Source organism: Geodermatophilus sp. SYSU D01045, from assembly GCF_054050295.1.
This window is the reverse complement of record NZ_JBJGZB010000008.1, coordinates 114,564-167,411: the sequence shown is the minus strand read 5'-3', so window position 1 is coordinate 167,411 and position 52,848 is coordinate 114,564. Positions and strand designations below refer to the sequence as shown.

The following is a 52,848-nucleotide window of genomic DNA, read 5'->3' as shown; positions in this document are numbered from 1 at the left end:
CCCCCCCCCCCCCCCCCCCCCCCCCCCCCCCCCCCCCCCCCCCCCCCCCCCCCCCCCCCCCCCCCCCCCCCCCCGGCGGCGGCCAGGGCGTCGTCGAGCCAGCGGCGCAGCGCCGGTGCCGGGAGCGCCCCGGTGACGCGGGCCTGCTCCCGGCCGCCCACGAACAGCAGCAGCGTGGGGATGCCGCGCACCCCGAGCCGGCCGCTCACCCGCGGCGCGGCGTCGGCGTCCACCTGCACCACCTTCAGCCGGCCGGCCCGCTCCCGGGCGATCTCCTCCACGACGGGGGCGACCGCGCGGCACGGGGCGCACCAGGCCGCCCACACGTCGACGAGCACCGGCAGCGGACCGTCCTCGACGACGGCGGAGAAGTCGGTGTCGTCGGCGGCCACCAGCCAGGGCAGGTCGGCGCCGCACGCGGCGCAGCGGGGCCGTCCGCGGGCGGTCGCGGGCACCCGGTTGCGCCGTCCGCAGCGCGGGCACGCGACGACGTCCGCTCCTCCGCCGTCCGCTCCCATGCCGTCCTCCTCCCGCCCCGTGGGTGGACCGTCGAGCCCGGCGCCGCGGTGCCCCGCCCACCGGCGGGGCACCGCGCGCGGTCAGGGCTGCGGGTTGGGGGACGGCGACGGCTCCGGCTCGGCGCCGCGCGGGTGGGGCAGGACCGGGGGTCCCGCGGCCGGGACCGGGCCGGACGGCGGCAGCGGCCGGGCCCGGTGCGCCCCGAGCGCGACGAGCAGCACGCCGCCGGCCAGCAGCAGCGCCCCGACGCCCAGCAGCGACACGGACACCCACGTCAGCCCGGGCAGCGTCGCGCCGACCCGGACGTCGGCCTCGATGCCGGCGCCGCCGTCGGTCCGCATGAGCACGACGGTCCAGTCGCCCTCGTCCGGCCGCCAGTCCAGCGTCACCGACCCCGTTCCGGTGGCCGAGGCGGTCCAGATGCCGGCCTCCTCCGGCGCGACCGGCGGCGGCCCGCCCGCCTCCTCGTCCACGGCCCACGCCCACTCGTCCCCGGACCACCAGCCCGGCTCGGCCGGCTCGACCTCCGCGCGGCCGACACCGTCGAGGTACCGGTCGACGTCGGCGGTGCGGGCCAGCCCCACGAACAGCTCGTCGTCGGGCCCGGTCGCGGTGGCCTCGACCCGCGCGGTGCCCAGCAGCTCGTCGACGACCCAGTCGGTCCCCTCGCCCTGCAGCAGGAGTCCCTGGCTGACGGCGGCGTGGCCGGCGGTGTCGACCGCGGCCGGCTCCGAGGTCACGAAGCCGCCGTCGCGCTGCGTGGTGTCCGCCCACAGCAGGCTGCCGCCCGCGGCGAGCAGGCCGGTCGCGCCGGCGACGAGCACCGCGCCGGCGACCACGGCCGTGACCGGCCCGGCGGTCCACCGGCTGGCCGCCGCGGCGGGAACGGGAGCCGCGGTCGCGCCCGCGGGAGCCGGCTGCCCGGCGGGGACGGGCGGCGCCACCGGGGCGGGCGCCGGCAGCGCGGCCGGGTCCGGACCGCCCATGTCGAACCGGAAGGGCGGATAGGCGTCGGTCAGCAGCAGCACGTAGCCCGCGACCCGCTGGGCCCACCGGTCCATGCCGAGGACGAAGTCGTACAGCGGTTGGGGATAACGGCCGGTGAACAGGAGGACGACGCCGGCCACGAGGACCAGCAGCGCGACCAGGCCGCCGGCCGCCCAGCCCTCGCTCCAGACGCCGTCGCCGTCCCAGTCGCCCGTGCCGAACCAGAGGCCGCCGCCGACGAAGACCGCCAGCACCAGGTAGTGCGGCAGCGCCAGCAGCCACTTGACCAGCACCAGGCCGCGGGAGAGCCGCTCCGGGTACGCGACGTCCAGGCGGGCCGGGTACCCCGGCTCGTCGGCCAGGCTGAACGGCGGGTACCGGTCGGTGCCCAGCGCGGAGTAGCCGTAGTGCTGGACCCGCCAGGTCCAGCGCAGCACGCCCACGGTGAAGTCGAACAGCGGCCGCGGGTAGTGCGCGGTCACCAGGATCGCGAAGAACGCGACGACGGTGACGACGGCCACCGCGGTCCAGAGGAACACCAGCACCACGAGGTGGGGCACCAGCAGCAGCCACTTGACCAGCCAGAGCCAGCGGGACAGCCGCGCGTCCAGGGCCCCGTCCACCCGCACCGGGTAGGCCGGCGGCCGCGCCGCCCCCGGGGACACGTACTCGCTCACGACGCACCTCCTCCGGCCACCGCGGCGACCCGGGGTCGTCTCCCCGGCGCAGGCGGCCGTCCGGAGCCTCTCCGCCCGCACCGCCGCGGCGACACGGGCGAAGGCGGGTCCTCCCGGGGACGTTGGTCGCTGGGTCCCCGGGACCGCGGGCCCGGGACGGTGGCGCCCGCGCGGACCACGCTCGGGGGAAGTCCGTCCCGAGGAGTCACACCATGGCCCGCCGCGCCACCCGGATCCCGCCGCTCGCACCACTGGAGGCGGCCGCGGACGCCGCGGTGCGGGCCCCGTCCGTGCACAACACCCAGCCCTGGCGGATCGCGCTGCACCCCGACCGGCTGGAGCTGTCCGCCGACCGCAGCCGGCAGCTGGCGGTGCTGGACCCCGTCGGCCGGGCCCTGGCGCAGAGCGTGGGTGCGGCGCTGTTCAACGCCCGCGTCGCGCTGGCCGCCGCGGGTCGCGCCGTCCGGGTCGACCGGCTGCCCGACCCCGCCCACCCGGAGCTGATGGCCGTCCTCCGCCCGGTCGACGGGATCCCCGACCCGGCCCTGGCCGCCCTCGCACCCGCCGTGCACCGGCGCCGCACCAACCGGCGGCGGTACGGCGCCGACCGCGTCCCCGGGGACGTGCTGCGGGTCCTGGTGGCCGCGGCCGCCGCGGAGGAGACGGTCCTCGTCCCGGTCACCCGGGAGGAGCACCTGCGCCTGCTCGCCCGGCTCACGCAGCAGGCCGACCGGGTCCAGAACGCCGACCCCGCCTACCGGGCCGAGCTGCGCCGCTGGACCACCCGCGACGCCGGGGCCGGCGACGGCGTGCCGGTGAGCGTCGTCCCGCACGTGGACGGGCTGCAGCAGGACGAGCTGCCCGTCCGCGACTTCGACACCAGCGGCGGCGGGCTGCTCCCCGCCGGCACCGGCTCGGGCACCGACCAGACCCTCGTGGTGCTCGCGACGCACCGCGACGACCTGCTGGCGTGGCTGCGCTGCGGCGAGGCCCTCGAGCGGGTGCTGCTGGAGCTCACCGCCCGCGGCTGGGTGGCCGGGCCGCTCACCCAGGCCGTGGAGGTCCCGGTCACCCGCACGCAGCTGCGCTCGGCGCTCACCTGGGACGCGCACCCGCAGTCGGTGCTGCGCATCGGCCGGGCGCCGGCCACCTCGCCGACGCCCCGCCGGCCGCGCGGCACCGTCGTCGAGAACAGCGCCGTCCCCGCCCAGCGCCAGCTCCCCGGCGCCTCCTCGGGGACCCGGGCCGGACCGGGCCCCCGCCCGGTCTCCGACGGCCGCGGGGGGACGACGTGGGTGTGACCTCCCGGCTGGCCCCGGTCGTGGCCGGGATCGGCCCCGACCGCTCCGCGCCGGCGGTGGCGGCGGCCGCCGCCGACCGGGCGCACCGCGAGCTGCGCCCTCTGCTGCTGGTGGCCGCGGTGGAGGGCGCGCACGACCCCGGCCGCGCCCACGACGGGCCGTGGCACCGGGCACTCGCGCGGCTGGACGTGCTGCGCCGTGACCTCACCGCCCGTACCCCCGCCACCGCGGTGCGGACCGTCGTGCACACCGGGCCCGCGGCCGAGGTGCTGCGCGAGGAGTCCGCCGGGGCGGCGGTGCTCGTCCTCGGCACGGGTCCCGCGGCCGGGGGGCTCGGCCCGGTCGCCCGGGACCTGCTCGCGTCCGCGGCGTGCCCGGTGCTCGCCGTCCCCCCCGGAGCCACGGGAGGGACCGACGTGGTGGCCGGCGTGGACGGGACCCCGGGCACGACGGCGGTGCTCGCCGCGGCGGCGCTGGAGGCCGGCACGCGGGGCTGCCCGTTGCGCGTGGTGCACACCTGGCACCGCCGCCCCGGGGCCGCCGCGGACCCGCGCTCGTCGGCGGCGGTCACCGCCGCCGTGGCCGAGGCCGAGCGCCGGCTCGTCGAGACGCAGGCCGCCCGGGTGCACGAGGGCTGGCCGGCGGTGCCGGTGACGGTCGACGTCCGCGAGGGCGACCCCGTCCCGGCACTGGTCGGCCTGTCGCGGGACGCCGGGCTGCTGGTCCTCGGGCAGGCGCGCACCGCGGCCGGACCGGCCCTCGTCGAGGCGGTCGCGGGGCACGCGCGCTGCCCCGTGCTCGTCGTGCCGCCCCCTCCCCCGCCGCACCCCGACGACGCCCCCCGGCGCCCGGCCGCCGTCGCGCCGACGAGGTGACCCGTGGACCCCGCCCCCGCCCCCGCCCCCGCGCCGCCGGGCTACCTGCGCGCGCTGGTGCGCCGCGGCCTCGGCCCGGGTGCGCGCACGACGGACCGGGTGGAGCTGGTCTCCTGGCTGGCGAGCGTCCTGCTCGCCGTCGCGGTCGTGCCGGTGGCGCTGGCGGTGGCGAGCGTGGTGGCCTCCGACACCGGCGCGCTGGCCGAGCGCCAGGCCGCCCAGCTGCGGCAGGTCCCGGCGGTGCTCCTCGCGGACGCGGAGGTGCTGCCCGGGTCCCCGACGTCGCTGCGGGCGACCGCGCCGGCGCGGTGGCGGGCCCCGGACGGCGCCACCCGCGAGGACACGGTGCCGGTCGTGCCGGGGACCCCGGCCGGGGCGACGGTGCCGGTGTGGACCGGCCCCGACGGCGGGCGCTCCGCCCCGCCGATCGAGGGCACCGACGTCGCCGTGGTCAGCGTGACCAGCGGCGTGCTGACCCTGCTGCTGGGGCTGGCGACGGCGGCGGTCACGCACGCCGGCGTCTGCGCCTGGGCCGGCCGGGCGCGCGACCGCGCCTGGGCCCGCGAGTGGGCCGAGGTCGAGCCGCTGTGGGCGCACCGGTTCCGGCTGCGCTGAGTGCCCCGCCGGCCCTCACGGGCGGCCGAGCAGGCGCCGCCACCACGGCCGCCGGGGCTCCGGCCGGGCCGGACGGGGCGCCGGCGCGTCCGCGGCCGGGGGCGCCGCCGGGCGGACCGGCTGCCCGTGCCCGCGCTCGTCGGCGTGCGCCCGGCTCAGGTAGTGCTGGACGGCCATGGGGTCGGCGTGCGAACCGCGGGCGGCCACGTCGTGGCGCGCCTCCCACTGCGCGATGAGCTTCTCGTCCTCGGACATCTCCCGGCGCGGGCGGTCCTCGGGGGTGGGGGTGCCGGTCACGGTCATCTCGGGGCCTCCTGCGCGGTGCGGTCCGTCCGTCCCCACGCTCGCCGCCGCGGGACCGGCCGGGGAGGGGGCCACGGTCCCGGGGGCCGGGACCTACGGCACCTCACACGTGCAGCACCGCGGCCCCGGCGAAGCGGCCGTGCGCGAGGTCGGCCAGCGCGCGCGGGGCGTCGTCGAGGGCGTAGGCGGTCGTGGTCGCGCGCACGCCGAGCCGGGCGGCGAGGACGAGGAACTCCTCGGCGTCGCGGCGGGTGTTGGCCGTGACGCTGCGCAGCCGGCGCTCCTGGAACAGCTCGCCCGCGTAGGACAGCGCCGGCACGTCGGACAGCCAGATGCCGGCGACGGCGAGCGTGCCGCCGCGGTCCAGGGCGCGCAGCGCCACCGGCACCAGCTCCCCGGCCGGCGCGAACAGCACCGCGCCGTCCAGCGGCTCCGGGGGCGGGTCGGCGGGGCCGCCGACGGAGTCCACGCCCAGCTCCCGCGCCAGCGCCCGGTTGGCGGCGCCGCGGGTGAGCACGTGCACCCGCAGCCCCTGCGCCAGCGCGACCTGCGCGGTGAGGTGGGCGCTGCCGCCGAAGCCGTAGACCCCCAGCCGGCCGCCGGGCGGGACCGCGGCGCAGCGCAGCGCGCGCCAGCCGATGATCCCGGCGCACAGCAGCGGCGCGGCCGCCTCGTCGTCGAGGCCCGCGGGCAGCCGGTGGGCGAAGCGCTCGTCGACCAGGCAGGCCTCGGCGTAGCCGCCGTCGAGGTCCCAGCCGGTGAACCGCGGGTCGGTGCACAGGTTCTCGTCGCCGCGGCGGCAGAACCGGCAGCTGCCGTCGGTGCGGCCGAGCCACGGGACGCCGACCCGGTCGCCGGGCGCGAAGCGGGCCGCCCCGGGCCCGAGCGCGTCGACGCGGCCGACCACCTCGTGCCCGGGGACGACGCCCGGCCGCCGCGGCGGCAGGTCGCCCTCGGCCAGGTGCAGGTCGGTGCGGCACACGCCGCAGCAGCTGACCGCGACCCGCACCTGCCCCGGGCCGGGCACGGGCGGCTCGCGCTCCACGAGACGCAGCGGCCCCGCGTCGGCCGGCGCCGGCGTCCCGACCACCCAGGCCCGCACGCCCGCCTCAGACCGTCGTGACGGCGGCCGGCACCCGCTGCGGGTGCAGCACGAGGACGGGACAGGGCGCGGCCACCACGCAGTGCAGCGCGGTGGAGCCGAGCAGCATCCCGCCCAGGCGGCTGCGGCTGCGACTGCCCACGACGAGCAGCGCGGCGCCCTGCGCAGAGCGCACCAGGACCTCGGCGGCCGGGCCGGGCACCACGGCCACCCGCACGGCGTCCGGCCGGGCGCCCAGTTGCTCGTGCACGAGGGCCTCGGCATGCGCCCCGGCGTCCCCGCCCGTCGGCGGCCCCTCCGGGACGAGGGCGGCCGCCCAGGGCTCGGGCGGGCGGCGGGCGACCACGACGTCGAGGTCGGCACCCATCCGGTGGGCCTCGGCCGCCGCGCGCCACAGCACCTCGCGGGCCCCGTCGGTGTCGTCGAGCCCGACGACCACCCGCGGCCGGCCGGGGCCGGGCGCGGCCGGGTGCACCACGACCACGGGGCACCGGGCGCGGGGCACGCAGCCCAGGGCGACCGAGCCGAGCAGCGTGCTGCGGGCGGCCCCGCGGCCCCGGCTGCCGACCACGAGCAGCCCGGCGTCGGCCGAGCGCGCGACCAGCTCCTCGACCGGGCGGCCGGGGAGCACGGTCGTAGTCACCGGCACCTCCGCGTGCTGCTCGTCGAGCAGGTCGCGCACGTGCGCCGCGACGTCGGAGCGCACGAGGTCCACGCGCGCGGGGTCGAGCAGCTCGGCGTCGTCCCACGCGTCCCCGACCGGGAGCACGGTGACCACCTCGAGGCCGGTGCCGGCGCGCTCCGCAGCGGCCAGGGCCCAGACCGCCGCCGCCCGGGCGGCCGGCGACCCGTCGAGGCCCACGACCACCCGGCCGCCGGGCTCCTCCGCCGTCGTCCGCTCCGTCACGCGTGCTCCTCCCGACCCGCCCCGCCGGTCGCCGGGCGCCCCGGTCACCCTCCGCCGGAGCCGGGGGCCCGGGCCGCCGCCGGACGTCCCCCCCACGGCGGACCTTGGTCCCGGTGGCGCCGACAGCTGAAGTCTGTTTCACTTGTTCTCGCGGAGGGGAGTATCCCCACACGTCCCGTCGTCAGGACGGCGCTCCGGCGCCCGGCGGGACGGGCACCGGTCAGCGGCGCCGGGAGAGACCTCCGGTTGATGGACGTCGACCGGAGGGAGGGGACGCGTGGACGTCCCGTCGTGGGTGTGGCTGGCCGTTCTCGGCGTGATCGCGGGGATGCTGGCGGTGGACCTGTTCGCCCACCGCCGGGCGCACGTGATCGGGGTCCGCGAGGCCGCCGTGTGGTCGGGGATCTGGGTGACGCTCGGGATCGCCTTCGGCGCCTGGGTGTGGTGGGCGTACGGCGCCGACCACGGCCAGCAGTACTTCGCCGGCTACCTGATCGAGAAGTCCCTGGCCGTGGACAACGTGTTCGTCTGGGCCATCGTCTTCACCTTCTTCGCGGCGCCCCGGGAGTACCAGCACCGCGTGCTCTTCCTCGGCGTCCTGGGCGCCCTGGTCTTCCGCGGGCTGTTCATCGCCGGCGGCTCGGTGCTCATCGCGAGCTTCGGCTGGGTGCTCTACCTGTTCGCCGCGTTCCTGCTGTGGACCGGCTGGCGGATGATCCGGCAGCGCGACGAGCACGTCGACCCGGAGCGGTCCCGGACGCTGCGCCTGTTCCGTCGCTACGTGCCGATGACCGACGCCTACCACGGCCAGCGGCTTCTGATCCGCCGCGGCGGCGTCCTGCTGGCCACCCCGCTGCTGGCGGTGCTCGTCCTCGTCGAGGTCACCGACGTCGTCTTCGCCGTCGACTCGATCCCGGCGATCTTCGCCGTGACCGACGAGCCGTTCCTCGTCTTCACCGCCAACGCCTTCGCGATCCTGGGCCTGCGGGCGATGTACTTCCTGCTCGCCGACCTGATCCACCGCTTCGTCTACCTGAAGACCGGACTGGCCCTCGTGCTGATCTGGGTGGGCGTCAAGATGCTGCTGAAGGTCGACCTGTTCTACGTGCCGACCGCGGTCAGCCTCGCGGTCATCGCCACGATCATCGGCGTCTCGGTCGCCGCCAGCCTGCGGGCCACCCGCGGCGAGGGCCGGCGCGCGGTGCAGACCCCCTCGGCCCCGCCGTTCCGGACCGCCACCGCCGACGAGCTCGCGGCCCTGGAGCCGCTGTGGGGCCGCCGCCGCGCCGACGAGCCGTCCGCGGCGGCGGCCGGCCCGTCCCCCGGGGAGCGGCCGTGAGCCCCGCCCCCGGGGGCACCCGGTCAGGCCCGGGCCGGCTCGGCCGTGTCCACCGCGACCTCGGTGCGCCGGCCGGCGGGGTGGACGACCAGGACCGGGCAGGCCGCGTGCATCGCGCAGTGCAGCGCCACCGACCCGACCAGCAGCCCGCGCACCGCCCCGCGCCCGCGGCCGCCCACGACCAGCAGCGCGGCGTCGCGCGCCCGGTCGACCAGCACGTCGGAGGCGGCGCCCTCGACCACGTCGACGTCGACCCGCGGGACCGGCGCGTCCGCGGGCCGGCCGCCGAGCACGCCGTCGACGGCCTCGTCGACCCGCCGGCGCAGGTCGCCGCGGACCTCGTCCCGCGAGGGCACGACGACCGAGGACAGGTCCACCCAGTAGTCGGTGAAGACGTAGGTGGCCAGCACGTGCAGCTCCGCGCCCGTCCGTGCGGCCTCCTCGACCGCCGCGGCGAGGGCCGCGCGCGCCGTCGCCGAGCCGTCGAAGCCCACCACCACCCGCGGCGGGGCGGCCGGCTCGTCCGGCCTCGGGTGCACCACGAGCACCGGGCACCGGGCGTGGGTGACGGTGTGCAGGGCGACCGACCCGAGCAGCGCGCTGCGCACCGCCCCCCGCCCGCGGTTGCCGACGACGACGAGCTGCGCGTCGGCCGAGCGGCCCACCAGCGCCCCCGCGGGCGCCTCCCCGGTGACCTCCACGGTCACCGGTACCCCGGCCGCCTCCGGGACATCGGCGCGGACCTCCGCGACCAGGTCGTCGGTCAGCTCCCGGGTCGCGCGCCGGACGTCGTCGACCGCGGGCACCAGGACCCCGTCGTGGCCGAACCAGTACAGGTCGGACGCAAAGCTGCTGACCACGACGAGTCCGGCGGAGCGCTCCGCGGCGCCGCGGAGGGCCGCGCGCAGGGCGGCACGGGCCGGGACCGAGCCGTCCACTCCGACGACGACCGGCGCGACGACGACGGGCGCGCCGGCGCGGGGCTGCTGCTGCGGGATGGCGTCCATCGGGTGTCCTCACGTCGTCCGGGCCCGGCTCGGTCCCGGGCGGCGGCCCCGACACTGCGCGACCGGGGTGCCGGTCGGCGCGGGGCGAGGGACCCCGGGTCCCGGGACCTCCGTCCCTGCGCACGGCGGCTGCCGACCCTGGGGGGCGGTGCCCGGCCTCCCTAGCGTCCGGGGCACCGACCGCGAGGAGGGGCCGTGCAGACCAGGGACGTCATGACGCGCGAGGTGGTGACGGTGGGCCCGCACACCGCGGTGCACTACGCCGCGGAGGTGATGGCCGAGCGGGGCTTCGCCGCCCTGCCGGTGCTCGACGACGAGGACCGGCTGGTGGGCATCGTCGCCGAGGCCGACCTGCTCCGGCACCGCCTCCCCGAGGACCCCCGCCTGCACCTGCGCCGCGACGAGCCGGACGCCGGTCCCCCGCCGGCCCTCGTGCACGACGTCATGACCCGGGACGTGCGGGCGGTCGACGTCACCGCGGACGTCGCCGACGTCGCCCGGCTGTTCGTCGACGCGGGCCTGCGCAGCGTTCCGGTGACCGACGGCGGCCGGCTGGTCGGCATCGTCAGCCGCCGCGACCTGCTGCACCTGCTGGCGCGCCCCGACGACGACGTCCGGCAGCAGCTGCTGCGCCTCGTCGAGGGCTACACCGGCGAGCTCGACGCCTGGGACGTGGACGTGCGCGACGGCGCCGCGACCATCCGGCGGCTGCGCGGCGGGCCGCAGGGCTCCGAGGAGGTCGAGCAGCGGGCGCTGACCGCGCTGGCCCGCACCGTCGGCGGGATCACCGACGTCCGCGTGCTGCCCGCCGGGGAGGCGGCGGACGCCGAGCCGGTCCGCCCCCTGTCGGCCCCGGCGCCGGGGAGCCGGCCGTGAGCCGGCCGCGGGTCCTGGTCGCCTACGCCAGCCGCCACGGGTCCACCCGCGAGATCGCCGAGGCCCTGGCCCGCGACCTGGGAGAGTCGCCGGCCGGGCGCTCGGTCGGCCTCTACGCGGCGGCGCTGCCGGCCGAGTCACGGCCCGACCCCGCCGCCTGGGACGGGGTGGTGCTGGGCAGCGCCGTCTACGCCGGCCGGTGGCTGCCGCCGGCCCAGGAGCTGGCCGTCCGCTGCGCGGGGGTGCTGCGCCGGCGGCCGGTGTGGCTGTTCTCCAGCGGGCCGATCGGCGACCCGCCGTACCCGCCGGACGAGCCGCAGGACGCGGCCGCGCTGGCCGCGCTGCTGGCCCCGCGCGGCCATCGGGTCCTGCCGGGCCGGCTGGACCGGGCCCGGCTCGGCTTCGGCGAGCGGGCGATGGTCACCGCGATGCGCGCCCCGGTCGGCGACTTCCGGGACTGGGAGGCCGTCCGGTCGTGGGCGGGCGAGATCGCCGGCGCCGTGGCCGTGGGCCGGCCGGCCGTGGCGCCGCAGGGACTGCCCGGTGCCTGACCGCCGCAGCCGCGCCACCGTGCCGCCGGGGCGGCCGTCCGGTCCGCGGACCCGGGACTCCCGGCCCCTCCGCCCGGGACCGTCGCCCCGCTGCGGTCCGGCCTGCGGCAGGGCAGCCTGGGGAGTCGGCGCCCGTCCGGGCGCACGTGGGGGCCGCGCCGCCCCCGGGGCACGCTGAACGGGGAACGCACGTGACCGGTAGGGGGACCATCCGCACCTCCCTGGACGACGGGGAGTGCCGCTCCCTGCTCGGCAGGGCCACGCACGGGCACCTCGCCTTCACCCGGGACGCCCTGCCGGCGATCGCACCGGTCCGCTACGCGCTGGACGGGGACCGCGTGGTCATCCCCGCGTCCCCGGACAGCGACCACCTGCCCCCGGCCCGCGGCGCCGTCGTCGTGCTCGGCGTGGACGGCTGCGACGGCGACACCGAGTGGTCCGTGACCGTCGTCGGCCCGGCGCGGACCGTCACCGACGCCGCCACCGCCGCCGCCCTCGCCGCACGGGACTGGCCCCGGCCGCTGCTGGTCGGGGGCGGCCACCGGTTCGTGCTCCTGACCATCGGGGTCCTCCGCGGCTGGCGGGCAGCGCCTCCGGACGGGGCCGCGTGACCCCGTCGGCACGGAACGGGGAGGGAGCGCCGGGCGCCTACCACCGGCCGGGGTCCCGTGCCAGGCTGACCCGGCGAGATCAGGCCTCGGTGAGGGGTGCCGACATGACCGGTCCGGCGTCGCCGCGCGGGCCCGGGCCCGCGGGCGGGTCGGCCCTGGCCGGGATGCGGCTCACCGAGCTGGTCGACGAGGTGCAGGACCGCCTGACCGCCGTCGCCCGCAGCCAGGAACGCATCCAGCACCTGCTCGACGCGTTCCTGTCGGTCTCCTCCGGTCTGGACCTGGAGACCACCCTGCGGCGCATCGTGGAGAGCGCCTGCGACCTGGTCGAGGCCCGGTACGGGGCGCTCGGCGTGCTGGCGCCGGAGGGCGGGCTGGCGGCGTTCATCCACGTCGGCGTCGACGAGCGGACCGCCGCCGCGCTCGGCTCGCTGCCCGAGGGCAAGGGCGTGCTCGGACAGCTGATCACCGAGCCGTACCCGCTGCGGATCGCCGACCTGAGCAAGCACCCGGCGTCGGTCGGCTTCCCCCCGGGGCACCCGGAGATGCACAGCTTCCTCGGGGTGCCGGTGCTCGTGCGCGGCACGGTGTTCGGGAACCTCTACATGACCGAGAAGCGGTACGGGGAGTTCACCCCCGAGGACGAGGCGGTGCTGACCGCCCTCGCCGGTGCCGCGGGCGTCGCCGTCGACAACGCCCGGCTCTACGAGGAAGCCGAGGAGCGCCGCCGGTGGGCGACCGCGCTCTCCGACGTCCGGGCCAGCCTGCTCGACACCGGCTCCGGCGAGCGGGCGCTCGCCCTCGTCGCCGAGCGGGTCCGCGACCTCACCGGCGCCGCGGCGGCGTGGATCATGGCGGGTCCCGACGCCGCCGGCCGCTACGAGGTCCGGGTCCAGGTCGGCGACGGGCTGCGGGACCTCACCGGGACCTGGGTGGACGTCGCCGACAGCCCGGTCCTGCAGGCCATGGGCGACGACGCCGGCGAGGTCGTCACCCTCGACATGACCGGCCTGGCCTACGACGGGCCCAACGCGCACGTCGACTGGGGTCCCTGCCTGGGCGTCCCGCTGCGCGGCACCGAGGCGGAGTCCGCGGTCGTGGTCGCGGCCCGCCGGGCGGGGTCGCCGGCGTTCGACGACGCGCTGCCCCCGCTGGTCGGCTCGTTCGCCGACCAGGCCGCGGTCGCCCTGGACCTCGCCGCCCGGCAGCGCCTCGCCCGCCAGCTCGACGTCTACGAGGACCGCGACCGCATCGCCCGCGACCTGCACGACCACGTCATCCAGCGGGTCTTCGCCGCGGGGCTGAGCCTGCAGTCGGTCCTCCCGCGGGTCGCCGACCCGCAGGTGCAGCGCCGCATCCGCGACGTCGTCCGCCAGCTCGACGACACCGTCCGCGACATCCGCACGAGCATCTTCGACCTGCACACCGTCGACCAGCCCGACGGCGGGCTGCGCCGTCAGGTGCTGGACACGGTGGCCGGCACCGCGGGCGACCTGGAGTCCACCGTGCGCACCTCCGGGGCGGTCGACACCCTCGTCACCGGCGACCTGGCCACCGACGTGGTCGCCGTCGTCCGGGAGGCGGTGAGCAACGCGGCCCGCCACTCCGGCGCCCGGCACGTGACCGTCACCCTCGACGTCGGCGACGAGCTCGTGCTCGAGGTGGTCGACGACGGTCGGGGCATCGACACCCGGGCCGCGCGCAGCGGGCTGCGCAACCTGGAGCAGCGGGCCACCGGCCGCGGCGGCGGCCTCGAGGTCGCGGCGGTCCCGGACGGCGGGACCCGGCTGCGGTGGTGGGCGCCGCTGTCCTGACCGGTCAGCCCGGGCGGGGGGGCGCGCCGCGCAGCTCGGTCGCCAGGACCGCGGCCTGGGTGCGCCGCTCCAGCCCCAGCTTGGCCAGCAGGTGGGACACGTAGTTCTTGACCGTCTTCTCGGCCAGGAACATCCGCTCGCCGATCTGCCGGTTGGTGAGCCCCTCGCCGATGAGCTCGAGCACCGTGCGCTCCTGCTCGCTGAGCCGGGCCAGCGGCCCAGCCGGCTCCGCGGCCCGCCGCATCCGCTCGAGCACCGCGGTGGTGGCCGCGGGGTCGAGCAGCGAGCCGCCGGCGGCGACCGTGCGCACCGCGCTGACCAGGTCCGCGCCGAGGATCTGCTTGAGCAGGTAGCCCGACGCGCCGGCCATGATCGCCTCGAACAGCGCCTCGTCATCGCTGTAGCTGGTCAGCATGATCACCCGCAGCTCCGGCATCCGGCTGCGGAGCTCGCGGCAGACGGAGACGCCGTCGCCGTCGGGCAGCCGGACGTCGAGCACGGCGACGTCGGGCCGGAGCGCGGGCACGCGGGCCAGGGCCTCGGAGGCGTTCTTCGCCTCCCCGACGACGCGGATGCCGGGGTCGCTCTCCAGGACGTCGGCGACGCCGCGGCGCACCACCTCGTGGTCGTCGAGGAGGAAGACCCCGATCGGCTGCCGCTGCGCGTCCGTGTCCACCGTGGCCTCCCGTCCCGCCGTCGGCCTCCGAGGCTAGGGCCTCGACACCACCCGGTGCTCAGGGTCGGAGGTCCCGCCCTCGGGGCCCTCCGACCGGCGGCGACCTCCGGCCCACCGAGCGGGGACGTCCGGCCCTCACCGCCGCCCGGCCGAGGGCGCGAGCGTCGGGACGTGGACGACACCTCCCTCCGGGTCCTCGTCGGATACGCCACCGCCGACGGCTCCACGCGCGGCGTGGCCGAGCGGGTGGCCGGGCGCCTGACCGAGGCCGGCCACGCCGTGGACCTGCGGCCGGCCGGTCCCGAGGCCGACCCGGCCGGCTACGACGCCGTGGTCCTCGGCAGCGCCGTGCACTCGATGCGCTGGCTGGCCGGTGCCCGCGACCTGCTCGCCCGGCTCGCCGCCGCCGACGACGCACCGCCGGTCTGGCTGTTCAGCGTGGCGGGCATCAGCCCTCGCGGCCGCGTGACCCGGTGGCTCGCGCGGCAGGAGGCGGCGCGGCTCGAGCAGGACCTCCCCCGCGGACTGCGGCCGCGGTCGCACCGCCTGTTCGCCGGTGTCGTGCGGACCCGCGGCGTCCCGCTGTGGGGCCGGCTGTTCTACCGCGCCGTCGGCCAGCACCCCGGTGACCACCGCGACTGGCCGGCGATCGACGGCTGGGCCCGGCAGATGGCCGCCGAGCTGACCGCGACACCGCGGCGCCCACCGGCACCCCACCCCCCGTCCGTCCCCGCCGCCGCCACCCCGGAGGAGCCGTGACCCCGCCGACCGTGCTCGACCGCGCCACCGCCCGCGCGGCCGTCGCGCTGGCCGACCGCGCGCCGTCGCTGCACGACACCCGGCCCTGGCGCTGGCGGATCGGGCGCACGTCGGTCCACCTGTTCGCCGACCCGTCCCGCTGGCTGCCGGCGACCGACCCCGAGAGCCGCGACCTGCTGATCGGCTGCGGCGCCGCGCTCCACCACCTCCGCGTCGCCCTGCGCGCCGCCGGCCTGACCCCGTGCGTCCACCGGCTCCCCGACCCCGCGCACGTCGCACACCTCGCCACCGTCGACGTGTCCCCCGCCGAGCCGGCCCCGGAAGACCTCGCCCTGGCGCAGGCGATCGAGCACCGCCGCAGCGACCCGCGCGTGTACTCGCGCTGGCCCGTCCCGGCGGAGCTGCTCGCCGACGTGGCGCGCGCCGCGGCCGGGGAGGCGGCGCGGCTCACCGTCCTCGGCCCCCGCGCCCGGCGGGAGGTGGTGCGGCTGGTCGAGGAGGCGGCCGTCGAGCAGGCGCTCACGCCCGGGCCGGCGCGGGAGGCCGCCGCCTGGAGCGGGCGGTCCCGTGGTGCGGTGGACGGCGTCGGGGTGCGGGACCTCGCCGGCGGTGCGCTCGGCGAGGACCAGCTCGGCGGGAACGGGTCCGACGGCGGCGTCCTCGCGGTCCTCACCACCCCCGGCGACGGCCCGGCCGACGAGCTGCGGGCCGGCGAGGCACTCAGCGCGGTGCTCCTCACCGCGACCGCGGTCGGGCTGGCCACCGACCCGGTCAGCCAGCCGCTCGAGGTCCCGTACACCCGGGCCCGGCTGACCGCGCTGTGCGCGGGCGGCTCGCCCGACGCGCCGGGCATGCCGCAGGCGGTCGTGCGGCTGGGCTGGGCACCGGTGAGCGCCGACCCGGTCCCGGCAGCCCGGCACCGCCCGGTCGACGACGCCATCGACCTGCTCGACGCCCCCTGGCCCTGATCAGGAGACCGCCGAGCACACCGCCGTGCACCTCCGCTGATCCGCCCGTGCAGGTGCGCGGAGGTGCGCGGGACCGGTCGCCACCCGTGCCGTGCTCACCGCCGGTCCCCCGCCCGCGGGAGCCGGGCCCCCGGCACCCGGGACACGACCTCCACCAGCAGGGCCCCGGCCGCGCCGAGTCCCGTGCCGAGCAGCAGCGTCGTCGGGGTGAGGTCGAGGAGCAGGACGTCCTCGCGGAGCACCGGCACGGACAGCACGAGCACGACCACCGCGGCCAGCGACGCCACCAGGACCACCCGTCCCGGGGTGAGCGGCCGGGCCAGCACCACCACCGTCCACAGCGCGACGACGAGCACCGTGAGCAGCGCCGTCGTCCGGGCCGCGGCCACCCCGCCGCCGGGCTGCAGCTGCCGGGTGAGCGCGTAGCCGGCGTAGGTCACCCCGCCCGTGACGACGCCCACGGGCACGGAGAAGGTGAGCACGCGGCGCAGGAACCCCGGCCGGTAGCGGCGCCGGTTCGGCGCGAGCGCGAGCACGAGGCCGGGCGCGCCGATCGTCACCGCCGAGACCAGCGTCAGCTGCACCGGCGCCAGGGGGTAGGCCACCAGCGTCACGACGGTGACCAGCGACAGCACCAGGCTGTAGACGTTCTTGACGAGGAACAGGTTGGCCGCCCGCTCGATGTTCGCGATGACCCGGCGGCCCTCGGCGACGGCGTGCGGCAGGGCGGCGAAGCGGCCGTCGAGCAGCACCAGCTGGGCGACCGCGCGGGTGGCCGGGGAGCCGTTGCCCATCGCCACGCCGACGTCGGCGTCCTTGAGCGCCAGGGCGTCGTTGACGCCGTCGCCGGTCATGGCCACCACGTGGCCGCGCCGCTGCAGCGCCCGCACCACGGCCCGCTTCTGCTGCGGGGTCACCCGGCCGACGACGGACACCGACTCCAGGACGTCGGCGAGCGCGTCGGGGTCCTCGGGCAGGGTGCGTGCGTCCACGGCGTCCCCCGCGCCGGACACCCCGGGGAGGCCGACCGCGGCGGCGACGACGCCGACGGTCCGGGGGTTGTCGCCGGAGAGCACCTTCAGCGCCACGCCCTGCTCGGCGAAGTAGCGCAGCACGTCGGGAGCGTCCTCGCGCAGCCGCTCGGCGAGCAGCACCAGCGTCACCGGGACCAGCCCGGCGGGCAGCCCCGGCACCCCGGCGCGGACGCTCCACGGCGCCGGCGTGCAGGCCAGCAGCAGCACCCGCCGTCCCCCGGCGGCCAGCACGTCGGCGCGGTCCCGCGCCGCGGTCTGCGCCGGCCCCGCGGGGACGGGCAGGACCAGCTCGGGCGCCCCGAGCACCCAGGTGGTGCCGGCCGCGGTGCGCACCGCCGACCACTTGCGCGCCGAGTCGAACGGGACGGCGTCGGCCGCCCGCTCGCTGCCCGGGTCCGGGAACGCCGCGGCCAGCGCCCGGGCGGTGGCGTTGCCGGCGTCCGCGGCGCCCAGCAGCGCCAGTGCCGGCCCCGGGGGCGGGCCGGAGGACAGCTGCTCCAGCCGGTCGAAGCCGACGTCGCCGTGGGTGAGCGTGCCCGTCTTGTCCAGGCACACGACGTCGACCCGGGCCAGGCCCTCGACGGCGGGCAGCTCCCGCACCAGGGTGCGCCGCCGGGCCAGGCCCGCGGCGCCGAGGAGGAACGCCAGGGTGGTGAGCAGGACCAGACCCTCCGGGATCATGCCGACCAGCGCGCCGACGGTGCCGGTGACGGCGTCGCGCCAGCCGGCGTTCTCGTCGGTCCGGAACTGGCTCCACAGCACCGCCGGGCCGACGACGAGCAGGCCGACGGCGATCCAGCGCAGCAGCCGGGTGGTCCCCTCGACCAGCTCCGAGCGCGTCCGGGTGAACACCCTCGCCTGGGCGGCCAGCTCCGCGGCGTAGGCGTCGTCGCCGACGGCGGTGGCCTGCGCGCGGCCGCTGCCGGCCACCACGATCGAGCCGGACAGCACCGGGTCGCCGGCCTCCTTGGGGACGGCGTCGGCCTCTCCGGTGAGCAGCGACTCGTCGACGGCGAGCCCGCGGGCCGACCGCACGACGGCGTCGACCGGCACCTGGTCGCCGGCCCGCAGCACGAGCAGGTCGTCGAGGACCACCTCGGCCACGGGGACCTCGCGCTCGGCCCCGTCGCGGACCGGACGGGCACGCGGCGTCTGCAGCACCGCCAGCCGGTCGAGGGTCCGCTTGGCGCGCAGCTCCTGGACGATCCCGATCCCCGAGTTGACCACCACGACCCCGCCGAACAGGGCGTTCTGCCAGCGCCCGGTCATCAGCGTGAGCACCCACAGGGTGGCGAGCAGGCCGTTGAAGAACGTGAACACGTTGGCCCGGACGATCTGGCCCACGGTGCGGCTGGTCCGCGTCGTCACCGCGTTGACCCGACCGGCCGCCACCCGCTCGGCCACCTGGGCGGAGGTCAGCCCGGCCGCCGCCGTGGGGTGGGGGGCCTCCGTGCGGGCGGACGGGGCGGCGGTCACAGCAGCCCCCCGGCGCGCAGGTTGAGCGCGGCCAGCACCAGGGTGAGCACCGCCCCGCCGCCGGTCGCCAGGGCCAGCAGCACGCGCCGGGCGCTCCAGCGCTGCACCCGGATCCGCGGGTGCGGCGGCAGCAGGTCGCGCAGGCGCCCCACCAGGTCCCGGCCGTCGGCGGCCAGCAGCCGCCGCAGCTGCGTGGGCAGGGTGAGCGACGAGGTCGCGGCCACCGCCTCGGCCAGCTCGTCGTCGGTGAACTGCCGCCTGGCCCGGTCGAGGACGCGATCGGCGCCGGTGACCAGCGCACAGGTGAGCAGCACGTTCGCGAGGTCGGCGGCCTGCCGCCAGCGGCTGGGCCGCAGCTCGCCGAAGGAGACGTCGACCAGCACCACCCGCGCCTCGTCCTGGACGAGCACGTTGGAGGGCTTGAGGTCGCGGTGCGCCGCCCCGGCCGACCACAGCAGCCGGACCTGGCCCAGCGCGTCGTCCACGACGGCGTCGTCCACCCGGGAGCGGAGGATCTCGACGGTGCGCGGCACGAGCTCGGTCACCAGCAGGTACTCGCGGCCGGGCAGCACCTCGACCACGCCCGTCGGCGCGGGCACCCGGACCCCGCCGTCGCGGAGCAGCCGCAGCAGGTAGTCCTCGTGCTCGACCAGCCGGCGCACCGAGGCGAACGGCGCCTCGTCCTCCAGCCGGCCGTACCGGAGCACGCGCAGCACCTTGTACCAGCGGTCCGACCGCAGGTGGGTCGCCGAGTAGAGCTTCCCGAACAGGGGCGGCCCGGACGCCCGGACCAGCCGGCACGGGGTGGACCCGGCCGACCCGTCGAGCCGGAACGGCTCCACGGCGGTCACGCCGACGCCGAGCTGCTCGAGCACCGCGGCGCGGACCCGGCCGACGCGGGCGTCGTCGAGCGCGAGGTGGGCGGCCACGTGGCGGCGCCAGGTGACCGGGAACGCGTCCTCGGGCGCCAGCACCGTGCAGACCAGGGCCGCGGCGGAGGCGCCGAGGACCGCGGCCGGGACGGCGACGGAGGGGCCGTCGAGGCCGAGGGCGACACGGGGCACGACGGCGGTGAGGAGCAGGACGGCGACCGCCAGCCAGCCCCACCGCCGGGCGGGGCCCGACGGCGCCAGCACGTACAGGGTCGCCACCGACACGGTGGCGAGGACCAGGACCGGCCAGGCGGAGAGTTCGACGGCGGCGGGCGTCCCGATGACCTCGTCGCGGACGGCCCGCACGAGCACGCCCTCGCCGACGGCGAGCTGGGCGACGGCGGCGACGACCGAGATCGTGCCCGCGTACAGGAGCAGGTGCCGCCACCGCGCCGTCCACACCAGCACCGCGACCGTCGGCACCCACAGGCAGCGGTAGCCGAGCACCGCGCCGATCCGCGCGAGGTCCGCGGCCCCGCGGTGGCGCTCCGGTGGGCCCGTCACCCCGGCGACGGCCCGGTCCAGGCCCAGCAGGCCGCCGGGCCGGTCGGCGAGGACCAGGAGCACGACGGAGACGACGAGGACCCCCGTCCACGCCCAGACCGCCGCCGGCACCTGCCGCGGCAGCCGCTCCCGGCCCGAGGGACGCCGGCGGCCGGGGCCGGCCGGCCAGGACGGGCGCCGCGGCCGGCCGGCCGGGGCGGCGCGCAGGCCCGCCTGCCGGTGCTCCTCGAGCACGGACGCCCCCCGTGCGGCCTCGGTCACCGGCCCAGGCTCGCCTCCCCCGTCCCTGCCCCGCCCGGGCCGGGCGGCACGACCGGCAGGGCCGGAGGACCCTGCCCGGAGGCGGGGGTGGGCGCTGGACTGGGGCCGTGACCACCGGCACCGCCCCCGCAGGGCAGCTGGGCCGCGGGGCCCGTCCGGCCGCACGCGGGCGGGCGCGTCCGCAGCGCCTGACGACCGACCTGGTCCGCGTGGCCCTCGGGCTGGTCGTCCTGGGCACCGGCGTGCTGATCGCCCAGCGGGGGCAGCTGTCCGCCCTCGAGCGGGACCTGTTCCGGCTGTTCAACGACCTGCCGGCCGGCATCATGCCGGCGGTCTGGGTGGTCATGCAGCTGGGCAACGTCCTCGCCGTCCCGGCGCTCGCCCTCGTCGCCGCGCTGTTCCGTCGCTTCCGCGCGGCGCGGGACCTGCTCGTCTCCGGCTTCGCCGCCTACCTGGCCGCAGACCTGGTGAAGTCGCTGGTCGGCCGGGAACGGCCCGCGGGCCTGCCGGTCGGCGCGGTCCTGCACGAGGGCACGGTGGGCGGGGCCGGCTTCGTCTCCGGCCACTCCGCGGTCGCCGCGGCCCTCGCCACCGCCGCCGCCCCGTACCTGACCCGGCGGGGACGCCGCGTCGCGTGGGCGCTGGCGTGGTCGGTCGCGCTCGCCCGCGTCTACGTGGGCGCCCACCTGCCCCTCGACGTCGTCGGGGGCGTGGCCCTGGGCTGGGCGATCGGCTCCCTGGTGCACTGGGTGTTCGGGGTGACGCCGCGGGAGGTGCTGCCCGGCCGGGTCGAGGCCGTGCTGCGGCGCTTCGGGCTCCCGGTGACCGGGGTGGCGCCGGCCGCCGTCCGGGCGCGTAGCTCGCAGCCGTTCACAGCGGTCGACGCCGACGGCCGGCGGCTGTACGTGAAGTACCTGGAGCCCGACCGGCACGAGCGCGACCGGCTGCACCGGATGTGGCGGGTGTTCGCGGTCGGCGACGTGAAGGACGCCGACGCGCTGGCCCCGCTGGGGCACCAGGCCGAGCACGAGGCGGTGGCCGCGCTGACCGTCGAGCGGCGGGGTGTGCGGGTGCCGTCGGTACTGCTGGCCCGCGGCGGGTCCGGGGACGCCGTCGTCGTGCAGGAGTTCGTCGAGGGCCGGCCGCTGGACGAGCTGGACCCGGCGGAGCGGACCCCCGGCCTGCTGCGCGAGGTGTGGAGCGAGGTCGCCCGGATGCACGCCGCGAACGTGGCGCACCGCGACCTGGTGGCCGCGAGCGTGCTGGTCGACCCGGCGGGCCGGCCGTGGCTGGTCGACTTCGGCAACGCGCGCACCGGCGCCACCGACGACGAGGAGGCCGCCGACGTCGCCGAGCTGCTGGCCTCGCTGGCCGCCGCGCCCGCGACCACCTGCGACCCGGTCGCGCTGGTGGCCGCGGCGGTCGACGTCCTCGGCGAGGCGGCCGTCGCGGCGGCACTGCCGTCGCTGACGCCGCTGGCGCTGTCGTCGGAGACACGGCAGCGGCTGCGCGCCGAGCCCTCCCGCCTCGCGGCGCTGCGGGCGGCCGTCCACGCCCGGCTGGACCTGCCCGACCCGGACCGCCCGGTGTTCCCGCCCGCGGGGCCGGTGGCGCGGGTGCTCGTCACCCTCGGCTGCGCGGTCGCGTTCGCCGGGCCGGTGGTCGTCGCCGGGATCGGCGCCACGGTCGACAGCGTCGGTCCGCAGGGGTGGCGGTGGCTGGGCGGCGCGGCGCTGCTGGCCGCGGCGGCGGCCCTGGCCCGGGCGACCGCCGTGCGGCACGCCGCCGACCGCCAGGTGTCGGTCGGCCGCGCGCTCGTCGTCACGCTGGTCGCCCGCAACGTGGGACTCGTCCACGGTCGCGAGGGCGAGCGCCGGGCCCGCGCGCGGCTGCTCGAGCGGGCCGGGCTGCTGCCGGCGACCGCGCACGCGGCGACGGTCCGGGCCGCGGTCGCCGGCCTGGCCGGGGCGGCCGCGGCAGCGGTGGCGATCGTCGCCCTCGCCGCCGTCGACGGCTCGATCCCGGACTGGCGGTCCCCGTCCGCGGTCCTGCCGGCGGCCGCCGCCGGCCTGGCCGCCTGGGTGCTGGCGGGTGTCGGGCAGCTGGCGGCCCGCCGCGGCGCCGACGAGCCGGTCCCGCCCGCCGACCCACGCCGCCCGGTCCCGCGCCGGGAGCAGGCGGCCCTCCTGGGGTGGGTGGCCCTCGCCGTCGCGATCGAGGCCGCGGTCCTGTCGGCCGCGGTGGAGGCGGCCGGCGGCGGGGTCCCCTGGCTCGCCGTCGCCGGCGGCTACGCCGTCCTGCGCCTGGTGTGGATCGCGCTGCCCGTCTCCGCCCTGCCCGGCGCGCCCGAGGTGCTGCTGCTCCTGCTGCTCAGCACCATGGGTGTGTCCGCGGCGGCCGCCTGCGCCGCCGTCCTGGTCACCCGGGCGCTGACCGTCTGGATCCCCGCCGCCGTGGGCGTCGCACTGGACCGGCGCTCCCACCCGGCCACCGTCCCCGCGTCGGTCTGACCGGCGCGATCCCTCGACCGTGCCCGCCGGCGTGCCGTCCGGGCCACCGGCCCGCGCGCCGGGCGGCTGCCCTGGCGCCGGCACCGCTTCCCCGCGCCGGATCTCTCTCCTCACGCCGCTGACCTGCGGGAACTGTCGTACCCCGGCCGTGGCGTGCGGGGTGTGCAGGAGGTCGCGGAGTACGTGTCGCCGGTGGAGCGCGCGCTCGCCGGCTGGCTGCTCGAGCGGCCGGTGTCGATCCCGCGGCTGCCGGTCGCCCTGCTGTCGCGGGAGCAGAAGGCCGCCGAACTGCAGCGGGTCCAGATGCGTAACCCGCCCGGCCTGACGGTGCGCAAGCTCAAGGACCGGGCGCTGGCGCTGCTGCAGGAGGCCGACGCCGACGCCATCGCCGGCCGCCGCCAGCAGGCCGAACGGCACGCCGACGTGCGGCTGTACGACTGCCCGTTCGACGGCATGGCCACCCTCGCCGCCGACCTGCCCGCCGACGTCGCCGCCGCCTGCCACGCCGTCGTCGACGCACTCGCCCGGATGCGCAAGGCCGACGGTGATCCCCGCCCGATCGGGCAGCTGCGCACGGTGGTCCTCGCCGACCTGCTGCAGCGCCCGTGGGAGAGCGGCCGGCCGGCGGTGACCGCGCACCTGCAGGTCATCGCCACCCTCAGCGCGCTGGCCGGCCGCAGCACCGAGGCCGGCCAGGTCAACGGGTTGCCGATCACCGCCGCCCACCTGCGCGAACTGCTCACCCAGCTCGACGCCCTGGGGCTGCGGGTGCCGGAGGGTGGCTCGGTGACGCTCGCGCTGGTCGACGACGACGGCGCCCTGCGCGCCACCACCACGCTGGACCGGCTCCGCCGGCTGGCCCGGCTCGACTGCCCCGACCACCGCGACACCGACGCCGCACCTGCCGCTTGCCCACCTGCGGCCAGCGCGTCGGGTGGGCCGACGCCGACCACGTCGTCCCGCACGCCCACGGCGGCACCACCGACTGCGCCAACCTGTGCTGCCTGTGCCGCAGCCACCACCGCCTCAAGACCTTCGCGAAGGGCTGGCGCTTCGAGATGACCTCGGACGGGGTGCTGACGGTGACGACACCGTCCGGGATCACGCGGACGACCCGGCCACCGGGCATGCGACCACCACCGGCCGAGCCTGACCCACCGGTTGGTCCCGGACCACCACCGTCCGACCCGGCCGACGACCCACCACCGTTCTGACCGGCGTCACGGCCTCGGGCGTCGGCTCACCCGCACTGCGGTGAGCCGACGCCCGGGACGGTCGTGCCCGCGCACCCTGGCTGCGACCGGGGTCAGGTCCCGAGCCGTCCGCCGCCGTTCCCGGCCGCGGCCGCCTCGACCGGGCTCGCCTCGGCCGCGTCCGCCGTCGTCGGCAGTCCCGAGGTGCGGCCGACCACGAACTCGTCGATCTCGAGCCGCGCCACGCGCACGGTGCGCAGGTCCGTGCGTGCCACGGCCACCCGTCCCGCGGCCAGGCGTCCCACGGTGAGCGAGCCGACCGCGAGGCCACCGACCGCCGCCGAGCCGAGGGCCACCGCGCCGACCGCCAGCGCGCGTACCGCCAAGGCCCGCACCGCCAGGGGGCCGATCACGCGCCCACGGGCCGCCCGCCCGTCGGCCCGGCGTCCGCGGGCCGCGTGCCCACCGGCCCGGCGTCCGCGGGCCGCGTGCCCACCGGCCCGGCGTCCGCGGGCTGCCTTCCCACCGACCACGCCTCCGCGGCGCACCCGCGTCACCTCTCGCGTCTGCATGGCTGCTCCCTCCGTCGGACGGACCTGCCCCCGGACCCTGCACCCCCGGGCCGGGGAGGCGGAGGGGCGCAAGGCCCCGGGGACGGCGGGACCAAGGGCACGGGCGGTGACGGTCAGACCGACGGCTCCGGCACCGCGGTGGTGACGACGGGCTCCCCGGCGGTCGCCTGCTGCGGGACCGGCTCGGGGTGCACGACCATGACCGGGCAGGGCGCGTGCACCGCGCAGTGCAGGGCCACCGAGCCGAGGACCAGCCCGGCGACCCGGCTGCGGCTGCGGCTCCCGACGACGAGCAGTGCGGCGCCGTCCGCGTGCCGGACCAAGGCGTCCCCCGGAGGTCCCTGGACCACCCGCAGGTCGATCCCGGCCACCGACCCGAGCACGTCGGCGACGAACGCCGTCACCCTGGTGCGCGCGTGCTCCTCCGTCTCGGAGGCCGGCGGGGCGGTGATCGCGTACAGGTCGCTCCAATACGAGGCCGGCTGGTAGGCGGCGACCACCTCGAGCCGAGCGCCGAGGCGCTCGGCCTCGCGTGCGGCGCGGGCGAGGGCGGCACGGGACGTCGCCGAGTCGTCCACGCCGACGACGACGCGCGGCGGGGGCTCGACCGCCCCCGGGTGCACGACGACGACCGGGCACGGCGCGTGGGCCGCACAGTGCAGGGCCACCGAGCCCAGCAGGGTGCTGCGGACGCCGCCCCGGCCGCGGCTGCCGACCACGAGGACGTCCGCACCCTCCGCCAGGGCGACCAGGTGCTCGGCGGGCGCCCCGGCGGCCACCACGACGTCGGCGCGCACCTCGGCGGAGCCGGGGACGGCGGCCACGGCCGGGTCGCGGCGGACCTCCTCCACGAGCGCGCGGGCCCGCTCCTCGACGTCGGCGCGGACCGCGTCCAGCCGTCCGGTGTCGGCCAGGAACGGGTCGGTCCAGTAGAAGTCGACCGGGTAGGCGCTGGCCACCTCGAGCCGCGCCCCGGTGCGGGCGGCCACGGCCAAGCCCCAGCCGAGCGCGGTGCGCGCCCCCGGCGACCCGTCCACGCCGACGACCACGCGGCCGGGCCTCGTCGCGTCGCTGGTCCCCTGCTGTGTCGTCACCGGTCCGCCTCCGCTCCCTGCCCGGTCACCCGCCGGGCCGGTTCCGACCCTGCGCCGTCCGCGTGCGGGAGTCCGCGGGCCGACGTCCCCGCGTCCGGGGACCTTCGTCCCGGCCGGGCCCACCGGCACTGCCGCACGCCGACGACGGGCCCTGCCCCCAGCGGCGGGTGCGGTCGACGCTGGCCGCGTGACCGCACTGCTGCCACCCCGCCCGCGTCCCGCCCGGCCGACCGCCGCCGACCTGGTCCGGGAGGTGCGTGACGTCGTCGCCGACCTGCCCCTGTTCGTCGCCGCTCCCCTGCTGCGCCCGTGGCACCGGCACTGGGGCGCCGGCGCGGCGGAGGTGGCCGCGCCGATGCCCGGGGACCACCTGGAGCCCCGGGCGCAGTACCGCTGCACGCGGGCGATCACCGTCTCCGCCCCTCCGGAGGAGGTGTGGCCGTGGCTCGTGCAGGTCGGCTGCCTGCGCGGCGGCTGGTACGCCGACGACCTGCTCGACCACCTCGGCCACCCGAGCGCGCGGGAGATCGTGCCGGAGCTGCAGGACCTGCACCGGGGCCTGTGGCTGCCGATGTCACCGCGCCCGACCGAGACGACGGCGTTCGTCGTCGAGTCGTTCGACGCGCCCCGGGAGATGCTCTGGCGGACGCCGACGAGCACCTGGGCCTGGCGGCTGGTCCCGCTGGAGGGCGGGCGCACGCGCCTGGTGACCCGGTTGCGGACGCGCCACGACTGGCGGAGCGCCGCGGGCCTCGTCGGCGTCCTGCTCATGGAGCTGGGCGACTTCCCGATGATGCGGCGGATGCTGCGCGGCATCCGCGACCGGGCCGAGGCCGCGCACGACCGGCACGCCTGAGCCGCACCGGGCACCGGACCCGTCAGGCCACGCCGCCCCCGGGTGGGCCGAAGGCGGCCGGCGGCACGTCCCACGGTCCCCTCATGCGGCCGCAGCGACGGCACACCTGCTGGTCGGGGCCCTCGTAGCGCTCGTCCGGCGGGTGGCGACGCGTCCAGTCGTGCAGGCCCACCAGGCAGGTCAGGGGCTTGTGGCGGCCCCGGGGCGTCGTCACGGCGCACCCGTCCCGTCCCTGGCGGGCAGCGCCGCGAGGGGACGGCGGGCGCGGCGCTCGGCCCGGTCGCGGATGCCGTGCAGCATCCGCCGGGTCATCACCAGCGTCACCGGCTCCACCACCCGGCCGGCGAGCCGGGCGCCCACCCGGGGGTCGGTCTCGGTGCGCGAGCGGGCCAGCAGCCGGCAGCCGCCCGCGGCCTCCCGCACCACGTGGAAGGACCAGACGCCGTTCCACGGGTGCTCCGGCGGCGTCTGGCGGAGGACCAGCGTCCGGGGCGGGTCGACCCGCGCGACCCGGAAGGCGTAGCCGTCCGGCAGCGGCCCCCAGCCCTCGGGCACGACGACGACCCGGTCGCCGACGGCGAGGTGCTGCCACTCCTCGCGGACCTCGTCGGCGGTGTGGATGTCCAGGCCGATGAGGTTCTCGAGCCAGTCGTAGCTGTACATGCCGCCGCGGCCCTGCCCCATCTGGACCAGCCACGCCCAGACCTCCTCGGCGGGCGCGGCGACGGACACCCCCAGGGTGGTCTGCTCGGCCGGCCCGGGGACGAGCTCGTCGCCGGGCAGGACGCCGGCCACCTCGCCGGGCGTGGCGCCCCAGTCGCGGTGGCGGTGCACGTGGTCCAGGCCGGCGGCCCCGGCGCCGGCCAGCAGGAGGCCGCGCAGCACGGTCCTCACCTCCCCGGCAGGAGGTCGAGGTCGAGGTCGGCGAGGGCCATCTCGCCGTAGCGGTGGTCCCCCTCGGGTCGGTGCCAGACGGCCGAGACGGCGGTCGGGGTGGGCCGGCCTCCCCGGACCGTCCACCCGGTCACGGGGGTGGTCCACGGCGTCCGCACCGGACCGCCGGGCAGGTCGGCCCAGCGGTCCTCGGTCCGGAAGTCCAGGGGCCGGCCGGACCCGTCGAGGGCCACCACCGCGCTGACGGTGCGCCCGGCGTCGGTCACCGAGACGACGAACCGGTCCTCGCCGCGGTCCTCCCACCCGGTGCGGGGGTGCAGCAGCATCGCCGGGGCCAGCAGGACGGCGTCGTTCAGCCAGGTGACGAGCTCCCCGGCGTCGAACGCCGGCCCCGACCCGTCGGCCACGGTCACCAGGCCGAGCGCCTTGCCGAGCATCCGCCCGTGGCCCGCGCGATAGGTGTCCCAGCCCCACATCGGCACGACACCCCCGACCAGCAGCCGCATCCGGTACAGGCGGGCCACCTCGGCCGCGGTGTTGACCTGCCACGAGTCGGCGGGCATCCACGACCCCCCGGGCCGCAGCCGGAACCTGCCGGTGAAGTGGGCCCGCAACGACCGGGGGCGCGGCCGGCCGAGCACGCCCATCGCCTCCAGGTAGCGGACCGCGGCGGACGGCAGACCGGCGAGGTCGTCCTGGGTCACCGGCGCGGGGTCCACCCGCCCGGCGCGCAGGCCCGCGGCGGCGACCCGCCGGGTGAAGGCGGACGGCGGGCGGGCCGTCGTCCGCGGCCGGTCAGACGTGGACGTGCCCATGCGGCACCTCGCTCGGGGGGACGGGACGGGCGGCGGGCACGGCGCGCAGCAGCCGGGTGAGCAGCCACGCCCCGACGGCGCCGAGGACGCCGAAGCCCGCGATCGGGCCGGCGACCTGCGGCGGGGTGAAGGAGACCCCGGCCGCGGCCTGCAGGGCGGTGCTCAGCGCGATCGTGGGCAGCAGCAGCACGATCAGGACGAGCAGGGGGACGGCCAGCAGGTGACCCCACGGGTCGCGGCGGCGGACCAGCAGGCCGGCCAGCGCCGCGGCCGGCGCGACGACCGCCAGGTCGAGCGCGGAGGTCACCGGCGTCGTGTAGACGTCGAGCAGCTCCGGCGGCCCCCCGGTCAGCAGCGCGGTGACCAGCGGCGAGGTCCAGACGACGGCGGTCACCGCGGCCGCGGCCAGCAGGAACCGCGACAGGGCGCGGTGCGGCACCCGGGGGTCCGCGGCCAGCGCGCGCAGAGCCGCCCGGTCGGTGCCCGCGAGGGCCGACAGGAAGCCGGCCAGGCCCGTCGCCACCAGCGTCACGTAGGCCAGGAACAGCGGGTTGTAGGCGACGCCCAGGGCGTAGTTGGCGTAGACGTAGAGCAGGTACCCGAGGGCGCCGGTGAGCAGGAGCGACCCTCGCGCCGACCCCCTCCGGTGCTGCTGCCAGGCGGTGAGCACCAGCGGCACCCCGAACGCCAGCACGACGGCGTCGACGGCGGTGTTGCCGGCCGCGGTGAAGACGGTGTCGTGGGCGTACAGCCCGCTGCCCGCCAGCTCGGCGGGCTGCCCCCGCGGGGTGACCACCCGCACCGGTTCCCCGGTGGGGCGCCGGACCAGCCCGGTCGCGGCGGTCACGGCGGCGAGGGCCGCGACCAGCCCGGGCAGCCGGCGCAGTCTCGTCCTCACGGCGCGCTCCTCGTCGTCGCGGGGCCCGGTCGTCGTCGCGGGGCCGGTGTGGGAGGAGGCCGACGCTAGGGAGGCGCGGACCGGGGTGGGTCGGAGCGAAGGGCACCCGGAGTCGGGACGTAGGTCCCCCGCGCCGGCGCCCGGCGGTCCCGAGGATCGGGGGGATCCCGCCGACCGGAGAGGCTCCCCATGACCGCGCTCGACGTCCCGGCCCCCGCCTCCGCCGAGGACCTCGCCCTCGACCTGCGCTGGTGGGCCGCGGCCGACCACCTGACCGCCGCGCAGATCTACCTGCGGGCCAACCCGCTGCTGCGCGAGCCGCTGCGGCCGGAGCACGTCAAGCCGCGCCTGCTGGGCCACTGGGGCACCAGCCCGGGTCTGACCATGCTGCACGCGCTGCTCAACCGGCTGATCCGCCGCACCGGCCAGCAGGTCCTGGTGGTGACCGGCCCGGGGCACGGCGGCCCCGCCGTGCTCGCGGGTGCCTACCTCGACGGCACCTACAGCGAGGTCCACCCCGAGGTGTCGCAGGACCTCGCCGGGCTCACCCGGCTGGTGCGGCAGTTCTCGACACCGGGCGGCGTCAGCAGCCACGCCGGGCCGCACATCCCGGGCAGCATCCACGAGGGCGGGGAGCTGGGCTACGCGCTGCTGCACGCGGCCGGCGCCGCCTTCGACGACCCGGACCTGCTGGTGGCCTGTGTCATCGGCGACGGCGAGGCCGAGACCGGACCGCTGGCCGCCTCCTGGCGGCTGCCGGCCTTCCTCGACCCGCGCCGCGACGGCGCCGTGCTGCCGGTGCTGCACGTCAACGGCTGGAAGATCTCCGGGCCGACCGTCCTCGGCCGCTCCTCCGACGACGACGTGTGCGGCTACCTGCGCAGCCAGGGCTGGGACCCCGTCGTCGTCGCCGGCGACGACCCCGCTCGCGTCTTCGCCGACCTCGACGCCGTCCTGGCCGACGCGCACGCCCGCATCCGGGCGGTCCAGGACGCCGCCCGCTCCGGGCAGGAGCAGGGGGTGCCGCGCTGGCCGGCCGTCGTCCTGCGGACCCCCAAGGGCTGGACCGGGCCGCGCACGGTCGACGGCGTGCCGGTCGAGGGCACGTGGCGCTCGCACCAGGTGCCGCTGGCCGGCGTGCGGGAGAACCCCGAGCACCTCGCCCAGCTGGAGGCCTGGCTGCGCTCCTACCGGGCCGACGAGTGCTTCGACGCCGACGGCCGGCTGGTGCCCGAGCTCGCCGCGCTGACCCCGCCGGGCGACCTGCGCATCTCCGCCTCCCCCCGCGCCGGCGGGCCGCGGTACCGGGTCCGGCCGCTGCCGCTGCCCGACCTCGCCGACCACGCGCTGCCCGTCGCCTCCCCCGGCGTGCTGCACCACGAGACCACCCGCCCGCTCGGCACGTACCTGCGGGACCTGTTCGTCCGCACCGCCCGGGCCGACGGCGGCGGCGACTTCCGGCTGTTCTCGCCCGACGAGACGGTGAGCAACCGGCTGGGCGCCGTCTTCGAGGTCACCGAGCGGTGCACCCAGCTGCCGGTGCTGCCCGGCGACGAGGCGCTGGGCCCGCACGGGCGGGTGATGGAGGTGCTCAGCGAGCACCTGTGCGAGGGCTGGCTCGAGGGCTACACGCTCACCGGCCGGCACGGGCTGTTCGCCACGTACGAGGCGTTCGCGATGGTCAGCGCCTCGATGGTGGTGCAGCACGCGAAGTGGCTGCAGCAGTCGGCGCTCGAGCCGGGCCGCCCGCCGGTGCCGTCGCTGACCGTGCTGCTGACCAGCACGACGTGGCGGAACGACCACAACGGCTTCTCCCACCAGGGGCCGGGCCTCATCGACACCGTCGCGCCGCTGTCCCCCGACGTCACCCGGATCTGGTTCCCGCCGGACGCCAACAGCACGCTGGTCGTCGCCGAGGAGTGCCTGGGCAGCCGCGACCGGGTGAACCTGGTCGTCGTCGACAAGCAGCGGCACCTGCAGTACCTGGACCTCGAGCAGGCGCGCACGCTCGTCTCGGCCGGCGGTGCCGTCTGGGAGTGGGCCGGCACCGAGGAGCCCGACCGGGTGCGCACCGACATGCCCGACGTCGTCCTCTGCGCCATCGGCGACGTGCCGACGCAGGAGGTCCTGGCCGCCGCCCAGCTCCTGCGGGAGCACGTGCCGCACCTGCGGGTGCGCGTGGTGAGCGTGGTGGACCTGCTCGGCCTGCTCCCGCCCGGGGAGCACCCCGCGGCCCTCTCCCCCGAGCGGTTCGCCGACCTGTTCACCGACACCGTCGACGTCGTCGTCGCCTTCCACGGGCACCCGCGGGCGATCCACCCGCTGCTGCACGGCCGGCCCGACGTCGACCGGTTCCACGTCCGCGGCTTCACCGAGCACGGCACCACGACGACGCCGTTCGACATGGTCGTGCTCAACCGCATGAGCCGCTACGACCTCGTGCTGGAGGCGCTGCGCCGCTCCCGCCGGGTGCCCGAGGGCGGCGACGCGCTGGCCCGGCTGTGCCGCGAGCAGCTGCTCCGGCACCGCGAGCACGTCGTCGAGGCGCTCGAGGACCTGCCCGAGGTGCGCGACTGGACCTGGTCGCCCGCGACCTGACCACGGGTGCCGCAGGTCCCGCGCCGGGGGGACCTGCGGCACCGGTGTCGGCAGGGCTGTCCGGCCCAGGGTGGGGGCGTCCGGACGACGGCGCCGACGGGAGGACCCGTGACCTCCGTGCCCGAGCCGCCCCCTGCGGTGACGACGCCGGACGCGCCCCCGCGGGGCGGCGCCGACGTCCGCCCCGTGGTGGCCGGGGTCGACGGGTCGCGGGGCGGGCTCCGGGCGGCGCGGCTGGCCGCGCAGGAGGCGGCCGGCCGCCGGACGACGCTGCGGCTGGTGCTCGCCGTCCCCGGCCCCGGCGGCCGGACCCGCCCGCCGGACGAGGTGGTCGACGCCGTCGAGGTGCTCCGCACCGCGTGCGGCCTGGTGCTCGACGCCACAGCGGCGGAGCTGCGCCGTGCCCACCCCGGGCTGACGGTCGCCCCCCTGCTGGTCGACGGCGACGCGGTCGGCGTCCTGCGCGACGCCGCGACCGGCGCCCAGCTGCTGTGCCTGGGCGCCTCCGGCTCGGGCAGCGCCCGTGACCCGCTGGGACCCACCGCGGCCGCCGTCCTCCGCGCGGCGCCCTGCCCGGTCGCCGTCGTCCCGGTCCGCACCGGCCGGTCCGGTGAGCGCAGCGGCGTGGTCGCCGGGCTCGACGCCGGGTCCGGGACCGAGGCGGTGCTCGTCGAGGCGCTGCGGGCGGCGGCGCCACGCGGCACCGGCGTGGTGGCCGTGCACACGTGGGCGCGCGGGTCCGTGCTCCCGCTGTCCGCCGCCGAGCGCCTGGTCGACGACGCGGCCGCGCAGCACCGGGCCGAGGCCCTCCTCGACGACCTGCTGGCCCGCGCGGGAGCGGTCCGCGACCGGTGGCCGGACGTGCCCCTCCGCGCGGTGGTCCGCCAGGGCCGCGCGGCCGAGACCCTCCTGGCCGCGGCGCTCACCGCGGAGCTGCTGGTGGTCGGGCACCGGCGGCACGGGCCGCTGGGCCGGCCGCTGCGCCCGGTCACCTCCGCGGTGGTGCACTCCGCCGGCTGCCCGGTGCTCGTGGTGCCGCTGCCCCTCCCGCCGGCCGGGGCGGACGCCGCCGGCTGAGCGGGCGGCCGGCCGGGCTCATCGGCTCCGCTGGACGGCGGCGACGAGCTCGGCGGCGACGACGCGCAGCTTGCGGTTCCGGTGCTGCGACTCGCGGGCGAGCATCGTGAACGCCTCGTCCGCGGTGCAGCCGTGCTGGGCCATGAGCACGCCCTTCGCCTGCTCGACGACCGCCCGCGACTGCATCGCCCGGCGCAGGTGGCGGCCCAGCTCCTCGGCTCCGGCGTAGGCCGCGGCGTGGTCGACGGCGCCCGCGGCGAACCGCGCGAAGGTCTGCGCCGCCTCGAGCGCCGCGTCGTCGGACGCCCCGCCGTCGGTGCGGTAGAGGTTGAGCGAGCCGACCACCCGGTGGTCGAGCGGCATCCCGACCGACAGGACCCCCGTGACGCCGTGGCGGCGGGCCAGCGCGGCGAAGTCGCGGTAGCCCTCCTCGGTGGCGGTGTCCGGGATCGTGACCGTGACCCCGCTCGTGGCCGCGTCCGTGCAGGGGCCGAAACCGGCGTCGTACTGCCGCTCGTCCAGCTCGGCCGCGACCGGCCCGGTCACGCCGACGGTGACGGCGCCGGCCGAGCGCACCAGCGTCACCGAGGCCTCCGCGGTCCCGGCGAGGGCCGCGGCGGCCAGCTCCGCGACCCGGGTCAGCGTCGCGGCGAGCGACGAGGGGTCCAGCTCGACACGGCTGAGCTCCAGGAGGGCGTCCTGGAGACCGAGCCGCTCGCGCGGGCCGTCGTCGGCGGGCATCGGGTCCCTCCGTCCGTCGGAGGAGGCCCAGTCCACGCGCCCGGCGGTCGCGGCCGCAGTGCCGAACGTCCCGGGAGGCAGGGCCGGTCAGCCGCCGCGCCCGCGGTGCCGAGGAGCGCAGGCTCGGCGCGTGCCCCGGACCGTCGTCCTCCAGCTCGTCGCGCTGCTCGGCGTCGTGGTCGCGATCGTCGACGCGCTGCGCGACTCCGACGGCGACCTGCTCCTGCTGCTGGGCGCCGTGGCGCTCGTGCAGCTGGCCGCGCTCGCGGCCCGCGCCCGCGGCCGCTCGGCGGTCGCGCTGCGGCCGGACCTCGCGGGCTGGCTGCACCGGCAGGCGGCGGCCACCGGTGAGCCGGTGGAGCGCCTGGCCGACCGCTGCGTCGCCGCCTACCGGGCCGGCCTGACCGGGACACCGGCCGAGCGGTCGTGACCACCGCGACGGGCCGGGCGCCGGCCGCGACCGCCGTCCTCCGGCTCACCGCCGGCACGCCCGCCCCGCCCGGCCAGCTGGGCGGCAAGGGCGCGTCGCTGGACCGCCTCGTGCAGCGCGGCACCCCCGTCCCGCCGACCGCGGTGGTGACCGCGGACGCCTACCGCACCGTGGCCGCCGACCCCGGGCTGGCCGCGTTCCTCACCACCCTGCGCGGCGGGGCGCCGGTACCGGCCGCCGAGGTCGACGCCGCCTTCCGCGCCGTGCCGGTGCCGCCCGCGCTGGCCGCCGCCGTCGTCGCCGCCGCGCGCGAGGTCGCGGCCGGCCGTCCCCTGGCGGTGCGCTCGTCGGCGACGGTCGAGGACATGGCCGCGGCCTCGTTCGCCGGCCAGTACCGCTCGTCGCTCGACGTCGACCCGGAGGCGGTCCTCGACGCCGTCCGGCTCACGTGGGCCTCGCTGTGGCACCCCGCCCCGGTCGCCTACCGGCGGGCGTGGGGCATCTCCGACGGGGACGTGGCGATGCCCGCGGTGCTCATGCGGATGGTGCCCGCCCGCTCGGCCGGCGTGGTGTTCACCGTCGACCCCGGCGGCGCTCCCGACCGGGTGCGGGTGGAGGCGGTGCAGGGCCTCGGCGAGTCGCTGGTCTCCGGCGCGCGCACCCCGGAGGTGTTCCTGCTGCCGCGCGGCGGCGACCCGGACCCCGCGCTCCCCGTCGCGGTGCGCGAGGCGACCGCGCTGGCCCTGCAGGTGGAGCGGGACGAGGGCCGGCCCCAGGACGTCGAGTGGGCGTGGGACGGCACGCGGACCTGGGTGGTCCAGGCGCGCCCGATCACCACCGGGCCCGCGCGTACCGACGACGGCTGCGACACCGCTCCCGACGACGACGAGCTCACCACCGAGGGCATCGGCGAGACGCTGCCGGGCCTGCTCCCTCCGTTGGTGTGGGACGTCGCCTCGTTCCTCGTCGAGGAGGCACTGCGCGAGGTCCTCGGCAGGCTGTGGGGGCTCCCGGCCGACCGGACCGGCCCGCACGAGCTGGTGCGCCGGGTCCGCGGCCGGGCCGCCCTCGACCTGGACCTGATGCGGGCCGCGGCCCGGGCGGTGCCCGGCGGCTCGGAGGCCGAGCTGGAGCGGCAGTACCTCGGCGCCCCGGTCTCCGGTGCCGCCGTCCCCGGTGCCGCCGTCCCCGGTGCCGCCGTCCCCGGTGCCGCCGTCCCCGGTGCCGCGACGGGACGGCGGGCCCCGTGGTGGCGCACCGCGCGGCTGCAGCTGCGGGCCGGCACCGCCCGCCGCCGCGCGGCCGTCGAGGCCGGCGTCGTCCTGGGTGCTGCCGACGCCGTGCTGGCCGACCCGCCCGCGCTCGCCGACCTCGACGCCGCCGGGCTGCTGGCCTACCGCCGGCGGCTGGTCGACCTCGGCGCCCGCGCGACGACCGTCGAGCTCGCCGTCGCCTCCGCCGCCGTCGCCGCCTACCGGGAGCTGGAGGCCCGCCTCGCCGGGCACCTCGGGGAGGAGTCCGCGGCGGCCTGGGCCCAGCGGGTGACCGGGGGCGGCGCGACCGGCCGCGACCGGTCGCCGGCGGCGTCCCGGTCGGTGTTCGCCGGCCCGACCTGGGCCGAGACCGGGCAGGCGGCCGTCCCCGCCCCGCCCTCGCGCCGGGAGGAGCGGGACGCCGCCCGCGCCGCGCTCGAGGAGGACCTGCGCAGCCGCCCGCGGTGGCGGCGGGTGCGCGTGCTCACCGGCCAGCTGGTCGACGTCCGGATGCACGTGCTGCGCCGGGAGGTCACCGACGCCACCGCGGGGCTGACCCGGCGGGAGGACGTCAAGGCCGCCGTCCTCGCCGTCGGCGGCGAGGTCCGCCGGGCGCACCTGGAGGCCGGCCGCCGGCTGACCGCCGCCGGGGTGCTGGCCCGCGCGGAGGACGTCGACCTGCTGCGCGACGCCGAGCTGGGCCCGGCGCTGGACGGCGCTCCCCCGCCGCCGGCCGAGCTGGCCCGCCGCCGCCGGTGGCTCGACCAGCGCGCCGCGGACCCGCCCCCGCCGCTGCGCTGGACCGGCGTGCCCGCGCCCGCCCCGGCCGCGGTGCTCCACGGCGACCGCCTGTCCGGCTGGGCGGCGAGCCCGGGACGGCACACCGGCCGGGCCCGCGTCCTGACCGAGCCGCGGCCGGAGCTGCTGGCCGAGGGCGAGGTGCTCGTGGCCGCCGCGACCGACGCCGGGTGGTCCCCGGTGTTCCTGCGCGCGGGCGCGATCGTCGTCGAGCGCGGCGGGCCGCTGTCGCACGCGGCGATCGTCGCCCGCGAGCTCGGCCTGCCGGCCGTGCTCAACCTGCCCGGTGCCGCGGCGGTGCTGGACGGGCGCACGGTCACCGTCGACGGCGACACCGGCACCGTGCTGCTGCACCCCGACGGGGAGCCGGCGTGAACCCCCGCCGGGTCCGCGAGGACTGGTGGGACGACGCCGACGTCGACCGCGCGCAGATCTTCGTGCCGGCGATCCTGGGCGCCGGGCTGCTGATCTCGGGCGTCACCCTGCTCCGGGACGCGCTGCACGGCCGGCACCGGCGCGGCCGCGACCGCGAGACCGAGCTGCACGCCCGCGCCGCCGCGGCGTTCGTGCGGACCGGCGCGCCGCCCCACACCGCCCTCGCCGCCGGCCTGCGGCCGCGGGTGCACTACCTGCTCCTGACCCTCACCGCGGGCGGACTCGCCGTCTACGGCGCCCGCGGTGCGACCAAGAACTACGCGCCGGAGACCGGCATGTTCGCCGGGACGGCGTGGCTCTACGCGCTGCTGCTGCTGCTCGTCGCCGGGCTGGGCGCGGTCGCCACCTGCGCCGCCGTCGCGCTGGTCACCTGGCCCGACCCGCCGGCCCGGCTGCGCCCGCTGCTGGCCGGCACGCCCCTCGGGCAGCGGCCCGGCGACGGCACCCGCCGCGGTGTGCTGCTGCTCGGCTGGGCCGCGGTGCTCACCGCCGCCGCCGCGGTGCAGTTCGTCTTCACCACCGCCGGGGCGCCGCAGCTGCTGGCCGAGATCGACGACGAGGTCGGCCGCCGCAGCGACGCCCTGCTGCCCTGGGACGTGCTGGGCAGCGTGCCGGTCGCGGTCGGCCTGGCCGTGCTCGTCGGCCTCGTCGGCCGGCGCTGCGCCGTGTTCTCGCTGGGCGTGCTGGCCGTCACGGCCGCCGTCCTGGTCGCGCAGGCCGTGGTGGCCGACCGGCTGGAGCGGGCGTACCCGCCGGACGGTCCCCTGGCCGGGCTGACCGGGTCGCTGCCCAGCGCGCCGGTCGTGCAGGCCACCCTCCTCGCCGGCTTCCTGCCCCTGGCCGTGTACGCCCGCACCCGGCGCCGCGGGCCCGCCCTGGCGGTGCTCGCCGTCACCGCCGCCGTGCTGGCGGTGGTGGTCGTCGACGTGGTGCGCAGCCGCTCCGCGTGGCCCTCCGACGCCGTGGCCGGGGTGCTGGCCGGCGCCGCCGTCGTCCTCGCGTCCTGGTGGGCGCTGGAACGGACCCGGTGGCACCGCGGGTGCTCCGGCTGCCCGTGGGAGGCCCCGGCCGACACCGCCGCGGGGCCGGGCCTGCTCCGGCTCCGCCCGGACGAGGAGACCGCCGTCCGCCGGCTGGCGCGCGGCTGGCTGCTCGGCATGGTCACGCTGTTCACCTCGCTGGCGTTGGTCGAGGGCCTGCCGGTGGCACCCGAGGGTTCGGCGATCGGGCCCTCCCTCAGCCGGTGGCTGCAGCTGCTGCTCCTCGGCCTGGCCGCGGCGGCGCTGCTGGTCGCACGCCGGTGGCAGGCCGTCGGCGCCGTGCTGGCCGCCGTCGCCGGCACCGGGCTGGCCGTCTTCGCCGCCACCACCTACCAGCCGTGGGTCAGTGTGCTCATCGGGGTGGCGTTCCTCGCGCCGGCGGTCGGCCTCTGGCTGGCCTGGCAGCACCGCCGCACGATGCGCTCGGTGGTGACCCTGGCGATGGTCACCGGGCTGCTCCTCGCCGGCACCACCGGGGCGGCCGCGGAGGTCCACGACCGCCTCTTCGGGCCGCTGCACCCGCGCTCGGCGGCGCTCGCGCTGCCGGTCGAGTCCGTGGAGTGGGCCTGGTCGGGCGGGGTCACCTCGAGCGGCGCGCGGGTCGTGGCCCTGCTCGACCGGCCGGACGCGCGGGAGGCCCGGCTGGTGGTCGAGCCCGAGGACGGCGGGCCCGTGGTGCGCTCGGCCGCGGTGGCCCCGTCGGCCGACGGCGTCGTGCGGCTGTCCGTCGACGGGCTGACGCCGGCCACCACCCACCACTGGACCGTCGAGGTCGACGGCGACCCCGACGGCTCCCGCGGCACCGGGCGGTTGACGACGATGCCGGAGGGGCCGGCCTCGTTCACGCTCGCGGTCGCCTCCTGTGCGCGCACCGGCTCCAGCGGCGCGGTGTTCGACGCGGTCCGCGCCGTCGACCCGCTGCTGTTCGTGCACACGGGCGACCTGCACTACTCCGACGTCCCCGCCGACGGTGACGCGGCCGCGTTCGGGGAGCGCTACACCCGGGTCCTCACCGCTCCCGCCCAGGCGGCGCTGTACCGGGCGGTGCCGGTGGACTACGTGTGGAGCGACCACGACTACGGCGGGGAGAGCGCCGACGCCGGCTCCCCCACCCGGGACGCCGCGCGCGCGGCCTACCGCGCGTACGTCCCGCACCACGTCCTCGCCGAGGGCGGCGGCGGGTCCATCGCCCACGCCTTCACCGTCGGGCGGGTGCGGGTCGTCGTGACCGACACCCGGTCGGAGCGGACGGCCACGTCGATGCTGGGCGCGCGACAGCTGGCCTGGCTCGAGGAGGAGCTGGTGACCGGCAGCCGGTCGCACGCCGCCGTGCTCTGGGTGAACCCGGAGCCCTGGGTCGCCCCGGACGAGTCCGGCCGCGACGACTGGGGCGGGTACGCCGCCGAGCGCCGGCGCATCGCCGACACCCTCGCCGCGGCGGACGTCGCGAACCTCGTCATGGTCAGCGGGGACGCGCACATGGTGGCCGTCGACGACGGCACCAACACCGACTTCAGCACCGCCGGCGGTGCCGGGTTCCCGCTGCTGCACGCCGCGGCGCTGGACTCGCCGGGCAGCGTCAAGGGCGGGCCGTACAGCGAGGGCGCGTTCCCCGGCGCCGGGCAGTTCGGGACCGTGACCGTCACCGACGACGGCGGCGACACCGTCGGCGTCGAGCTCGCCGGCCGGGACTGGCGCGGGGACGTGCTGGTGTCCCTCAGCGTGACGCTGCCGGCACCGGGGTGACCAGCGCGGCGAGCTGGGCGCGCAGCGCGGCGGTCAGGACCGGCAGGTCGGGCACCCGGTCGGGGTCGGCGACCGCGGTCACGGTCAGGGTGCCGGCGTAGGACAGCGCGTCGAAGGAGACGGTCACGTTCCCGGCCTCGCCGGAGGCGATCGGCAGCACCTGCTCGACCGGCCGCCCGGCGAGGCCCAGCGGGGTCGGCGGTCCGGGCACGTTGCTGACCAGGGTGTGGAACCGGTGCTGGTGGCGCAGCCACCAGCGGTAGGCACCGGTCGCGGCGAGCAGCCCGAACAGCGACCCGAGCAGCGCGGTCAGCGGCGGGCCGGTGGCCGCGTCGCGGGCCCGCCGGACCGTGCCCGCGAACCGGCGCAGCCGCTCCTGCGGGTCCCCGGCGGCCGGGACGGCGACCACCAGCGGGGTGGTCGCGTTGCCGAGCTCGGTGACCCCGGCCGCCCGCCGCCCGGTGACGACGACGGTGACCGCCACCGGGTCGACCGACTCGCCGCGGCCCTCCAGCAGGGCGCCGAGCGCGCCCGCGACGGCGACGAGCAGCGCGTCGTTCACGGTGCCGCCGGCCCGGTGGGCCGCCGCCCGCAGCGGCTCGAGCGGCACCTGCACCGCCGCCGTCCGCCGCCGGGGCCCGGTGCGCGCCAGCAGGCTGCACGGTGCCGCCCGGGCCGGGCGGAGGCCACCGGCCGACCGGCCCGCGTCCCGCACCAGCCGGACCGCCGCCGGCAGCCGGGCCACGGCCCGGGCGCGGCGGCGCCAGGCGTCGGCCGCGAGGGACCGGTAGGGCGGCAGCAGGCGGGGCGGCGTGCGATCGGGCGGCGGGCCGCCGTCGGCGAGGGAGGCCAGCAGTGCCAGCCCGCCGATCCCGTCGGCGAGCACGTGCGACAGCACGACGACCACCGCGCTGCGCCCGCCGGGCAGGTCCGGGACGACGACGGCCGCCCAGCCGGGCCGGCCCGCCGGGAGCGGGGTGGCCACCAGCTCGGTGGCGAGGTCGAGCAGGCCCTGGTCGTCCGCGGGGCCCGGCACGGTGCGGACGTGCGCCGCCGGGTCCGGGCGCGGCTCGTCCACCCAGACCGGCCGGCCCGCGCCCGGGGGCACCCGGACCAGCCGCTGCCGCAGCCGCCGCACCCCGCCCAGTCGCTCGGCCACGACGTCGGCCAGGTCCCCGCTTCCGACCCCGTTCCCCGGGCCGAGGACGAGCAGCGCGCCGAACTGCATGGGCGCGCCGCCGCGGCCGAGCGCGCGCATACCCAGGTCCTCCGCGCTCGCCCGGAGCACGGGGCCGGTCACCGCTGCGGGACGGCGAGGCCGCGGCCGCCCGGGACGGCGGCGACCACCCGCCGGGCGAGCCGGTCCATCACCGCCTCCTCGTCGACGGGGACGGCGAGCACGCGCACCCCCGCGCCGGCCAGCCGCTCGCTGGGCGCGCCGCCGGTTCCCGGGACGGGCCGCAGCGGCAGCAGCCGGGCGCACACCCGCTCGCGCAGCTCCGCCGAGTTCCGGCCGACGCCCCCGCTGAACACGACGGCGTCCCAGGTGTCCAGCGTCGTCGCCGCGCCGGCCCCGGCCATCGCGACCGACCGGACGAGGACCCGGAGGGCGAGGTCGGCGGCCCCGTCGCCCGCGGCGAGCAGCTCCCGGACGTCGGTGCGCCCGCCGGAGAGCCCGGCCACGCCGGACCTGCGGTGCAGCAGCTCGCGGACGGCGGGCACCGACCCGTCGGCGAGCTCGACCAGCCGCAGCACCACCTCCGGGTCGAGGTCCCCGCTGCGGGTCAGCGACGGGATCCCGCCCGCCGGGCTCAGGGCCATGGTGGTCGAGCGTGGCCGCCCGTCCTGCACCGCGCTCACGCTGCAGCCGCTGCCCAGGTGGACGACGACGGCGCCGCCCAGGCCCGGGAGGAGGTCGACCACGCTCTGCACCGCCAGTCCGTGGAAGCCCCACCGCCGCAGCCCGGCGGCCCGTGCGTCGGCCGGGAGCGGCAGGGTGACCGCCTCGTCGGGCAGGTCGGCGAAGAACCCGTCGTCGGGGACGAGCACCACCTCGGCCCCGGGCCAGCAGGTGCGGGCCTCGTCGAGGACGGCCAGCTGCCGCGGCAGGTGGAGGGGGTCCAGGTGCGCCTCGGCCCGCAGCCGGTCCACCAGCGCCGGGTCGGCGCGGCGCGGCCCGGTCAGCAGCCGGCTGCCGTGGACCACGCGGTGGGCGACGACGTGCGGGTGCAGGCCGCGGCGGGCCAGCACGTCGGCGACCTCGGGCAGCGCGCCGGCCCAGCCGCCGGGCAGCCGGGCGCGCTCGACGGAGGAGCCGGTGCCGGTGACGGTGACGTGCGCCGGCTCGCCGCCCGGCCCGTCCCGCAGGCCCGCGATCTCCACGTGCACGCGGAGGTCGGGGGCGCGGACGGCGGCCTTGAGCGAGGACGAGCCGACGTCCAGGGACAGCACGACCGGCGGGCCGGCCGCGGCGGGCGGGGAGGGCACGGACCGAGGCTCCCGGGGCCGGGTCAGGGGCCGGGAGGGCCGAACGACCCGGCCGGGGCGCGGGAGGTCACGACCGGCTCGAGCAGCACCACCGGGTCTGCGGGCGGGACGACCACGCGGGGGAAGGCGGCCCGGTAGGCGCGGACGGCGTCCTCGCGGCCGGGCGTTCCGGGCCGCAGCAGCCGGGCGCGGAAGGCCAGGACGCGCCCGCCCCGCCGGACGCTGACGGGCCGGGGCCCGCCGTCGAGGTTCTTCCACCACGTCTTGCCGGCCGCGCCGCCCACGAGGACGACGAGGTCGTCGCCGGCCGGCGCCACCATCACGGGCAGCTCGTACCGCCGGCCGGTGCGGCGGCCGGTGTAGCCGAGGACGACGAGGTGCTGCCCGAGCACGCGGTGCGCCGGGCCGCGGGCGAGCGCGCGCACGACCGGGCCCAGCACCCGGTGGCGGACCGCCACGACGGTCTCAGCCGACCAGCCGCTCGAGCGCGGTGGCGGCGAGCAGCCGGGCCCACCACGGCCGCCGGACGCGCGCCGTCGGACGGGTGCGCCGCCAGAGGCGCCGGGCCGGCCGGACGGCCATCGCGCCGCCCTTCATGCTCACCCAGCCGCCGGGGCCCATCGTCACCTTCGCGACGGCCCCGCTCGGCCGCCGCGCGAGACGGGACGCCACCGCGACCGCACCGAGCACGACCTCGGCGGTGGTGACCACGCGGGTGACGTCGACGACGGGGTGCCACCGCACCCGGCCGTCGCGCACCTCGAACGCGCCCAGCGGCCGGGCGCCGGCCATCTCCGCGGCGGGGCGCCGCCCGGTGCGGGGGTCACCGGTGCTCGCGGTGTGGCTGGTCGACCGCGACGCGGTGATCACCGTGGCGCCGTCCCGTTCCACGGGCGTCCCGAACGCCGTGCTGTCGCTCACCGGTGCGGTGCTGTCGGTCATGGGTCCTCCCCGGTCGGTCGTCGGGTCGACCGTCACACCCGCGGCCCGGTCACCCCCCGGGGTCGGAGGTCCCGGGTCCGGGGACCTCCGACCCCGGGTCACCGGGCCGTCGGAGCACCTCGTGCCGCCCGCACCCCGTCCCACGCGGCGGACACGGCGGCGACCGCGCGGTCGACGTCGGCCCCCGTCGTCGTGGCGTTGGACACCGACACCCGCACCAGCCGCCGGCCGTGCCAGGTGGTCGCGCCCATCCAGGCCTCGCCCGACCGCTGCACCGCCGCGACCACCGCGTCGGTCGCCGCGTCGTCGCCGAAGCCGAGCAGCACCTGGTTGAGGACGACGTCGTTCGCGACCTCGACCCCGTCGAGCTCCGCCGCCCGCTCGGCGAACCGGCGGGCCAGCGCGCAGCACCGGTCGACCAGCCCGGCGACGCCGCTGCGCCCCAGCTCCCGCAGCGCCGCCCAGGTGGCGAAGCCCCGCGCCCGCCGGGAGGACTCCGGCACGAGGTCGCTGGGCGACCGCACGCCGTCCTGCCCCTGCCCCGTGAGGTACGCCGCGGTGAACGACATCGCCGCCCGGTGGGCCGCGGGGTCGGTGCACAGGACGTAGCCGCTGTCGTAGGGGACGTTGAGCCACTTGTGCCCGTCGGTCGCCCAGGAGTCGGCGGCGGCCAGCCCGGCGACGAGGTGCCGGGTGGCCGGGGAGGCCGCGGCCCAGAGCCCGAACGCGCCGTCGACGTGCACCCAGGCGGCGGCGCGGTGCGCCACCTCGACGGCGCCGGTGAGGTCGTCGCAGGCCCCGGTGTTCACGTTGCCGGCCTGCAGGCAGACCACCCGGGGTCCCGGTGGCAGCCCGGCGAGCGCGCCGGCGAGCGCGGCGACGTCGATGCGGCCCTGGCCGTCGGCGGCCACCGGGACCACCGCCCCCGAGCCCAGGCCGAGCAGCCGCAGCGCCCGGTCGATCGTCGCGTGCCGCTCGACGGAGGCGACCACCCGCACGGCCGGCGCGCCGGTCAGGCCGTCGCGCTCCACGTCCCACCCGGCGTTCGCCAGGACCCGGTGCCGGGCCGCGGCGAGCGCGACGGTGTTGGCGGCCTGACCGCCGGTGACGAAGCCGACGGAGACGCCGGCCGGGAGCCCCAGCAGGTCCGCGAGCCAGGCGCCGGTCACCTCCTCCACCGCCGCGGCCGCCGGGGAGGTGACGGCGTTGAACGCCGGCTGGTCCCAGCCGACGGCGAGCACGTCCGCGGCCGTGGCGGCCGGCAGCGCGCCGCCGACCACGAACCCGAAGTACCGCGGGCCGGTGGTGGCCACGAGGCCCGGCTCCACCGCCGCGACGAGCTCCTCGACCACCCGGGCGGGGTCGGTGGGCCCGTCGCGCAGCGACCCGAGGGCCGCCCGCACCGCGGGGGCGACGTCGGGCGGGGGCGCCACCGGCGCGTCCGGTACCCGCGCCCGGTAGGCCGCCACGCGGGCGGCCGCGTCGGCGAGCAGCGCGGCGAGATCGGCCACGGCGGGGTCGGCCACGGCGGGATCGTGCCACCGGACGGGGCCCGCCGGGAGGTCCCTGCGGCCTAGCGCCGGGGCCCGCGCAGGCGGAGCAGGGCGAGGAGCGCGGTCACGGTCCCGACGATCCCGCCGACGATCCCGAGCCAGAGGACCACCCGGACGGTGACCTCCCAGCCGGGGCCGAGGTCGAACGGGAAGACCTGCAGCACGCGCACCGTGGCGACCAGCCCGACGACCGTCGTCACCAGCGTCCCCGCGGGCACCGACCCGCCACCGGGCCGCGCCAGCTGCACGAGTCCCACGACGATCCCGGCGACGAGCACGGCGTCGACGTACGGCAGGACCCGGGTCGTCTCGTCGGTGAGGAAGGGCACGACGTCCCACCCCGGCCACACGTGGATCAGCAGCAGGAGCACCGCGTCGGCCAGCACGGTGGCGGCGGCGCCGGCGCGGCGGCCGGCCGTCGACGGCGGGCGGGTCCGCAGATCGGTCACGCCCCCGATGCTGGGAACGCCGGGGCCGCCTCCCCAGGGCCGGAGGTCGGCAGGGGGCGGGACGTACGGACGAGGCCGCCCGGGTCAGCGGACGCCGGCCCAGAGGGCGCGCTCGGCGGCGTACGGGTCGTCGACGACGGCCGGCTCGACGTCGAGGCGCATGACCGCCCGCCGGTCGAGGTCGTAGCGCGGCCAACCCGGGTCGCCGTCCGCGGCGAAGCGGACCCAGGCGCCGTGCACCGTGTCGGCGAGCTCCTGCGGCGGGGCGTCCCCGAGCGCGCCGCCCATCATCTGCGGCTCGCCGAGGGTGTCGAAGACGAACGGGATCTCCAGGGCGTGGCAGGCACCGAGCCGGCCGCCCAGGATCGGCGAGGGCCAGGCGAACTCGTACGCGTACGTGGCCCCGGGCGCGGGGGCGTGCGCGTCGGCCAGCCGGAGGGCGGGGACGCGGACCCACCAGTCGGTCATCACCGCCGCCAGCACGTCGCCCGGGCGGCGGGCGGGGTCGGCGGCCCGGTAGTGCCGCAGCGCCGACTCCGGGTCCAGCCCGTACGCGGCGATCGACCAGGAGCCGCCGGCCTCCGCCGGCGCGACGAGGACCTCCTCGGTGACCTGGTCGACGAAGCCGCCCAGGACCGGGCCGAACCGCCAGTCGTCGGCGTTCGTGCCGACCAGCACGTCGACGTCGCCGCCGGCCCCGGCGGCGATCCGGTCGATCGGTGGCGCGGGGAGGACGTCCCCGTCGACGACCGGGTGGAACGGCATGGTGCTGGTCGCGACCTCCGTGCCCCACCGCGCCGGGTCGGGATCCGCCAGCACCTCGGCGTCGACCTGCGCCTGGGCCTCGAGCAGCCGGTCGACCGGCACCCGCGCCACCGCCTCGCGGGTGGCCGGGACGCCGAGCACCGCGGCGAGCCGGGCGCCGACGCGGGCCGCCTCCGCGGCGGGGACCACCTGGTGCGCCGCGCCGCTCTGCAGGACCGCGCCGCGGAACAGCCCCTCCGCCCGCGGCATCGACAGCAGGTCGCCGATCGCCATGGCCCCCGCGGACTCGCCGAAGACGGTGACGCGCCCGGGGTCCCCGCCGAACGCGGCGATCTCCTCCTGCACCCACCGCAGAGCCGCCACGTGGTCGAGCAGGCCCAGGTCCGCCGCGTCGTCGTCCTCCCCCAGGTACAGGAAGCCGTCGGCGCCGGTGCGCCAGTTGATGGTCACGCAGACGACGCCGTCACGGGCGAACCGGCTGCCGTCGTAGCTGCCGCCGGAGCTGTAGTGGAAGGCCCCGCCGGGGCTCCACACCACCACCGGCAGCCCTGCCGCCCCGGGGTCGGGCGTCCAGACGTTCAGGTTCAGGCAGTCGTCGCCCATCTCGGCCGGGTCGAACAGCAGCCCCGTCGGGTCGTCGCGGGGGAACCGCGGCTGGGGCGGCTCGGGACCGAGGACGGTGGCGTCGCGGACGCCGGCCCACCGCTCCACCGGCTGCGGCGGCCGCATCCGCAGCGGCCCGACGGGCGGTGCCGCGTAGGAGATGCCCAGGAAGGCGCACACCCCGCCGGCCGCGGTGCCGCGCACGCGCCCCCGGCGGGTCTCGACGATCGGGTCCACGACGACCTCCTCCGCTCAGGTCGGCATCGTCGCCGCGGCGGCCGGCGGCCCCCAGAGGCGCCCGCCCCGCCGTGGCGGGCCGAGCGCCCCCGGGCCACAGGTCCCGGGTACTCCGGCCTTCCGGCCGCGTCGGCCGCCCGCCCGGCCGGGGACCCTCGGAGCCCCACCACCGAGAGGAGGCCGACGTGGACGCGGTGAAGACCTGGACGGTGCGCATCGACATCGGCGAGCACGACGGCCGGACCCGCGCCGTCGCCCACCTGCAGCCCCGCGAGACCGCGGCGATGACCGGGATCGGGTTCGCTCGGCTCGACCCGGCCGACCGGGACGTCCCCGAGATCGGCGACGAGATCGCCGTCGCCCGGGCGCTGTCCGACCTGGCCCACCGGCTGCTGCGGGCCGCGACGGACGACGTCGAGCAGTCCACCGGCGAGGCCGCGCACCTGGTGATGTGACGGGCCGGCCCGGAGGTCCGACCGCACCGGCGGGCCCCCGGCCGGTGCGGTGAGTCCCGGCCGCGCCGGGAGTCCTGGTGGTGACGCGTCCTCCGGGCGCTCCGGAGGACACGTGGTCGGTCGACGACAGGGGCTCGACACGCAGAGGGGGTCGTCATGGACGTCCTGCACACCGGTCACGAGGACGACCTGCGGATCGAGCTCGGCCTCGCGCGCCTGGAGCTCGACGCTGCCCGGCGGGCGCGGCAGGGGAAGGACACGCCCGCGGCCCGGCAGCGGGTGGTGGACGTCCTGGGCCGCATCGACCGGCTGCTCGACCGGTGGAACGACCTCGCCCGCACCCCCGTCTGACCCGTCCACCCCTCCGTCGGGGTGCGGGACCGCGGCGATCCTGCAGGCTGGGACCGCCGCCCCGGCGCCGGGGCGCCCGGCTGGACGGAGGACACCCATGTGGGCACAGACGCTGCGCGGTCCCTTCCGGTTCGAGGAGGTGGAGGTCCCCGCCCCCGACGCCGGCGCGCTGCCGCCCGGGCACGTGCTGCTGGCGACCCGCGCCGGCGCCATCTGCGGCAGCGACCTGCCCAACTTCCGCGGTGGCGTGTGGCCGCACCCGGCCGCCGAGGACGGCTGGGGCGCCACCCGCGCACCGGGCTTCCCGATGCACGAGATCGTCGGGGAGGTCGTCGCCAGCCGGCACCCCGGCCACGCCCCCGGCGACCTCGTCGTCGGCTGGGCCTCGATGTTCGACGGCATCGCCGAGCTCGTCGTCACCGACGGCGAGGGGCTGGCCGGCTACGACACCGCCCTGCCGCCCACGATCGCGGTCATGCTGCAGCCGCTGGCCTGCGTCCTCTACGCCGCCGAGCAGCTCGGCGACGTGTCCGGGCAGTCGGTGGCCGTGATCGGCCAGGGCCCGATCGGCCTGCTGTTCAGCCACGTGCTGAAGGCGCGGGGCGCGGCGCGGGTGACCGGCGTCGACCCGGTGGACCGCAGCGACGTCGCGTCCGCCTTCGGCGTCGACGAGACGGTGACGGCGCGCGCCGAGCGGTGGGCGGGCACGCTGCCCGACGTCGGCCGGCCCTCCGTCGTCGTCGAGGCCGTGGGCCACCAGGTGACGACGCTCCAGCCGGCGCTGGACGCCGTCGCGCCCGGCGGCCAGGTCTTCTACTTCGGCGTCCCGGACGACCCGGTCTACCCGTTCGACATGATGACCTTCCTGCGGAAGAACCTGACCCTCCGCTCGGGCGTCACCCTGGAGCGCCGCCGGGTGCTGGCCGACGCCGGCGCCTACCTGGCCGCGCACCCGGAGCTGCGCGACTGCTACGTCACGCACGTCCACCCGGCCGCCGACGTGGAGGCGGCCTTCGGCGCCGCGGTCGCACCCCGGCCGGGGCAGCTCAAGATCGCGGTCGACATGACCTGACGGCCGCCGTCTCCGACCCCCGTCGGAGGTCGGAGACGTGTTGCGCCCGCCGCGCGGGCCCCACCATGCTGGCGCGGCACGGGGTTTCGGACGACGACGCACCGCGCCACCACCTGGAGGCTCCATGCGTGCACGACGACGGCGTCCCGCCGGAGACCAGGGCGAGGGCGCGCAGCCCGTCGTCGTCCGTCCCCGCCGGCCCCGGCGCCGCCCCGTCGTCAGCCACGACCCGGGCGCCTCACGGGTGGCGTCCCGCCGCCTCTCCCCGCGGGCCGAGGACGCCGTCACCGTCGCGGGAGCGCTGCTGTTCTCCGCGGTCGTGGTGGGCACCGCCGACGTCGTGACGGGCACGGTCGCCACCCCGGACGCCACCCCGGACGCCGCCGCGGGTCCCGCGTCCTCCGCGACGGTGTGGCTGGTGCTCGGCCTCGCCCTGCTGCTCGGGGGCGGGGTGCTCTCGGCGCTGGTCGCGCGGTGGGTCAGCGGCCGGCGCCCACCGACGGTCCGGCCGGCCGGGGTCCGGTCCCCGGAGCGGACGGTGTGGTGGGCCCGGCTGCCCGGCCGCGCCGCGCGCACCGCGACGGGCGCCGCGGTCCTGCTCGTCACGACGGGCGTCGCCTCGCTGGCCCAGGCCCTGCAGGGCACGCCCGCGACGGGCGGCATCGTCCGCGCCTTCAGCCAGATCTGGGAGGGCACGCCCGCCCCGTCGAGCCCGCCTCCGCCCGCAGCGGCGCCGTCGAGCGAGGCGGCGCCCGAGCCGGAGGCGGCACCCGGGCCGGAGCCGGAGGACGCCGGGACCCCGCGGACTCCGGACGAACCAGCCACCGGCGAGGTGCCAGCGCCCCCGGCGGGCGCCGTCGAGGCCCCGCCACCCGCGGCGGCCCCCACCGAGGCCGCCCCTCCGCCGCCGCCCGCGCCTGCACCCCCGCCGCCCCCCGAGGCCGACGCGCCCGACACCGGTGTCGCACCGGCACCAGCTCCCGAAACGGCACCCCCCGCCGCTGAGGAGACCGCACCGCCGGCCGCGCCGGAGCCGGACGTCGAGGACGAGGCCGGGGCCGCCTCCGGGACCGAGGACACCGCCGAGCCCACGACCGGGTCCGACGAGGTGACAGAGCCGGAGACCGAGCCGGAGACCGAGCCGGCGCCCGAGTCCGTCCCGTCGTCGGAGTCGGTCCCGTCGTCGCCGGAGGCTGCGACGGAGCCCGAGTGGCCGGCCGACACCGAGCCGGTGCCCGACACCGAGACCCCGTCCGAGCCCGAGCCGTCGACCGGTTACGAGCCGGAGGCCCCGCCCGAGCCCGGGACAGGGTCGACGCCAGAGCCGGAGACGCCGTCCGAACCGGCGCCGCCGTCCGAGCCGGTGCTGACCGAGCCGGAGACGTCGCCCGAACCGGTGCCCGCTCCCGATGCGGCGACCGGGACGGAGCCGGGAGCAGACACGGCGGGTGAGTCCGAGACGCTGCCGGACCAGGGACCTCCGTGGGCCACTGAGCCGGAGCAGGCACCTCCGTGGGCCACCGGGCCGGAGCCGCAGCCCGCACCGGAGACCTCGGCCGCCCCGGAGACGGGGCCGGAGCCGACGCCCGAGCCAGAGCCGGCTCCCGGATCCGAGGCGGCGTTCCCGCCGGACGCAGCGCCCGTGCCGGCACCCGAGCCCGCACCACAGGCAGAGCCGCCTCAGGCGGAGGCACAGGAGCCCAGCCCTCAGCAGCCGGCTCCGCAACCCGAGCCTGCACCTCAGCCTGAGTCTGAGCCTGCACCCGAGTCCGAGGTAGTGCCTGCTCCGGAACCGGCGCCGCAGCCGGAGCCAGCACCGCAGCCGGAGCCAGCACCGCAGCCGGAGCCCACACCGCAGCCGGAGGCAGAGGCCCCGCCGGAGCCAGCACCGCAGCCGGAGCCAGAGGCCCCGCCGGAGCAGGCGCCCCAGCCCGAGCAGGCGCCCCAGCCCGAGCAGCAGCCGGCACCTGCACCGGAGTCGGCGCCCGCGGCCGAGGGGCCACCAGCACCGGCAGGCGACCAGCCACCGGCACCGCAGCCCGAGGGCCCGCCCGCGCCTGCGCCCCAGCCGGAGCCGGCCCCCGACGCAGCACCCCAGCCGGATGCGGCGCCCGCCCCCGAGCCGCCACCGGCAGTCGAGCCGGCGCCTGGATCGGGCCCGGCACCCGCGCCCGAATCGGCCCCGCAGCCCGAGCCCTCACCGCAGCCCGAGGCTGCACCACCGCCTGAGGCGGAGCCTGCACCGGCACCCGACGCGGGACCCGAACCGGAGCCTGCGCCAGCACCCGAACCCGCGCCTACCCCTGGACCCGCGCCCGAACCGGAGCCCACTCCGGAACCGGCACCCGAGCCCGAACCGGCACCCGAGCCCGGACCGGCACCCGAGCCCGGACCGGCACCCGAGCCCGGACCGGCACCTCAGCCGGAAGAGGCCCCCCAGCCAGAAGAGGCCCCCCAGCCAGAAGAGGCCCCCCAGCCAGAAGAGGCACCCCAGCCGGAGGAGGCTCCCCAGCCGGAGCCGGCCGGCGAACCGGCGCCCGCGCCCGAGACCGCGGAGGAGCCACCCCCGGCGCCGTGAGACGTCCGGGCCCGGTCAGCCGCGCCCGGCCGCTCCCAGGGTGCCGTCGTGCGGGCCGGCGGACCGGGCGGAGCGGGCGTCCAGCCACGCCTGCCACTCCGAGCGTCCACCGGCGCCGGCCCGCGCCGCGCCGACGACGGCCAGGACCACCACCACGGCCACCAGCAGCAGCAGGCCGCCGACGATGTACTCCCAGCCGAACAGCGGCGGGACGGTCATGCTCCCCGGGTCCGGCGGGGTCGGGACGTCGGCCATGCGCCGAGCGTGCCCGACCGCGCGCCACCGCGACGCCCTGCGGCGGACTTCCACCCGCGAGGGCGACGTCACGCAGAGAGAGCCCCGGAGCCGGGGGCACCCGATCAGGCGCGCCGGGGTCGCCTCCCGGGTGATCGCCCCTCGGAGCGCTGACGGCGCCGCGGTCGGCCGCCCTACCGTCCCGGGGATCCGGAACGGACCCGGACGTGGAGGGAGGCAGCCGGATGACCGCCGAGCTGCAGGTCGACGAGGAGCTCCGCCCGACGGGCCCGGGGCGACGGCGGCCCAACGTCTCCGGGGACCTGCCCACGGTCCTCGAGGCCGGCCCGATGTTCGGCCGCGCCGTGGCCGGCTACGACCGCTTCCAGGTCGACACCTACGTGCAGTGGGCCGAGGACCAGCTCGCCACCGCCGACCGCGAGCGCGAGCACCTCGTCACCCGCCTGCTGAGCACCCGCGCCGAGCTCGACGAGGCCCGGGCGCTGCTCGGCCACTCGTCCGGGGGCGGGGAGTTCCTCCAGCTGTCCCGGCGGATCGGGGCGATGCTCGCCGCGGCGGCCGACGAGGCCGAGGGCATGCGCGCCGAGGCCGAGGCCGCCTGGGCCGCCGCCTCCGAGCAGGCGGAGCGGATCGTCGCCCGCGCGCAGCGGACCCTCGCCGACGCCGAGGCCGAGGCGGACCGGACGGCGGCCGCGGCGGCCGCACACGTCACCGAGACGGCCGCGCGGGCCGCCCGGCTCCTCGCCGACGCCGAGCAGGCGGCCGCCGCCACCCGCGCGGAGGCCGCGGCGCGGCTGGAGGAGATCGGGGCGGCCGGGCGCCGCGCCGCCGCGGACGCCGACCGGGTGCGGCAGCGCGCCGAGGAGGACGCGGTCGCCGCCCGGGTCCGGGCGCGGGCCGAGATCGTCGCGATGCTGGCCACCGGCCGCGAGGAGCGGCGGCGCGCCGACGCCGAGGCGGCCGCCACCCGGGACCGCCTCGACGGCGAGGCCGTGACGCGCCGCGCCGCCCTCCTGGCGGAGGTGGCGGACCTCGAACGGCGGCGGTCCGCGCTCCGGGCGGAGCTCGACCTGCTCGACCGCCCGTCACCCGCCCTCCCGCGCGGGCGGGTGGAGGCCCTCCGGCGGTGGGCGCACCTCCTGCGCGGGGGCCGCCACCGCGCGTCCTGACCCCGGACGGCGCAGCGCCCCCTTCCCCGGCCCCGGCGTCGGTGGTGCACTTCCCCCCTCGGCTTCCCGGCGACGCCAGCAGGGTCTGGAGGCGGCGATGTCCCTGGAGCAGGACGTGGCGGCGGCCCGCCGCGCGGTGGACGCGCTGGAACGGGCGTGCGCACCGCTGACGGGTCGCTTCGGTGACACCGTGGACGCCCGCCGGCTCAGGGTCGACGTCGCCCGGCTGCGCGACGACCTGGACCTCCTGTGCGGGGCCCGGGTCCGCAGGGCCTGGGAGCCGTTCGCGACCGTCTACGGCGACGGCGACGACGAGGGCCTGGGCGGGTCCGGCCGCACCCACCGGTGACCACCACCGCGCCGCGCGGGACGGGGGCGACCTCGGCCGGACGCGGCGACGGCGGGCCGGCCCCGCGCCGCGCGACGATCGCGGCGCGGACCCTGCGCACCGACCGCTGGTGGCTGCAGCCGGCGCTCACGGTCGTGGCGCTGCTCGCGTTCGTCGTCTACGCGACGTTCCGGGCGTTCCAGAACGCCTACTACTTCTCCGAGCCCTACATCTCGCCGTTCTACTCGCCGTGCCTGTCGACCCGGTGCGAGGGCGACACCTTCCCCGAGTTCTTCACCGGCCCGGCGTGGATCTCCCCGGCGATCTACATCCTGGTCTTCCCGCTGGGCATCCGGCTGACCTGCTACTACTACCGGAAGGCCTACTACCGGTCGTTCTGGCTGTCGCCGCCGGCCTGCGCGGTCGCCGAGCCGCACCGGCGCTACACGGGTGAGACGCGGTTCCCGCTGGTCGGGCAGAACGTGCACCGCTACTTCCTCTACGCGGCGCTGGTCATCAACGTCGTCCTCTTCTACGACGCCGTCCTCGCCTTCCGCGAC

48 protein-coding genes (1 of these 48 cut by a window edge) are annotated in these 52,848 nt (G+C 78.7%); 24 read left to right on the top strand and 24 right to left on the bottom strand.

What is annotated here, in order from left to right; genetic code table 11:
- Window positions 1-518 (bottom strand): thioredoxin family protein (locus ACI798_RS08935; protein ID WP_457047738.1); only part of this gene is annotated, 518 nt, incomplete at its 3' end.
- Window positions 519-599: 81 nt separating this feature from the next.
- Complete coding sequence (locus tag ACI798_RS08930; RefSeq protein WP_457047737.1) at window positions 600-2,183, bottom strand: DUF4389 domain-containing protein; 1,584 nt, start codon at window positions 2,181-2,183, stop codon at window positions 600-602.
- A gap of 212 nt (window positions 2,184-2,395) precedes the next feature.
- Between ACI798_RS08930 and ACI798_RS08925 the strand changes: the two genes are divergently transcribed.
- From ACI798_RS08925 to ACI798_RS08915, 3 genes are read left to right on the top strand one after another with little or no spacing between them, the layout of a single operon-like run.
- Complete coding sequence (locus ACI798_RS08925) at window positions 2,396-3,484, top strand: Acg family FMN-binding oxidoreductase (RefSeq protein WP_457047736.1); 1,089 nt, start codon at window positions 2,396-2,398, stop codon at window positions 3,482-3,484.
- Window positions 3,481-4,359, top strand: a complete 879-nt coding sequence (locus ACI798_RS08920; protein ID WP_456939221.1) for a universal stress protein — start codon at window positions 3,481-3,483, stop codon at window positions 4,357-4,359. Before ACI798_RS08925 ends, ACI798_RS08920 begins: the two co-directional genes overlap by 4 nt.
- 3 nt (window positions 4,360-4,362) lie before the next feature.
- Window positions 4,363-4,974 (top strand): Rv1733c family protein, encoded by a 612-nt coding sequence (locus ACI798_RS08915; RefSeq protein ID WP_457047735.1) that lies wholly within the window; start codon window positions 4,363-4,365, stop codon window positions 4,972-4,974.
- Between the two features lie 15 nt (window positions 4,975-4,989).
- Here the strand turns inward: ACI798_RS08915 and ACI798_RS08910 are convergent, their stop codons facing one another.
- The 3 genes from ACI798_RS08910 to ACI798_RS08900 all read right to left on the bottom strand — a co-directional run bounded on the left by ACI798_RS08910 (window position 4,990) and on the right by ACI798_RS08900 (window position 7,286).
- Window positions 4,990-5,277: a hypothetical protein gene (locus ACI798_RS08910; RefSeq protein WP_456939223.1), complete on the bottom strand. Its 288-nt coding sequence runs from the start codon at window positions 5,275-5,277 to the stop codon at window positions 4,990-4,992.
- Between the two features lie 103 nt (window positions 5,278-5,380).
- Window positions 5,381-6,379, bottom strand: coding sequence for a zinc-dependent alcohol dehydrogenase family protein (locus tag ACI798_RS08905; protein WP_456939224.1), 999 nt, complete (start codon window positions 6,377-6,379; stop codon window positions 5,381-5,383).
- Between the two features lie 7 nt (window positions 6,380-6,386).
- Window positions 6,387-7,286 carry a universal stress protein gene (locus ACI798_RS08900; RefSeq protein ID WP_457047734.1) on the bottom strand — a complete coding sequence of 300 codons (900 nt, stop codon included), beginning with the start codon at window positions 7,284-7,286 and terminating at the stop codon, window positions 6,387-6,389.
- Window positions 7,287-7,563: 277 nt separating this feature from the next.
- Between ACI798_RS08900 and ACI798_RS08895 the strand changes: the two genes are divergently transcribed.
- Window positions 7,564-8,625: a TerC family protein gene (locus ACI798_RS08895; RefSeq protein WP_457047733.1), complete on the top strand. Its 1,062-nt coding sequence runs from the start codon at window positions 7,564-7,566 to the stop codon at window positions 8,623-8,625.
- A 23-nt stretch (window positions 8,626-8,648) separates the two neighbouring features.
- On the opposite strand, the gene ACI798_RS08890 is transcribed toward ACI798_RS08895, so the two are convergent.
- Complete coding sequence (locus ACI798_RS08890) at window positions 8,649-9,632, bottom strand: universal stress protein (RefSeq protein WP_456939227.1); 984 nt, start codon at window positions 9,630-9,632, stop codon at window positions 8,649-8,651.
- Between the two features lie 195 nt (window positions 9,633-9,827).
- Between ACI798_RS08890 and ACI798_RS08885 the strand changes: the two genes are divergently transcribed.
- The 4 genes from ACI798_RS08885 (at window position 9,828) to ACI798_RS08870 (ending at window position 13,484) form a co-directional block, all read left to right on the top strand.
- A complete protein-coding gene (locus ACI798_RS08885) occupies window positions 9,828-10,508 on the top strand; it encodes a CBS domain-containing protein (protein ID WP_457047732.1) in 681 nt (226 codons plus the stop codon).
- Window positions 10,505-11,059 (top strand): flavodoxin domain-containing protein, encoded by a 555-nt coding sequence (locus ACI798_RS08880; protein WP_456939229.1) that lies wholly within the window; start codon window positions 10,505-10,507, stop codon window positions 11,057-11,059. Before ACI798_RS08885 ends, ACI798_RS08880 begins: the two co-directional genes overlap by 4 nt.
- 191 nt (window positions 11,060-11,250) lie before the next feature.
- The gene (locus ACI798_RS08875; protein WP_457047731.1) at window positions 11,251-11,670 is read left to right on the top strand and encodes a pyridoxamine 5'-phosphate oxidase family protein; all 420 of its coding nucleotides are present in this window, start codon (window positions 11,251-11,253) and stop codon (window positions 11,668-11,670) included.
- A 104-nt stretch (window positions 11,671-11,774) separates the two neighbouring features.
- Complete coding sequence (locus ACI798_RS08870; RefSeq protein WP_456939231.1) at window positions 11,775-13,484, top strand: GAF domain-containing protein; 1,710 nt, start codon at window positions 11,775-11,777, stop codon at window positions 13,482-13,484.
- A gap of 4 nt (window positions 13,485-13,488) precedes the next feature.
- Here the strand turns inward: ACI798_RS08870 and ACI798_RS08865 are convergent, their stop codons facing one another.
- Window positions 13,489-14,160, bottom strand: a complete 672-nt coding sequence (locus tag ACI798_RS08865) for a response regulator (RefSeq protein ID WP_456939232.1) — start codon at window positions 14,158-14,160, stop codon at window positions 13,489-13,491.
- Window positions 14,161-14,331: 171 nt separating this feature from the next.
- Here ACI798_RS08865 and ACI798_RS08860 point away from each other — a divergent pair, with 171 nt between their 5' ends.
- Window positions 14,332-14,919: a flavodoxin domain-containing protein gene (locus ACI798_RS08860; RefSeq protein WP_457047730.1), complete on the top strand. Its 588-nt coding sequence runs from the start codon at window positions 14,332-14,334 to the stop codon at window positions 14,917-14,919.
- Window positions 14,916-15,887, top strand: a complete 972-nt coding sequence (locus tag ACI798_RS08855) for an Acg family FMN-binding oxidoreductase (protein ID WP_457047729.1) — start codon at window positions 14,916-14,918, stop codon at window positions 15,885-15,887. Before ACI798_RS08860 ends, ACI798_RS08855 begins: the two co-directional genes overlap by 4 nt.
- A 95-nt stretch (window positions 15,888-15,982) precedes the next feature.
- Here the strand turns inward: ACI798_RS08855 and ACI798_RS08850 are convergent, their stop codons facing one another.
- Window positions 15,983-18,397: an HAD-IC family P-type ATPase gene (locus ACI798_RS08850; RefSeq protein ID WP_456939235.1), complete on the bottom strand. Its 2,415-nt coding sequence runs from the start codon at window positions 18,395-18,397 to the stop codon at window positions 15,983-15,985.
- Window positions 18,394-20,094 carry a phosphatase PAP2 family protein gene (locus ACI798_RS08845; protein WP_457047728.1) on the bottom strand — a complete coding sequence of 567 codons (1,701 nt, stop codon included), beginning with the start codon at window positions 20,092-20,094 and terminating at the stop codon, window positions 18,394-18,396. Before ACI798_RS08845 ends, ACI798_RS08850 begins: the two co-directional genes overlap by 4 nt.
- Before the next feature lie 107 nt (window positions 20,095-20,201).
- On the opposite strand from ACI798_RS08845, the gene ACI798_RS08840 reads away from it, so the two are divergent.
- Together ACI798_RS08840 and ACI798_RS08835 are read left to right on the top strand one after the other, a co-directional pair.
- Complete coding sequence (locus ACI798_RS08840) at window positions 20,202-22,604, top strand: phosphatase PAP2 family protein (protein ID WP_457047727.1); 2,403 nt, start codon at window positions 20,202-20,204, stop codon at window positions 22,602-22,604.
- 162 nt (window positions 22,605-22,766) lie between these two features.
- Window positions 22,767-23,666 (top strand): hypothetical protein, encoded by a 900-nt coding sequence (locus ACI798_RS08835; RefSeq protein ID WP_457047726.1) that lies wholly within the window; start codon window positions 22,767-22,769, stop codon window positions 23,664-23,666.
- Window positions 23,667-23,910: 244 nt separating this feature from the next.
- Here the strand turns inward: ACI798_RS08835 and ACI798_RS08830 are convergent, their stop codons facing one another.
- Window positions 23,911-24,210, bottom strand: coding sequence for a hypothetical protein (locus tag ACI798_RS08830; RefSeq protein WP_456939239.1), 300 nt, complete (start codon window positions 24,208-24,210; stop codon window positions 23,911-23,913).
- A 272-nt stretch (window positions 24,211-24,482) separates the two neighbouring features.
- Window positions 24,483-25,463 carry a universal stress protein gene (locus ACI798_RS08825; protein ID WP_456939240.1) on the bottom strand — a complete coding sequence of 327 codons (981 nt, stop codon included), beginning with the start codon at window positions 25,461-25,463 and terminating at the stop codon, window positions 24,483-24,485.
- A 187-nt stretch (window positions 25,464-25,650) separates the two neighbouring features.
- Here ACI798_RS08825 and ACI798_RS08820 point away from each other — a divergent pair, with 187 nt between their 5' ends.
- The gene (locus ACI798_RS08820; protein WP_456939241.1) at window positions 25,651-26,319 is read left to right on the top strand and encodes an SRPBCC family protein; all 669 of its coding nucleotides are present in this window, start codon (window positions 25,651-25,653) and stop codon (window positions 26,317-26,319) included.
- Between the two features lie 22 nt (window positions 26,320-26,341).
- Here ACI798_RS08820 and ACI798_RS08815 read toward each other — a convergent pair whose 3' ends face one another.
- The 4 genes from ACI798_RS08815 to ACI798_RS08800 are packed head-to-tail and all read right to left on the bottom strand — an operon-like array spanning window position 26,342 to window position 28,926.
- A complete protein-coding gene (locus ACI798_RS08815) occupies window positions 26,342-26,533 on the bottom strand; it encodes a hypothetical protein (RefSeq protein ID WP_456939242.1) in 192 nt (63 codons plus the stop codon).
- Window positions 26,530-27,204, bottom strand: a complete 675-nt coding sequence (locus ACI798_RS08810; protein WP_457047725.1) for a hypothetical protein — start codon at window positions 27,202-27,204, stop codon at window positions 26,530-26,532. The genes ACI798_RS08815 and ACI798_RS08810 overlap by 4 nt, the downstream gene beginning before the upstream one ends.
- Before the next feature lie 5 nt (window positions 27,205-27,209).
- Window positions 27,210-28,028 (bottom strand): DUF6544 family protein, encoded by an 819-nt coding sequence (locus ACI798_RS08805; protein ID WP_457047724.1) that lies wholly within the window; start codon window positions 28,026-28,028, stop codon window positions 27,210-27,212.
- Window positions 28,009-28,926 (bottom strand): hypothetical protein, encoded by a 918-nt coding sequence (locus ACI798_RS08800; protein WP_457047723.1) that lies wholly within the window; start codon window positions 28,924-28,926, stop codon window positions 28,009-28,011. Before ACI798_RS08800 ends, ACI798_RS08805 begins: the two co-directional genes overlap by 20 nt.
- Before the next feature lie 189 nt (window positions 28,927-29,115).
- Between ACI798_RS08800 and ACI798_RS08795 the strand changes: the two genes are divergently transcribed.
- Together ACI798_RS08795 and ACI798_RS08790 are read left to right on the top strand one after the other, a co-directional pair.
- A complete protein-coding gene (locus tag ACI798_RS08795) occupies window positions 29,116-31,524 on the top strand; it encodes a phosphoketolase family protein (protein ID WP_456939246.1) in 2,409 nt (802 codons plus the stop codon).
- Window positions 31,525-31,632: 108 nt separating this feature from the next.
- Complete coding sequence (locus ACI798_RS08790) at window positions 31,633-32,601, top strand: universal stress protein (RefSeq protein WP_457047722.1); 969 nt, start codon at window positions 31,633-31,635, stop codon at window positions 32,599-32,601.
- An 18-nt stretch (window positions 32,602-32,619) separates the two neighbouring features.
- On the opposite strand, the gene ACI798_RS08785 is transcribed toward ACI798_RS08790, so the two are convergent.
- On the bottom strand, window positions 32,620-33,342 hold the full coding sequence (locus ACI798_RS08785) for an ANTAR domain-containing protein (RefSeq protein WP_457047721.1): 723 nt from the start codon (window positions 33,340-33,342) through the stop codon (window positions 32,620-32,622).
- A gap of 130 nt (window positions 33,343-33,472) precedes the next feature.
- Between ACI798_RS08785 and ACI798_RS08780 the strand changes: the two genes are divergently transcribed.
- Genes ACI798_RS08780 through ACI798_RS08770 form a run of 3 tightly spaced genes read left to right on the top strand, consistent with a single transcriptional unit; the run spans window position 33,473 to window position 39,044 of the window.
- The gene (locus ACI798_RS08780) at window positions 33,473-33,772 is read left to right on the top strand and encodes a hypothetical protein (RefSeq protein WP_456939249.1); all 300 of its coding nucleotides are present in this window, start codon (window positions 33,473-33,475) and stop codon (window positions 33,770-33,772) included.
- Window positions 33,769-36,198 (top strand): PEP/pyruvate-binding domain-containing protein, encoded by a 2,430-nt coding sequence (locus ACI798_RS08775; protein ID WP_457047720.1) that lies wholly within the window; start codon window positions 33,769-33,771, stop codon window positions 36,196-36,198. The genes ACI798_RS08780 and ACI798_RS08775 overlap by 4 nt, the downstream gene beginning before the upstream one ends.
- Window positions 36,195-39,044, top strand: a complete 2,850-nt coding sequence (locus ACI798_RS08770; protein ID WP_457047719.1) for an alkaline phosphatase D family protein — start codon at window positions 36,195-36,197, stop codon at window positions 39,042-39,044. The genes ACI798_RS08775 and ACI798_RS08770 overlap by 4 nt, the downstream gene beginning before the upstream one ends.
- Here ACI798_RS08770 and ACI798_RS08765 read toward each other — a convergent pair.
- The 7 genes from ACI798_RS08765 to ACI798_RS08735 form a co-directional block, all read right to left on the bottom strand.
- On the bottom strand, window positions 39,016-40,302 hold the full coding sequence (locus tag ACI798_RS08765; protein WP_457047718.1) for a wax ester/triacylglycerol synthase domain-containing protein: 1,287 nt from the start codon (window positions 40,300-40,302) through the stop codon (window positions 39,016-39,018). The two genes, ACI798_RS08770 and ACI798_RS08765, sit on opposite strands and share 29 nt — an antisense overlap.
- A gap of 38 nt (window positions 40,303-40,340) precedes the next feature.
- On the bottom strand, window positions 40,341-41,531 hold the full coding sequence (locus ACI798_RS08760; RefSeq protein WP_457047717.1) for a hypothetical protein: 1,191 nt from the start codon (window positions 41,529-41,531) through the stop codon (window positions 40,341-40,343).
- A 23-nt stretch (window positions 41,532-41,554) separates the two neighbouring features.
- Window positions 41,555-41,989 carry a nitroreductase/quinone reductase family protein gene (locus ACI798_RS08755; RefSeq protein WP_456939254.1) on the bottom strand — a complete coding sequence of 145 codons (435 nt, stop codon included), beginning with the start codon at window positions 41,987-41,989 and terminating at the stop codon, window positions 41,555-41,557.
- A gap of 7 nt (window positions 41,990-41,996) precedes the next feature.
- The gene (locus tag ACI798_RS08750; protein ID WP_456939255.1) at window positions 41,997-42,473 is read right to left on the bottom strand and encodes a hypothetical protein; all 477 of its coding nucleotides are present in this window, start codon (window positions 42,471-42,473) and stop codon (window positions 41,997-41,999) included.
- Window positions 42,474-42,571: 98 nt separating this feature from the next.
- Window positions 42,572-43,999, bottom strand: a complete 1,428-nt coding sequence (locus ACI798_RS08745; protein ID WP_457047716.1) for a pyridoxal phosphate-dependent decarboxylase family protein — start codon at window positions 43,997-43,999, stop codon at window positions 42,572-42,574.
- Window positions 44,000-44,046: 47 nt separating this feature from the next.
- The gene (locus tag ACI798_RS08740) at window positions 44,047-44,475 is read right to left on the bottom strand and encodes a hypothetical protein (RefSeq protein WP_457047715.1); all 429 of its coding nucleotides are present in this window, start codon (window positions 44,473-44,475) and stop codon (window positions 44,047-44,049) included.
- Between the two features lie 84 nt (window positions 44,476-44,559).
- The gene (locus tag ACI798_RS08735; protein WP_457047714.1) at window positions 44,560-46,080 is read right to left on the bottom strand and encodes a carboxylesterase/lipase family protein; all 1,521 of its coding nucleotides are present in this window, start codon (window positions 46,078-46,080) and stop codon (window positions 44,560-44,562) included.
- Between the two features lie 185 nt (window positions 46,081-46,265).
- Between ACI798_RS08735 and ACI798_RS08730 the strand changes: the two genes are divergently transcribed.
- The 3 genes from ACI798_RS08730 (at window position 46,266) to ACI798_RS08720 (ending at window position 47,958) form a co-directional block, all read left to right on the top strand.
- Window positions 46,266-46,535 carry a DUF1876 domain-containing protein gene (locus tag ACI798_RS08730; protein ID WP_457047713.1) on the top strand — a complete coding sequence of 90 codons (270 nt, stop codon included), beginning with the start codon at window positions 46,266-46,268 and terminating at the stop codon, window positions 46,533-46,535.
- 156 nt (window positions 46,536-46,691) lie between these two features.
- Window positions 46,692-46,886 carry a hypothetical protein gene (locus ACI798_RS08725; protein WP_456939260.1) on the top strand — a complete coding sequence of 65 codons (195 nt, stop codon included), beginning with the start codon at window positions 46,692-46,694 and terminating at the stop codon, window positions 46,884-46,886.
- 97 nt (window positions 46,887-46,983) lie between these two features.
- Window positions 46,984-47,958: a zinc-binding dehydrogenase gene (locus ACI798_RS08720; protein WP_457047712.1), complete on the top strand. Its 975-nt coding sequence runs from the start codon at window positions 46,984-46,986 to the stop codon at window positions 47,956-47,958.
- A 2,593-nt stretch (window positions 47,959-50,551) separates the two neighbouring features.
- Here ACI798_RS08720 and ACI798_RS08715 read toward each other — a convergent pair.
- On the bottom strand, window positions 50,552-50,791 hold the full coding sequence (locus ACI798_RS08715; RefSeq protein WP_457047711.1) for a hypothetical protein: 240 nt from the start codon (window positions 50,789-50,791) through the stop codon (window positions 50,552-50,554).
- Between the two features lie 224 nt (window positions 50,792-51,015).
- On the opposite strand from ACI798_RS08715, the gene ACI798_RS08710 reads away from it, so the two are divergent.
- From ACI798_RS08710 to ACI798_RS08700, 3 genes are all read left to right on the top strand, one after another.
- Window positions 51,016-51,960 (top strand): hypothetical protein, encoded by a 945-nt coding sequence (locus ACI798_RS08710; protein WP_456939263.1) that lies wholly within the window; start codon window positions 51,016-51,018, stop codon window positions 51,958-51,960.
- Between the two features lie 97 nt (window positions 51,961-52,057).
- The gene (locus ACI798_RS08705; RefSeq protein ID WP_456939264.1) at window positions 52,058-52,309 is read left to right on the top strand and encodes a hypothetical protein; all 252 of its coding nucleotides are present in this window, start codon (window positions 52,058-52,060) and stop codon (window positions 52,307-52,309) included.
- Window positions 52,306-52,848, top strand: the 5' portion of a protein-coding gene (locus ACI798_RS08700; protein ID WP_456939265.1) for a hypothetical protein. It continues 288 nt past the right edge of the window; the window shows 543 of its 831 coding nt (coding positions 1-543); its start codon is at window positions 52,306-52,308; the stop codon falls past the right edge of the window. Before ACI798_RS08705 ends, ACI798_RS08700 begins: the two co-directional genes overlap by 4 nt.

What these genes read in the sequence shown, in the direction of transcription:
- ACI798_RS08715 (WP_457047711.1), bottom strand. Translation starts at nt 50,791, where the DNA reads ATGGCCGACGTCCCGACCCCGCCGGACCCGGGGAGCATGACCGTCCCG.
- ACI798_RS08705 (WP_456939264.1), top strand. Translation starts at nt 52,058, where the DNA reads ATGTCCCTGGAGCAGGACGTGGCGGCGGCCCGCCGCGCGGTGGACGCG.
- ACI798_RS08785 (WP_457047721.1), bottom strand. Translation starts at nt 33,342, where the DNA reads ATGCCCGCCGACGACGGCCCGCGCGAGCGGCTCGGTCTCCAGGACGCC.
- ACI798_RS08750 (WP_456939255.1), bottom strand. Translation starts at nt 42,473, where the DNA reads ATGACCGACAGCACCGCACCGGTGAGCGACAGCACGGCGTTCGGGACG.
- ACI798_RS08725 (WP_456939260.1), top strand. Translation starts at nt 46,692, where the DNA reads ATGGACGTCCTGCACACCGGTCACGAGGACGACCTGCGGATCGAGCTC.
- ACI798_RS08710 (WP_456939263.1), top strand. Translation starts at nt 51,016, where the DNA reads ATGACCGCCGAGCTGCAGGTCGACGAGGAGCTCCGCCCGACGGGCCCG.
- ACI798_RS08870 (WP_456939231.1), top strand. Translation starts at nt 11,775, where the DNA reads ATGACCGGTCCGGCGTCGCCGCGCGGGCCCGGGCCCGCGGGCGGGTCG.
- ACI798_RS08805 (WP_457047724.1), bottom strand. Translation starts at nt 28,028, where the DNA reads ATGGGCACGTCCACGTCTGACCGGCCGCGGACGACGGCCCGCCCGCCG.
- ACI798_RS08925 (WP_457047736.1), top strand. Translation starts at nt 2,396, where the DNA reads ATGGCCCGCCGCGCCACCCGGATCCCGCCGCTCGCACCACTGGAGGCG.
- ACI798_RS08890 (WP_456939227.1), bottom strand. Translation starts at nt 9,632, where the DNA reads ATGGACGCCATCCCGCAGCAGCAGCCCCGCGCCGGCGCGCCCGTCGTC.
- ACI798_RS08795 (WP_456939246.1), top strand. Translation starts at nt 29,116, where the DNA reads ATGACCGCGCTCGACGTCCCGGCCCCCGCCTCCGCCGAGGACCTCGCC.
- ACI798_RS08720 (WP_457047712.1), top strand. Translation starts at nt 46,984, where the DNA reads ATGTGGGCACAGACGCTGCGCGGTCCCTTCCGGTTCGAGGAGGTGGAG.
- ACI798_RS08765 (WP_457047718.1), bottom strand. Translation starts at nt 40,302, where the DNA reads ATGCGCGCGCTCGGCCGCGGCGGCGCGCCCATGCAGTTCGGCGCGCTG.
- ACI798_RS08910 (WP_456939223.1), bottom strand. Translation starts at nt 5,277, where the DNA reads ATGACCGTGACCGGCACCCCCACCCCCGAGGACCGCCCGCGCCGGGAG.